This is a genomic window from Prochlorococcus sp. MIT 0604 (assembly GCF_000757845.1).
Classification (GTDB): domain Bacteria; phylum Cyanobacteriota; class Cyanobacteriia; order PCC-6307; family Cyanobiaceae; genus Prochlorococcus_A.
On record NZ_CP007753.1, the window covers coordinates 1,421,049 to 1,477,055 of the forward strand.

Genomic DNA, 56,007 nt, shown 5'->3' on the forward strand with positions numbered 1-56,007 from the left:
TAGTAAAGCCACGCAAACAATCTGGTTTACCTAAGAAGTACATACGCGGTCTTTAAATTAATTAAGATTTAAAGAAGAGCAAAGCTAATCAGCATAAAAAGAATTAAATAAATTAACAATAGGATAATATAAAAAAATTTCGGCACAAATAATTTATTTGAAGATGAAATTAAAATCGTAAAAATTTTTATCGAAAAAAAATTTAAAATCTTTTCATTTTGAGATCCTGTGATGGATAATAGAATATATAAATTCACTTTTATTTAAAAATTCTTATCCAAAAAAATTTGAGTAATATAAAATTATCAGGTCTTAAAGGCCAAGCGCTTGTAATAGAGGATAATGATATTCCAAGCATAAAAGAATTTCAGGATGTTATCCCAGATCACTACTTTAAGAGCAACACTAAAACTTCTTTGAAGTATCTTTTACAATCAGCTTTAATCCAATCATTAGTAGTTGCGATAGGTTTATCTATTCCATTTACCCCAAAAATGATCCCAATTTGGATTGTTTACTCATTTCTATCAGGCACCACTGCAATGGGATTTTGGGTAATTGCCCATGAATGTGGGCATGGAGCATTCTCTAGAAACAAGACATTGGAATCTATAACTGGTTATTTACTACATTCATTACTTCTAGTGCCTTATTTTTCTTGGCAGCGTTCTCATGCAGTTCATCATCGATTTACAAATAACATAACCAATGGAGAAACTCACGTCCCTTTAGTCATTAAAGGGAACGGAGTTACAGAAAAAGTTGGCGGAGAAAAGGAATTACATTTTTCAAATTCCTTAGGCAAGAAAAATTACGGAATTCTTCAACTCGTTTTACATCTAATATTTGGATGGCCTGCTTATTTACTTACGGGAAGCACAGGAGGTATTAAATATGGCACCTCAAATCATTTTTGGCCTACTAAACCATTTTCTAAAGCATTATGGCCATCAATATGGACCAAGAAAGTTTGGATATCAGATATTGGTGTGGGTTTAACATTATTAGGCATTGTTTATTTAGTTTCCAAGTATGGATTATTTCCAGTAATTACTCTGTATTTTGGTCCTTTATTGGTGGTTAATTGTTGGCTAGTAATTTATACATGGCTTCACCATACAGATTCAGATGTACCTCATCTTTCAAATACGGAATTTTCCTTTATGAGAGGAGCATTTCTATCTATTGACAGGCCTTACGGTAAAGTTCTTAATTTTCTTCACCATAATATAGGTTCTAGCCATCTAGTTCATCATGTATGTCCAACGATCCCTCATTATCACGCAAAAAAGGCAACTATCTTAATTAAAAAAGCTTTTAAAAAAGCATATCTTTTTAATCCTGATCCAATACACAAAGCTCTATGGAATATTGCTTGCAATTGCGTTGCTGTTAAGTCAGACATCAAGAGAGGAAGGTATATTTGGCAATCTTCATACAAAATAGTGGATTAAAAACACAATAAGCATCAATTCTTTATCACATTAATTTACGCAAATCTGAAAAGAATATAAAAGAATTAAAAATAACAAAATTTTCATCTTAGAAATTACTCTAGAAACTAAAAATTCTATGAGTGGTGACAATTTGCATGGTAAACAACCCATTAAATTTTATTCGGAAAAAATAACCCTAACAAAAGTTGAATTATTAGAAAGACAGTTGAGTTTAGGCGAAAAAATTTCAGATTTAGATCAAAAGCATAAAGAATGGAGCAAAAAACTATCAGGTTGATCAATTAACATATTGAATCTGAATAATTTATTTATATTTGTATTTGAATTATCAAGATACTTTTCTGTAAATTACTGAAAAATTATTTGCAGGCATTTTAATAATATCTTCTTGAGAAAAACCATTTTTCTTACTCTCATCACAAACCTCCTCAAGATTTTTAATCCCCCAAAGATCATTTTGCATTTTTAATGAATTATCGAAAAAATAATTACTTTGACTAGTATGCTTATTACAAATTTTAAATGGCCCATACAGCATCAAAAATTTTCCCTTTTTAAGTAATTTTCCTGACTCTCTAAAGAGTGCTACAGTACAAGACCACTGTGCAACATGAATCATATTTATAGAGACTATTCCTTCCAAAGAATGAGCTAGACTCAAAGTAACTTTCCACGGAATTTTTTCTACATCAATCTCAAGAGGCTGGGGCATTTTCTTAGTTAGGCCTTCATACTCAATCCAAGAAGTTATACTTTTTCTATGCACTAACTCTGGGTCACTTGTTTGCCAAATTATTCCAGGAAAGCGTTTTTGAAAAACAACTCCATGTTCGCCGCTGCCACTCCCGATTTCCAATACTGATCCTTTTTTTATAATTCTGGATAGTACATCACCAATGCAGTCTCTATTTCTTTGAGTTGCAGAAAAAAAAAGTCTATTATCCAAAATTTAAAAAAATTGGGCGTTTCAGTAAAAAAAATAATTCTAAAATACTTGATTATTTAACCTTTCTCAATTTAGGAGTCTTGAAAAACATTATTTTAAGGCTAAAGAACAATATTGAAATTGTAAGAGCAGGCAAGATATAAAGTATCAAATCAGAACTCATTAGAGAAGGAATCCTGCCAAAAATTAAATGCATGTAGTAGGTCGCGAATGACATAAATTCATATATATCTAATTTATTAATAGCAATTATTTGAATTCTAAAAACTACTTTTAGTCAAAATAATAAAATTCCAAAAAAAAAGAGTCAGCCTGTATCCCTACTAGCTGACTCTAAAATTTATATTAATTAAAATTACTTTTAAATGAGGATTTAACTGTAAAAGAAAAAGGTAATAGTCTATATTTTTTTGTTTCTAATTTAAAAATATAAGTTAAAAAATAAAAAATCATAAGGTATTTTTCGATACATAAATGTAGCAGTTTTTCGGGATTATCTGGCTAAGCGAGAAAATTTGAACTTTTTTCTTTACATTAATATATAAATATGTTATATTTGTTTACAAATTACATTATCAAAATGACTCCAGAAGCAGAACGTTTTAATGGTTGGGCAGCAATGCTAGGTTTCGTTGCAGCTGTCGGCGCATACGTAACAACAGGCCAAATTATACCAGGCTGGTTCTAATGAAAAATAGCGAACCAAAAATAATAGAAAAAGAAAAAATCGTTGCTGAAAAACTTAATGGCAGATTCGCTATGTTAGGTTTTATTGCTTTAATTGGAGCATATTTAACAACAGGTCAAATCATTCCAGGTTTTATTTAATTTAATTTTTTAATTTCATAAAAAAGTCTAATTTAAAATTAAATTAGGCTTTTTTTTGTATTTTTTCTAATCTATATTGCCAAGAAGACAAAGCTGAATGACAAAAAGGTCGTATTAATTAACTTTTTTAATATGGAATATTAAATTGATTACTCTTCTTATTTAAAACTTAAATTTATTGGTTAATTGATGCTATCTTTATCTAGATAATTCAAGGATTTAATGAGAGTAAAACTTGAACCGGAGACAGCATTCATTGGCAAAAAGTTTGCTTATATATTTCTAGGAATAATATTTAGCCTAAATGCCATAACTTTCATTTGGTTTTTCTTATTTTCAAATTTAAAATAAAAATACAACTCCATCGTTTAAAAGATTAGATAATCTAGCTTAAACAAAAAGTTTATAAACAGTTACTTAGATACTAAAAAATCCCTGGAATGATCTGTCCTGTTGTGACATAGGCACCTAATAGTGCAACGAAACCAACCATAGCCCATCTACCATTTACTTTTTCTGCGTTCTGAGGATATCCATCGTAAGAAACAGTTTCATCAATATAAGGCCTAGTTTCTGATGGGAACATATTCTGTCTTCCACCTGACTCTGTAGTAACTCCTGATTTTGTCATTAAAGCAATAATAATTGTTAACTAAAGTAACACAAATATTAACTTATGTAAACCAAAATCACCAATAATTCTCCTCTAGATATTTATGTAATGAGTTAATGTGTGACATTTCTGTTTAAAAATAACAAGTCGTATTTCTTTTAATCAAATCACTCTTTATTATCAAATTCGCAATCACTCATTAAAAGTAAGCATTTATACTCACAGTAAGTAATTTTACTTAGTAGAATAAAATTAGCATTTAGGAAGTGCTTAGCTGGTTAAGGCAGAAAATCTGAATTAACTAGATCGTCATGAGCTTGCCGGTGGGATACCTGCAGGCTCTTTCACTTTTAAAAGTAAGCAAATATATAAAGGATATAGATAATTATTTAACCTGTTGAATTAAATATTGAAGATGAGCATATAATGCCAAAGATTTATTTATTTGCTAAATAGATAATAGACTAAAAAAATGTATGTCTTTAGATTTTATTCTAATACCATCTTGTATTTTGATTATCCTTTTTCTTTTAAATCGAGAAAATATGATCTACAAAAAAAATCAAACGATAAAATAATATCGTTATTCTAAAAAAGTTTAATAATTAAAATCTAGAGAACGTAAAAATTATTTTTTTTCTGAAAATAATAGATTTTAAAAAAGTACTTTAATATAATAAAATCTCAAAAACTTAGAGAGTTTAGTAGAGCTACTATACGAACTTTTTTCTTGAAATTAATTTGTCCCAATATAGTTTTGCATTATTAATTTGATTTAGTTTTTGTTGGCAGTGTATGCAATTGCATTCGTGTATGAAGTTTTTATTTTTCATTAATTTTCTATTTCTTTAAAAGAAACACATAATCAAATATTTTCAAGTCTGCTTAATTAGTACTTTTTAGTTTTGAAACAAACCGAATAGATTAAAGATTTAATTAAGAAGCTAATTTTAATCCTGTATTGTTAATACATTAAAAAAGAGTAAAGTCCCACTATAGTTTTCTTATTATCATAAGGCATAACAATTTTTAAAATAAACTAAATTTTATTGGATCTTCTCAATAGATACGTTCCAAATCCCAGAAAAATAAAGACAGGAATCCAAGCAGATAAAAATGGGGCTATTAGTCCGATAATGCCCATTGAACTAAATACAAAGCAAGTTAAATAATATAAAAAAATAAGTATTATACTTAAACCAAATCCTTGGCTTTTAGAAGATCTAATATTTTGTTTAATTCCCAAAGTGCTTCCAATAAGAGAAAAAACGATGCAAGAAAAAGGTAACGTCATCTTTTCATAAATTCTAACTTTCATCTTCCTAGATTCTTTAATATTTCCAGCCATCGCATACATTTCTTCAGCTTTCTTAGCTTCAGAGATTGTCATATTTTTCGCATCATTTGGTATAGCAGCTAACTTGGAAGGACCATTATCTAAAGGGTATTTATAAGTGTCAAATGAAATGGTAGATACTGAACCTTCGTCATTGGTGATAATTATTTCTCCATTACTAAACTCCCAATTATTTAATTGATCAATAAATTTCCCATTATCTGCTGCTATTAAAATTTTTGTCCCTTTTTTAGATAGATCAACAACTGTTACTTCATACATTACATCATTAAGAAATCTTCTTGCATAAAAAATATGAGTTAAGTGCGAAGAATTATCAATTGGTTTATTAGTATTAGCATCTATTATTGATCCATATTTCGAGAAAGAAATATTATATTTTCCTTTTTCTGTTTTTATAGATTTACCTATATTATTTTGCATAATATCTGCAGCGACACGATTAGATATTGGTACCAAATTATCATTAAAAATAAAGGTTAGTATTGTCATAAAAAGTGCGAGTGATAAAGATGGCAAAATAATACGGTAGTTATTAATTCCCAGACTTTTTAAAGCTAATATTTCTGAATTTGAGGAAAGATTTCCATAAGTTAATAGGCAGGTAAGCAAAACTGACATAGGAAATGCAAGTACCAAAAAACCAGGTAGGCTCAAGAAAAATATTTTTAAAGCTACAACAATTGGTAGTCCAAACTCAACGATTTTCCGTATCAGATCAAACATCACTCCAACAGATAGTGATACGATAGTGAAAGCAGAAATCGCAAAAAATAAAATTGGTATTAATTTCGAAATTATCCACCTATCAAGAAGTGGAATTCTTCTAAATGTCGAATTAAATTTTTGCAAATATTTTATATTTTTCAAGAGGAAATTTTTTGGTTAGAAGAAATTACTTCTATTGGGAAGATATATATACTATTAGATCTACTGTATGGATTATCTCTTTTCCCATAAAGGATAGATTTTTTGTTGTAATTCATTGAATCAAAAAATACATTATTTTCTTGAAAATAAGGATCTTCTATTAATGTAATCCTAACATTTTTATATTTGGTAATAAGCTCGTCCCCTTTCTTTAAATTTAATGAAAAATTTTCAATCTCTTTTATGCTTTGGGAAACTAAAAGTCTTTTCCCAATAAAATCAAGTGGGACATATGTATAGGGATCTTTTTTATTATAAGTAGCTCTTATTTCTGAAAAATCATTATATAAATAATGGGTATCACAATCAACTAAAGAAATCGTATTAGTTTGATTTTTAGCTGCAAACTCTCTGATTTTTATAGGAATTTCATTAATTTTAAGTGGATCAAAACGTAAATAGGATGAATAACATGACACAACAACTAAAAATGTGATGCAAATAATTGTTAATAATTTCTTGAAAAGAAAAAATCTCGAAAACTTTTTTTCTAGATCTAAGTAAATTATTTGCAAACCAACTGCTACTAAGAAGAAAATATAAGGCTGAATAAATAATGAATGCCTGGTCAACCCAAATGAGAGCTGTCCAAAACAAATCAAAAGAACTATAAATATTAAATTTATTATTGTTACATCTAATGCAAATTTTAGTGATTGAGATTTTTTATATGAAATAGAAAATTTTATATTGTCCTTTAATCTTTTATAAACAGTAAAAATACACAGAAAAAGTATTATAAATGAATTTGATAATGTAAGAATACTGATCTTAGAATATTGAGGTAAGAAGGCAAATGGAGTGAAAAAGCCTCTATAGTCAAATGGAATTCTTTGCCCGCTATTAAAAGGTAGAAAAAATATAATTACCAAAAAAAATGTTAAAAAACCTAATTTATTGAATTTAATTAAAGCAATTAATTTATCCAATAAGAATTTTCTTCTTGAATTTATTGAAATTAATTTGATTTTAGAAATTCTCTTAAAATAAAAATATAAATTATGAGAAAAAAAATGTACTAGAGAAGGATAACTTGTAATTAAAGACAAACAAAAACCATATTTTGAAGCCTTATTGTGAAAAAATATTGTTGAAGAAATAGATAATAATGAACCATATATAAACCAAATAGAACTCCCCAAATGATATGTATAAGAATTTATAGAATAAAGACCCAACAAGCCAAAAGAACAAATAAAGGATATATATTTTGATATCCCTAAAAATTTAAGTGATTGATAAAAAAGAAACATCAATAAAATAAAAAAGAATATATTAATAAACGAGGCATATTCATAAAAGTCTCCAAAACTATCAGGTAAATATAATCCATATACAAAACCTGACAAAGGTGGATATGTCATTTTAAAAGACAAAAAAAGTAGAGATTTAACAAATTCGAAAGGAATTATCTCAGCAACTAAGGCTAATAGATATCTAAAAGGAGTAAATATAGAACCTGTTTTCCATATATGACCAATCCAATGCCCTCGCGAAAAAATTGAAGAATCAGTTAAATATTTATAAACATCGCTAGAATCACATTCGTGAAAGTGAAATAAAGAAACAATTGAATGATTTATTAACGTTAGAAAAATAAATGTAAAAATTATTATTTTCTCTTTACTATCAAGGATATTTGTAAGTTTTTTTAAAATAAACAATTGATTAAATTGCAACTAATACTTTAAAAATAACTTAAAAATACATTGATTCAAAATTAATCACTAATTTTTCTAGTTTTTATAAAGTCAAAGATTTATTTATTTGACTCACCCTTTTTATTTGCTTTAACTTTTGGTGAAGTCTAAATTATGGGCGCTTTATACACCCTGATTTTAATAACATTATGGGGACTATCGCAGAAGTGCTTCAAAATAAATAGTTTTTAAAGGAATAATGAATAACCAATTTTCATTTGATATAAAAAGATTTATAAGGAAATATTAAAATAGAATTTAATTATAAATCTAAGTTAGATAGTAAGGGAATGAATTATCTTTAATCTATTCTTAAATCGTAATTATTCAATATTCTCCATATGTTTAATTCTTCATTAACGTATACCAAAGATATTTTGGATAATAAAATCTTTTTCCTTAGTTTAGGCATTCTTGAAATCAAAAGATCTTTCTGGTATTTTTTATGATTCCCATATGCCAGGCTAATATGCGGGTCATAATCATTTTTGCTAGCAAAATTTGATAATTTATAAATATTATTTCTTAAATTATTTAATTCTATAGATTTATTCGTTTTTATGAAAAATGATTTAAATTTTTCATCACTAAAATCAAATTTTTCTAAATTTAAAATTATTGATTGATTTTTATTACTTAAATTTTTCAGATTATTTAAAAAATCACAACCTAATTTTTCATATGGACCACATATTGTTAAATGGATATCAAACTTTGGGCTTTTGAGAAATATTTGCACATTATCTCTAATTGAATTTAGATATAAAGTGTCGTTTATGGAAAACTGTCCCCATATCCAATAAGCCTTACTGATCCTCATAAGAAAATTTATAACAGTAAAACTTTAATTTCGATTCAAAAATTTTTATTAGAAACATTTAATCACTTAATATACTATTAAATAATTTAATGCCTTATATTTAAATTATTAATTATTGATAATGTTTAGTGAGATTTTTAAATTAAAAGAACTTTCTACAAAATTAGGTAATGATTTGTCTTTAATACAAGCCAGTGGGGGTAACACATCAATTAAATTAGGTGGAAAATTATTGGTCAAAGCTTCTGGAAAGAAATTAAAAAATGCATTAAATGAAGATATATTTGTTTCTCTTGATTTAATAAAAATAAGAAATGAATTAGCAATAAATAAATCTAAAAAAGAACTTAATTTTAAAAATATTTGTGGCTCAAGTTTAAGAGCCTCCATAGAAACTAGTATGCATGCCATCATGCCATATAAGGTTGTTCTCCATACACATTCAGTTGATACAATTGCTATTACCTTATTGTCTAATTCATATAATTATTTAGATAAATTAATGAAGGATATTAATTGGAAATTTATACCTTATTTCAAACCAGGTATAACATTAGCTAAAGCAATTTCCAAGGAATTTCAAGACAATCCTAATCCTGCGAATGTTTTGGTTCTTGCCAATCATGGGTTGGTTGTAGGAGAAGAATCAATTCAAAAAGCGGAAGCATTGCATAAAGAAATCATCTCAAGATTAAAACAGAAACCTAGGAAGCAAATAACTCCAAATATACAAAAATTAAATTCAATAATTAAAAAAATCCCAAATTCAAGACTCCCCACTTTTGAAGTGATACATAGTTTAGCGACAGATCGACAAAGCTTTAAATATGTACAAAATAATTCTCCTTTTCCAGATCATTTAGTTTTTTGCGGGAGAAAGCCATTAATAATAAATAATGATTTCAGTTTTAAAGAAAATACATATGGAATTATTAAAGGACTAGGTGTGGTATTGTTCGAGGATTCGAATATTGCGACAGAGGAAATGCTTAAAGCTCAAGCAGAAGTCTTCTTGAGAATACCTGCAAACAAAAATATAAATTTTTTATCAGACAAAGATTGTGATGAAATCTTGAACTTAGAATCTGAAAAATATAGAAAGAAATTGTTTGTTTAAAAAAACATAAAAATGCAAATAATAATACCAATGTCAGGAAAAGGTGAGAGGTTTAAAAAAGCAGGTTATTCGAAGCCTAAACCTCTTATAGAAATAAACAATAAACCAATAATTGCTCACGTACTAGACATGTTCCCTGGAGAAAAAGATGTGACGTTTATATGTAATCGAGATCATATTGAGACAACCAATATGGAAGCTTTGCTAAATCATTATTGTCCAACAGGACGAGTTATTACAATCGAGCCGCATAAATCGGGTCCTGTTTTTGCTGTCTCTAAAATCTTTGATTTAATTGATGATAAAAAGCCTACAATTGTAAATTATTGTGATTTTAACTGTTATTGGAATTATGAATACTTTAAAAAATGGCTTTTGAAATTAAATCCGGATGGATGTATTCCTGCTTATAAAGGATTTCATCCGCATTCACTAGCTGGAAATAATTATGCCTTTATTAGAGAGAAGAACGGATGGATGACAAAAATACAGGAAAAAAAACCATTTACGAATGATAAGTTAAATGAATTTGCTTCTAGTGGAACCTATTACTTCGCAAACGGGAAAATACTAAAAGATTTTTTTAAAAAAACCATTGATTCAAATTTGAAAGTGAATAACGAATATTATTGCAGTGTTGTTTATAATTTAATGGTTAAAGAGAGTTTAAAAGTAGCTATATTTGAACTGCAGCATTTTATGCAATGGGGAACCCCAGATGACCTAAATGAATATTTAAGATGGTCTAATGGATTTACCGCATTAGCGAATTACAAAAACTCAAAAACTATTTTTCAATCCTCGACTCTAATTCCAATGGCAGGGAAAGGGAGTCGTTTTAAAAAAGAAAACTATAAATTATCTAAACCTTTAATACCGATATCGGGAATGCCAATGGTTATTCAGGCAGTAAAAAGCCTCCCAAAAACGAATACATACTCTTTCATTGCTTTAGAAAATTTATTTAATAAAAATGATTTAAAAAAAGTATTAAATTCTAATTTTGAAAATATTAGAATTAAATTATTAAATAAAATAACTGATGGACAGTGTTCAACATGTTTAAGTGCGATAAAAGAAATCCCCTCTCAGCAACCACTCACTATTAGTGCTTGTGATCATGGCGTCATATTTAAGAATCAAAAATTTCATAAAATGTTTAGTGATAAAAATATAGACATAATTGTATGGGTAACAAGAAGTCATCCTGAAGCAATAAGAAGGCCTGAAATGTTTGGTTGGGTACAAGAATCAAATAATAAAATAAATAAAATATCGGTTAAGAAGCCATTAGGTAATCCTAAAAAGGATCCAATATTAATAGGAACTTTTACATTTAAAAAAGCTTCAATTTTTAAGGAATGTGCACAAAATCTAATCGATAGAAATGGGAGAGTTAATGGTGAGTTTTACGTGGATAGTTGTATAAATGATGCTTTATTACTTGGATATAAATGCCACGTTTTTGATGTTGATCATTATTTCTCTTGGGGGACTCCAAATGAACTTAGAACCTTCGAGTATTGGCAATCTTGTTTTCATAAGTGGAAAAGTCATGAATATTCATGGTCCAGAGATCCTTGGAAAGATAATTTAACTAATGTTTTTGAACCAGAACACTTAAAAGAAATAAATCCCAAATTACCTTTATTCAATAATGCTAAAAAATAAAAAAAATAAAGAATTACTAAAATATATTTTTGTAGGTTTATCAACGGTTCTTATTGATTTTCTTATCTACAAATTTTTAATAAAATTTATTGTTATTTATTTAGCCAAAACCATAAGCTTTTTATCTGGAACCTTTTTCTCATACCAATTAAATAGAACTTGGACTTTTAAATCAGGTAAAAAAACATTATCACAATTTATAAAATACCTAATTATTCACATAACTAGTTTGGTACTAAATGTATTTATAAATTCATTACTTCTTAATACATTTTCTAAGAATTATTTTTTGAGTTATGAAGTTTCTTTTTTAATAGCTACGCTATTATCAGCTATTTATAATTTTTTATTTATTAAATTTTTTATATTTAATAATACCAGAAATTAATATTAATCTTTGATTGAAGAACTTCACAATTAAAATAACATTAATTCAAGAAATTTTATTAATTTGAAAAAACTTTCTGTCATATTGCCTTGTTTTAATGAATCAAGAAATCTTCCTTATGTACTTGAGAAATTTGGCAAAGTTATAAATAGGGATGATATTGAATTAATTGTTGTAGATAATGGCTCTGAAGATAATACTCTGAAAATATTAGAAGAACTAATTCCAAAATACTCTTTCGCTAAACTTGAAAAAGTTAAAGTTAACAAAGGATATGGTTATGGAATTAAATCTGGTTTAAAGGTAGCGCAAGGAAAATATTTATCTTGGACACACGCTGATATGCAAACTGACCCCTATGATGTAATTAAAGCACTTAATTTAATTGAAACTTTTAGCTCAAGAGATAAATTATTTATTAAAGGGAAAAGAAAAGGAAGACCATGGAGTGATGAATTTTTTACAATAGGAATGTCTTTTTTTGAAAGCATTTTACTCTTAACACCTTTATGGGACATAAATGCTCAACCTAATATGTTCTCAAGAGAGTTATTTGATAATTTAAAATGTGCACCAGATGATTTTTCATTTGACTTGTTTTATTATTATTTGGCAGTTAAAAAAAACTATAAAATAATTCGTTTTGAAGTTAGTTTTAAGAAGAGATATTATGGGCAATCTAGTTGGAATTTTAATTGGTTATCAAAGATCAAGTTTATAGCAAGAACTGTTAAATTTACATTTAAACTTATTTTGAAGATCAATTTTAGTAATAAACTAAATTATAAGATTTAGGTTTGATCAATAGAAATAAAAAATGTTAGTTATACACCATAGAAGAAATACTATAAATTCATTAAAGGCTGTTAATTCCCACTTAGGAGTTGAGGTTGATATTAGAAGTTTTGGAAGTAAATTAATTATAAATCATGATCCTTTCAAAGAATCTATAAATTTTGAAGATTGGCTAATCCACTATAAACACAAATTATTAATTCTTAATGTCAAGGAAGAGGGTTTAGAGGAACCTTTAATTCTTTTGATGAAAAAGTATAAAATAAACAATTTCTTTTTTTTAGATCAATCATTCCCCTTTCTTATAAAAACAATCTTTATTGGAGAGAGAAGAACATCTATAAGGGTCTCTGAATATGAATCAATTGAAACTGCTCTAAAACTGAGTGGGAAAGCTGAATGGGTTTGGGTGGATTTTTTTAACTATTTTCCTCTTGATTATGAAAGTTTTTTAAAACTAAAAGAAGCAAGATTTAAACTTTGCCTTGTTTCTCCTGAACTTCAAGGGCATTCTTATAAAAAAGTTGATCATTTAAAAAATGAAATAAAAAAAATGAAAATTAATTTTGATGCAGTTTGTACTAAAAATCCAAATCTTTGGAATGGATGAATAACTTATGTTTATTAATGAAAATTTCACAAAAATTATATATTTATATAAAAAAATTACTTCAATAGCATCTTCTAATATTAGAGAAAAGCAGTTATTAAATGAAGTCCATAAATCTAAATTATTTAAATTTGGTTTAGTTATTAGATTATTGTTGATTATTTTTTGTATACCTTATATACAAAAAATTTGGTTTCTAGAATTTATAAATAACAGCCTAGAAAGTCTTTCCTTTAATCCTTGGCAAGCTCATTTAAACGCAGGAGGTGATATTAAAGCTTTTCCCTATGGATATATTATGTATTTGTTTTATCTACCTTTAACAACATTAGGATGGTTATTCGATAAATTATTGAACGTTGAATACTTTGCTCGATTTGGTTTTGCCATAACAACTCTAATTTTTGATTATGGAATCTTACTGGGTATTATTCGTCTTCTCAAAAATTATTCTTCAAAACTAATCCTCATTGCTTATTGGTGTTCTCCTGTAATTATTTATATTTTTTATTGGCATGGCCAAATTGATGCATTACCTGTTTTTTTCTTAATTTATGGTTTATCTTTCCTACAAAAGGAAAAAACGCATTTAGCTGGAATTTTTTTAGGGCTTGCTATATCTTCAAAATTTAGTATGCTCGCTTCAATACCTTTTATATTTATATATCTTATTAGAAACAAAAGATTAAAAAACAAATTCAATATTTTCTTTCCAAGCATTTTTATTACTTATTTTTTTACCATCTTACCTTTCATAAAATCTAATTCTTTCCAGTCTATGGTTCTAAAAAATTCTGAGACAGAGAAATTATTCAGTGTTTTTATAAGCTACGGATATGATTTAAAGTTATTCTTGTTGCCCACTGTATATTTTCTTTCTCTATATTTAGTTTGGCGTTTAGAAAGAATAAATCTTGATTTATTTTTAATTTCAATTGGGTTAGGATTTTTCTCTTTGTTATTATTTTTACCTCCTTCACCAGGGTGGTTTGCATGGATTATGCCTTTCTTGGTGTATTATCAACTTCGTTCAAAGGACCACTACTTATTATCAACCCTTCCATTTTTTTTCATATATCTTACATATAATTTACTCTATTCAACTGGTGCTGATATAGCTTTCTTTAATATTCCTTCAGACTTACCTTTGGCAAAACTTTTTGGATTAAATAACTCAAGATTAAAGTCTATTTTATTTACCGGATTACAAGCGACTGGATTAATAGTTTGCACTCGAATGTATCTTTTTGGGATAGTTAGAAATAATTATTATCGCGGATTTGGTGATAAATTAGCCATAGGAATAAGTGGATTTATACCCGATTATATTAACGATATATTTAAGTCGTTTGAGAATCTTTTCGGACCAAGATCAATATCTTTTTTGGAAGTTTCAGACTATAAAAAATCAAATAATAATAAACATTTACAAGCTTCAAAAAGTTTTTTAAATCCCAATTCTTATAATTTAAGTCGATTAACTAAAGACCTTTATTTATTAGCTGATGGAAAGTCAATTTGGCAAAACATAAACAATAGTAGAAGAAAAATTGATAGCTATGATTTTATATTCATTAATGGTATTCATAGTTTAACTGTCAAACGTTTAAGACAAAGACTTGATTTGAAGATTTTTTTTGAAGTTGATCAAGAACTCAATGACTACTTTTTTAAAAAAAATAAGAAAAATAGTATTTTGTCATTTAAATCTAAATCAGAAAAAAAAGAGTTTAATAATTATCAAGTTAGTCAATTTAAATATTCTGATCTTTCATTTAAAATTTCCCCTGTAAATTCAAATTTATTAAAAAGTAAAGAAGAAATAGTAATTCCTAAATTAAAACTATTTGTAAAAATGGCTAACGGTTTTTTTCATGAAGAACTTATTAGAAGTCTAATTAGTTTATGTGGTATGTATGTTGATATAGAACAAACTTCTTTTTCTGATGATGTTTATCTTTGCATTGAAGGCGAGGCAACAAAAGAAGATATAGCTCAAATAGCAAATATATTAATACCTAATCTCGAAGATCTTTTGATATGTAATCCATTATGGGAAAATGGTTATAGAGGATTAATTCAATTAATAATATTAGTTCACATTTCAAACTTATTGTATAGATCAAGTTCATCAAAAAATTATGTTTAAAAAAGTCAATTCAACAAAAAATCTATATAAACCGGATGCAGTTATTTTTGATACTGATAATACACTTTATGAATATGCTCCAGCAAATGAAAAAGCAGAGAAGGCCGTCGAAAGAAAAGTAAACGCTCTTCTTGGTGTCAATTCAAAGCTATATCGCACTACTTACGCACAATCAAAAAAGGAGATAAAAAAGCAATTAGGCATGACTGCGAGCAGTCATAGTAGGCTTTTGTATTACCAAAGATTTTTAGAAATCTTAGGATTCAAGGCTCAATTAATGACAGCACTTGACTTAGAACAAACTTTTTGGAGAACATTTCTTGCTAATGCACCTCTTTTCCCAGGAGTAACTCAATTACTTGATTATCTGCGCTCCAAAAATATATTAATAGCCATAGTGACGGATTTAACTTCTCATATACAAATGCGGAAAATGACTTATTTTAATCTAGAGGAAACCTTTGATGCTTTTGTGACGTCTGAAGAAATTGGTGCTGATAAACCAGACTATAGAAATTTTGAGTTAGTGTTAAATAAATTAGGCCTTACAAAGAATAATAATATTTGGATGGTTGGAGATAATCCCTACACAGACATAATTGGCGCTAGAAGTATAGGAGCAACAACATTTCAAAAAATAAATAATTTAGAAAAAATTGGAGAAGGCAAATATATGCCAGATTTCGTATTTAGTAATTTTGAGGAATTTTACAATAACATTATAAATTTAATTAATTAAAATAATATATTTTCGTTATATACATTTCTGATTTAAACAAGAACTCTTGGAGCTGAGATTTTTTATCCTCAATTTTCAAGCCAAAACAACAAGAGATCTTACAAATAAAAATCAAATACTATCAATTTTTATCAAAAAACTATTAATAAATTTTTAAAATATTTTCCTTTTTTCGAATTAAAAATTTCTGAAATTTAAAATTTCAAGAATTACTTTCTAAATAATTTTATTAAATTAGAAAGTCTTTTAATTAAACCAACCTTTTTTCTTTTCTTTAACTTTTGGTGAAGTCTGAATCTTAGGCGCTTCATCTACTCTACCTTTAATAATCATTAAGGGGACAATTGCCCATAGTGCTAAAAATAATATCCAGAAGAGGTAAATGTTCATAGTATTAAAAATTAATAAATTTATACTAAGGTTAATTAATTAAAATCCGTGGCTTTCTTTTTAAAGTACTAATTAAATCTATAATCAAATTTTTTTTTTTAATAAATTTAAAAAATTTGCACTCAGCAAAACCACTGCTTTGCTTCAGGATTTTCAGAGTGCATATTCATAATGACATGATAAAAACTTTTTCGTGAATCTTTTAAATGAATCTAATTTGTATCTACAATTTATTTACCAAAGTTACTTACAAATGAAAAAATGTGATTTATGTCTTAAGGCAGATAAAACTCATTACAGAGTTAAATCTTTAATTCAAACTGATTGGATTTTTTGTTGCAAAGAATGTTGGAATCAAATTTCTAAACATAAGAATTATTCTTATGGTGGCACTAGAAAGTCAAAATGATAATTTTTCTTGAAAAAGGATTTTAATTTTTTAAAAAAATTCGTTAATTTCTTTTTTTATTGATTTATATTCTAAATTAATATCTTTAATAAATTCATCTACTTCTTTTTTTATATTTTTATATTCATTTATTTTTTGTTTGCTTTTCTTATAAAAAATCGATTCAAATTGTCCTGGACTTGTCACCTCAATCCAATATCCTGCTAGACAATAAATTTGGTTTGGGACAAAAGTTACAATAAATAATTTTTTGGAATTTTTATATTGATCAATTATCTTATTAGCTAATTTACCTTTAGTTTTGTTAGTCCCAAATATAGTAATATCTTTTGCTAAAGGCTTAAAATTCTTCAATAGATTCTTACTTTTTTCTACTGAATTTCTAGAAATTATTTTTTCTAGAGAAAAACAATAATTGAAAAAGTTTGTATTTTCTTTTTTTGAAGGATATATAGTTATGAAAGAACTAAAAACTAAAAAAGAAGTTAAGAGTAATTTATTAAACATTTTTAATTTAAGCTAAATTTATTATTACAGGAAAAATAAAAAAGATAATTCATAAATAACTCTTAATTTCCCTTAAAAGGTTCATATTAATTGAGCGAACCCTTTTTAAAAAATTTTACAAGTATTTCGGACTAATTAAGAATTTATCAAAAGAATAAATTTTTTCTTATATTTAGATTATGAAAAATTCTTTTTTGAAACATAAAAGATTCAAATCTTTTTTAGATTTTTTTTCAAGAGTATCAATTGCAGCAATATTTATTTCAGCCATACCGGGAAAAATAAATGATTTTGAAAAAACAGTTGAATATATTGCTTCAAAAGGTATTTCTGAGCCAATTTCATCTGTTCTTCTAGTGGGAGCAATTATATGTCTTATCTTGGGTTCTGGATTTTTTATATTTGGAGAAAAACAAAAAATCGGTTCTGTTTTTTTATTACTATTTATTATTCCAACAACAATAATTTTTCATGTATTCCCTTTCCATCAAAGAGCAGTATTTATGAATCTCGGATTAATAGGTGGATTAATTATTGCTGCAATAAGAGAACCAAAATAAATAACTTAATAAGGAAACCTAAATTTTTTTATTTTTTCTCTCTTAATTCTGGAAAGCAATTCGTAATATGAATTAATTCATAAACCTCTTTGCTATCGTATTTTTTATTAGGAACTCCACTTCCTACCTCTATACCTCTCTCTTTCATCTTCTTTAATATCAATTCTTGTCTTTGCATACTAGACAAAGACTTAAATCTTTTAATTCGTTCTTTTTTATTCACTAGATCTTAATTTATTTAAACTTTATTGTTAATTTTATATCAATTAGCGATTCATTAAATAAGTAAGAAAGCCAGTAAATGTAAGTAATTTAAATCCAATAAATAAAGGCAAATATTTTTTGACCTTTTTGCCAACGGGCAATAATTTGTTTAATGAATTGATCATGATTTACATTAAAATATAATTATTTTGAACATCCTAACGAATTTTTTTTAGAATCATCCCATTTCGATTTGTATATTTTAAACAGTAGTTCTAAAATAGAAGGATTACGTCCTTTTTTTTATGAATGATAAAGAAACAATAATTTCATTATTAAATGAGTTTGCTAATCCAAAAAAAATGGCCTCATTTTTTGTTAATAATGCGACTCCAGATTTTTTATTCATAAGACCGAGTGGTAATCCTATTGATGCAAAAGGGTTCGAACAAATGATTACTGATGAAATTGTTCAAGAAAAGGCAGAAATAACTAAAATTCACCGATTCGAATTTTTAAGCGAAAATACAGTAATGTGCATTTTTACACTAGGTTCAAAATTTACTTATAAAGGGACACCTAATGATGACTTGCCAACAGTTACTTCAATTTTTAAAAAAGTAAATAATCTTTGGAAGATTCACTGGATGCAAAGATCTACAGGAAATTCGGATTTATCTTTATGGGATTAGCAAAGTTAATATCACTTTTAATGGTGCTACTACTTGTAGGAAGTTCTTTTGTTGGTTTAATTTTGTATTTTATTAAGTAGATCAAATAAATAATACCCAGTAACTATTTCTTGTTTTAGAAAACAATTGCTTCTTTAATGCTAAGTAATTTGATTTTCAGGTAAAAATAAAAACTTTAGACAGACTAACGCCTATATCAAAAGCCAATAAAGCAATTAGTAACTTACTCATTTTTTAGAACTCTCAACTATTTTTTTGTAAAGTTCCTCAGAAATAGGTTGCATAACTTTTTAAAAATCTAATTACAAATTAATTATTTTAAAATTAATTTCTCGTTACTAAATATACGAATATATGAATTTTTAAATAGGCAAAAAATATATTCACTATAAGTTCTTCTTATAAAGTATTAATAAATACTTAATCCAAAAATGTCAATAAATGTCCAAACTTTTTTAAAAAAGAAATTAGAAATCTTATTTCAAGTAAATAGATCCCATATAAGTAAGCTTTATAATCTTTTCTTCTTGTTTTCTACAATATACGAAAGACTTTCCATTGAAATACATGTTTACCATGATGCAGCTCCTGATCTTGCTCAAGTCCCCGTCCTATGGCTTGAGTCGTACTGCGGTCTATCAGATGGTAGATCGGACGATTTTGTAGTATTCACTACAATCTATTTATAAAGTATTTATACTTAGCTGTCAACAATTAATAAAAACCAAACTTCAATTTAATAGTAGATTCGGCTCTCATAAACTCCCGAACAAGAATATAGAACATATAACTACGAGTAATTCCCATAAAAACTGAAACAAATGCCAGAACTACGCAAATAGGGCAATGTGGAAATCCCATTACTTATTTTCCAATATAAATTTCAATTCAGTCTCTGCATTAAGAATATCGATTCTACTCTTAATCAGTTTAAAAAATTTAATTATTTTTTTCAAAATTAAACCTTCTTTAAGCATCAATAATAATATTATTTAAGAATGAATATATCAATGAGCAAAAATACTGAAGTCATTGATATAACAAAAGTTTCGTAACAAATTCATATAATAAAAACACCAACATATGCTCAGATACTCTTGATCAATTAGCTTATTCAGAGTCAAATATAAAAATTGGTGATCTAGTTACCTTGCGGTGCTATTTTTCTTTTGCTAAAAAATTGAGCGGGCTAAAGTCCAATGCTCCACGAGGATTAGTCCGCTGCCTAAAGCCGGAGAGTACAAATTTTTCTTAATTAATATGCAACTATGCTTTATAAGGTAAATATCTTGATTGCGTAATAAATTTATTTTGTATATTGCTATTACAAAAATGATGAGTTTATTTAAATTAGTTACTAAATCCTCGTGGAGAAAGCTTTAGTAAATTTCTTTTACTGGTTACTGATAAGATCAGCCGAATCTCATTATGGAGAATCATTTGTATCTGTAGAAGTTCCATCTAATTCAATCAAAAGTTTTTTTTAGATTTAAATATTTAAATTCATAGCTTTCTGAGAATTGAATAACTAATTTGAGTTAAGTTGGTTAATTATCTCTATTGCAGATAAACATAAGGTTGTTAATCTTACACTTAAATAAGAAACTTAATTTCTTAAACTGATGCAATTTGATCATTTAAATTTCAAAGAATATGATGGCCTCATGTCTATAGAAGATTTAAGGGCTTTACGTCTTCGAAAAAAGAAAATTGAAAGTGATAAGAAAGCTAGAAAGTATATCTTGGATATAAATCAAAGATATAGAAAAATGAGTAACCGCAAAAGTAGTAACTTTTTAAGGAATATGAACCCTTTTAAAAAGGCCGCATAAATTGTTAATCTTGATGTTGTTAATTTGTTTAACTTTGCAACTTTCAGAGTAAGATTTTAATGGTGTTTCTTTGGAAGAGTTTCACCAAGAGGGGTCAATTTTTGGCCCCTTCTTTGCGGAGATATTTTTTAATTGAAACTCGTTATAAAATTAAAGTAATACTTTCCTAGAAAGCGAAAGTGATGTAAATCTTTTGTTTAAAGTTTTTTATTACCACTTAATGAAAACTCTATATCTTCAAATAAATCCTCTTTTTAAAAAAAACAAAAATTTTAGCTTATGGACCATTTCCCTTAATTTATTGAATTTTTTCATTTGCGATTTTTAATGGCTTCTCCTACAAGTTGGGAATTCTACAAAGAAGTTGAAACTAAGATTCTATGGGTCAATATTTGTACCCAAAATTTAGAAGGTGTAGCTATTTCAATCAATAAATGGTGGAAGACAAGATATCCAGCATACAAAATCAGAATAGTTTCTAAAAAAGAATTTGAGCTAGTAAAAATGCAAGCTGAGAAGAAGGAGCAATAAAATTATTCTTTGGTAAATATTGATGCTGATTATTTAATTTTTACAGCTATTATAAGATTAATAAAATAAGAAACAAATGAACTCTGCATTTGCAAAAGTATCAAATTTGAAAGTTAACAGGGCTTCTAAAATAGCTATTACTCTCGCATCATCAACTTTCTTTTTGTATGCTTTGGGTCAAGCACCAATTTTTAAAAATATTCTTGCAGGTGCCTTCTCTTGCTCTGGCTAAATAAAATACTGATTTTTTAGGGAAGCTAAAAAGCTAAAATAGACTGTGATTGACAGTCGATCTAAACTTAGAGGGATAAACCCCTCTTTTTTAATATTTAATAGATTTATTGATGAAAAGATAATGACTCTTCTTATTTCTCTTTTCAGCTGATGAATATTTCCCCGCACCTATTAATTGATGCTGTGATATTAAGCGCTGCCCTCACCATCACTTTGGTATTAAGAGCAAAAGGTAATGCTGCCAGAAAAGAAAAAGAAAATAAATGATTACTAAAGAAGAAGAAAAAGAATTTAAAAAACCTAAATTATATAGATTTTGGAACTTTCTTATTTATGGAAGTTCCATTGCTATTGGAGTTTTCTTAGTTTATTTATATTCTGCTTATGTCTTTATAAATAAATGACTTACATGTATGGCATAGCGATTACTTATGGGGTTGTGAGTCTTTTATTGCTTTGTGGGTTTGCATACTTTACTTTTAAAATGAAACGCTAATTTTTATATCTTCTTCAATAAAAGATTTCTTAGATAAATTTTTTGATTTTTGTGGAGAATATAAACAAGAAATTCCACATCAGAAGTTCGCTGAGATTTTAAGAGAATATACTAATAGATTTGATGAATGATAGATACTAGCAGGCCTGAGAAAGTATTAAGAGAATATAATTTCTCAGCAAAATTTATACAAATTCTTTTTTAAATTTGGAATAAATTTTTTGAAGATATTTTCCTTATAATTATTTTTAATTTGAGATTTTTTTTTGATCCTTAATCCGTACAATTTTGTTCCTCTAACCGCACACATAAAACTTGAAATTAACTATTTAAATGAATTAGAACATAGGAGTAGTCAAGAGGTAAGTCTTATGGCGCTAAACGACACATTTACTATCCAAGAAATTAATTTGAATAAAAAAGACCTCTCATATGATATTGAGTTCAAAGAAATTGAAGCTTATTGGAATAACGAATGTGCAGAACATCCTAGAAACAACAATTGCAAAATTTTTTGTGATTAAAACTTTAATTTTTAGGTATTCTTACGCTTGATTTTTACATAACACCCGTACTAAAGAATAATCAGATAGAAAGGAGGTCAAGCAAATGACTGATTTAGGTATAGAGATTTTATTTTGGACAATTTTAATTTCTTATTTGGGATTAAGGTTTTCTCAAACTTGGAATGGATTCAAAAAACAGTATTAATTAGGAGAACAGAAAATGAAACTGCAAACACAATTCACGGTTCCAAACAAAGAATTAAAAGATCTTCATTACTTTAAGAAAGTGGATTTTTCAGAAGAAACTTTAAATAAAGAATGCATAGATTATCCAAATCAAGAAGATTGCTTGGTTTGTTGTAATTAAAAATCAATAAATAGTTGTTTTTTGAAAGTAAATAAATTTTTTTAGTATTTATAAATTTTTTAAATAGGAGTTAACGCTATGGAATTAAGATTCTTCCCAATAAATGTTTTTAGAGAGACTCCAAAAGTAACATTCTTCGATGCAGACATAGATACTTCTAATGGCTCTGATGTTGTGATCCATTCTGGGGAAGCTATATCTCCTCCAGATGATTTAAAAGATGAGCAATACTATGTTCACAATCATCAAATTGACCACAATTTAGTTATTACTGGGGAAAGGACATTTGTTTTAATCAATCCTTCCTGGGATGAACCTCATCATGTGATTTATTTAAATAGATCTATGGGAGCATTAGAAATCCCTATAGGAACTTATCACAGATCAATCTCAGGGAAAGAAGGTAGTATTGTTTTAAATCAACCCAAAAGAGATAAATTTTTTGATCCTGCTAAAGAATTTATCCCACAAAAATTAGACAAAATTAATTTAATTAAGGCCAGAAAAAGTCCACCTGTTTATTGGATTTACGAAAATAACAAAATCAAAAGAGTCTATTTTAATCCTCTAGAAAGAAAAGTTAAAAATCTTGTTTGAAATGAAAAAACCCAAAAAGCATATGTCGCCTAAAATTAATAATTTTAAAAACCTGAATTTAATTATTAATTCTGATACTTATAAATTGGCTCACAAAGATATTGGTTTACTTAGCCGAAATGAAATGCGTGGAGTCAGAATGCTTCTTGAAATTACTAAACCAGATTTAATCCTTGAAGAAAATAAAATTCTTTCAACAATAATTATTTTTGGAGGCGCAAGCATTAAAGAAGAATCAAATGCACAAAAGAGAATTGAAAATATAAAAGAGTTAATTAAAAAAAATCCTAAATCGATACTTCTAAAACGAAATTTAAATAGATTAGAAAATTTGCTACTAATGAGTCACTATTATCAATCCGCAAGGGAATTTTCAAAACTTGCTTCAATTAGAAATCAAAATAAAAAATGTAATTCTCATGTAATTGTGACAGGTGGGGGGCCAGGAATTATGGAAGCTGCTAATAGAGGTGCATTTGAAGCAAATTGTAAATCTATAGGGTTAAATATCAGTCTTCCTAATGAACAAATCCCAAATGCTTTTATAACTCCTGGTCTTTGCTTTAAATTTAATTATTTTGCATTAAGAAAGATCCATTTTGTTATGCGATCAGTAGCTGCTGTTTTTTTCCCTGGAGGGTTTGGAACACTAGATGAATTATTTGAATTATTGACACTTTGTCAAACAGGCATGAAAAATAAAATCCCAATCATACTTTTTGGCAGAGAGTATTGGGATAAGGTAATTAACTTCTATTATCTAGCTGATCTTGGATTAATTAAAGATGAACACTTAAATCTTTTCCAATATGCAGACACCGCATCAGAAGCATGGAAAATTATCAAATCATCAAAAAAGCCAGCCTAGAAAACTACAAGCTGACTTATTAACAAATGAAAAAGAAGATTGATTAATAAGTATTTGATATTTTGTTTTTCATGCTTTCAATCTTATTAATTAATTCATCTAACCATTCTGTATTATTTTGCTCTTGTCTTTTATGGCTTTGACTTTTTTGAGTGCTCATAAATTTCTTACGTTTATAGTTAATTTAATATATCTTCAGAAATTAACGGAATCAATACGCAGTATTACCAAATCGATTGATAAGACTTGCTTTAGTAGCATTTCTTACAAACCTAGCCATCACAAGTTAACTAAGAAAATCTAAATCTACTCTATTAAGTATTTTCTACGATGTTTTTATTTGATATTCTGATTTGAATTAGGAGAGGGTATAGATGTTTCTATGGAAAAATCATTTCTAAATTTCATTTATTGGATCTTAGTAAAGTCAGCTGAAAGTTACTATGGAGATTCATTAAAAACAGAAATACCATATACACCTTATTTTTAGTTTTAATCGACCTTAACTTTTAATATTAGATCTATAGTTTGAGATTTATTAGTTTAGAATCAATTTATCAAAAAATACAATATGTGTTACTTATAGATTCACTGCAAAATAATCTCTTACGTTAAATTTCTTTTACTGATTGTGAATAAATTTTAGCTGTAAGGATTGTTCCAAAATTAACTAAAACTACAATTAACAGGAGTAGCTGAATTGCGAGGTTGGACATAAGATTACCCCCCCTTAAATTTTTATAAAAACTTTATAATGTAAAATATGAATTGAATAGAGTTTAAATTCCTATTTTTAGTCAACAAGATTCTCTGTTAATGCTCTCTAGGTTCACAATTATCAACGCATTCTTCTAAAGACTTTTCAGAATCGCTCTTAATTTCGCAACTACGAAGACAATCATAAAAGGCATACTTGGGATCTAATTCATTTTTGAATTGTTTATTTCTAAAGGTATTCATGATCAAACTCCTTTTGATTTTTTCTCAAGTTGATTAATTAATTTATCCAACCAAAGCGTGTTATTGATCTTTTTTGTATTTTTAAAGTATTTCGTTTTGTATGTACTCATGAAGTTAAACCTCAATCAGTGGGTCTAACTTAGGGTTTATAATTAAAAATTCATAGAGCAAAAATACTGATTATGAATATAGTGAAATATTTAAAACTAGTTAATTAACTATATATTTTAGGTATTACAACTCTTGATTTTTTTTATGAATCTAATACTAAATAACTTCTAGAAGAAAGGAGGTAATTATGACTTGCGGAAATCCAATTAAACATAAAATTCAAAATATATTCGATAGTTAGCTTGATATTTTCTCAATTAAGAGGAAACTAACTGATAGTCAAATGGAATGTATGCAATTCGGTATTTACCTTTATACTCCAAGAGAAGTTAATGAGATTCCTTTTTTTCATTATTAAATTGATTTATTTTCTTAAGATATTGCTTATTTTGTGATTAAAGATCAAGGTGATTCATCTTCAACTAAGGGGAAATTAGCTCCTCCTTACCCAATCAGGAGATCCACTAAACCAATCAGCAAGATCATCATTTTTTGGATCAAAATGATTTTCAGTTTCTAAACCATCAAGCCCAAGATTCTGTATTAGTCCATTTATTCCTTCTGAATTTTGTTTACCATATCTCCTCAAGCTGTTTGCTTTCTTAAGCCATGTCCAAATAGTTGAATTATGTTTTGAAAACTTTTCTACATATATTCTTTCCTCCAATGAAACAGGTTCATCTAATGAAATTCTCTTGACAATATCCTTAATTTTTAAACGAGAATTGTTGGTTAAAAACATATTTATAAAAGAAGCTAATGTTTTATAGAAGTTTTTTTTATTAATGTCTTGTCAATCTTTATTTCAAGAAAAAGTATTTTTTAGGGGGTTCTTGAAGGTAAAAATATTGATTTAAAAACAGGCACATTTAATTTGTAATAACTAATACGTAATTGGATTTACATAACTTATATATAAACAATTCTATATAAGATTCTCTACTTAATTTAAGATTTAATTTATAAAGCAAGAATAAGGAAAATTTACATTGACAACAGATTGAATAACTCAAAAGTTAAATATAGTATTTTTTTCAAAAACATAATGTCAAACAATTCATATTATGAGACTCTCTCTTGTTGAGACTTTAATAATTAATGTTTTATCCTCATAAAGCAATTCAAAAAATTTAATTTTATCTTTTTTTACATTGTCTTTATTTAATTTTAAGATTTCTTATCTTTGGTTATAAGATCAATTGCAGGTTGAAGTAGATCTTTATAATTTTTCCATACTCCAATTGACTTTGAATTAATTGGAGAACGAACCTGTACTACGCTTTGAGTTGTCACAGTTCGTTTGTTGAGATGAGGTTTTAGGTACATCTCATCCCATGACCAACTTAGATAAGAAATTAAAGATTCAATTTCTTCCTTGGGATTACTCACCAACAAATCATAATTTAAGTCATATATTTTTGAACGAAAGTTTTTTTTGAATTCTTTCATTATATTTTCTTGATCTAAATATATTTTTGCGCAATCAATAAGGGAAGAACAATATTTATTTCTTGTTGTGAAATGAGTTCGGTAAATTGAAAGAATATTATCTAAAGGATTTCTAAAACAATGAATAATTTTGCAATTAGGCATTTGACTCGCAATAATACCTGCGTATTGATAATTATATAACCATTTATTAGTAGTAATTTTAAATTCTTTTTTATTGTCTTTTACTTTCTGCCAATATAATTCTGCCAATGTAATACCTTCAGGATTTTGCCTTAATTCTTCAAAAGATTCTTCAAGAATATTAATTTCTTCTAAGTCTTGAACATTGGAATTCATTGAAAGAATTGACTCTACTAATGTTGACCCGCTTCTAGGCATTCCAACAATGAAAATACTTTGAGGGTATTTTAAAGTTAATTTTTGATTGATCCTAGCTTTCTTAGAGGCAATAAGTAAATCAGAAGATTTTTTGATCAGTTCATTTGGTTTAGTTGGATTAAGAGTTAGTTTTAAGTCATTTGCTTTTTTAAGATTTTTGGCACTTTCTGTAAAATTTTTATTTTTATGCAATATATTTGACCTTGCAAAATATATAAAAATCTGATCTCTTATGGAAAAATTTTTTAGGAAGTTTTCAGAAAAAAGTCGATCCTGCCATTCTTGATCTTTGTTGGAGGAGTTTAGTAAAGATAACAAATAGAATACTCTAGAAAAATTAGGTTTTAAATCAATTGCTTTGAGGAGTGATATTTTTGCATCTTCAAATTGTCCTTTACTTATTAAAATAGCTCCTAAATTTGAATATGCTTCTGCCAATTCAGGATTAAGTTGAATTACTTTGCGAGTGTATAACTCTGCATCTTTTAATTTTCCAATATTTCGCAAGAATATAGAGAAAACGATAAGGGCTTCCTTGAAGTTAGGCTTTAGTTGAGTTGCTTTACGGTATGAATTTTCTGCTTCTTTAAAGTTTTCTAGATTATGCAAAATATTTCCAAGATTTAAATAGGCTTCTGCAAAATTAGGGTTTAACTCAATTGTTCTGCGAGTAAAGGATTCTGCCTCTTTTAATCTACCCATATTTTGCAAAATATTTCCAAGATTTAAATGTGCTTCTGCTAATCCAGGATTAAGTTTAATTGCTTTACGGTATGATAATTCCGCTTCTTTTAATTTACCCTGGTTTTTTAGTAAATTACCAAGATTAAAATGAGCACTTATAAAGTTAGGTTTAAGTTCCGTAGCTATACGGTATGATGATTCCGCTTCTTTTAATTTACCCTGGTTTTTTAGTAAATTACCAAGATTAAAATGAGCATTTATGAAATCAGGCTTAAGTTTAATTGCTTTACGGTATGATAATTCCGCTTCTTTTATTTTACCCTGATTTTTAAGTATATTTCCAAGATTGCAGTAAGCATCTGCAAAATTAGAATCAAGTTTAATTGCTTTACGAGTATATAACTCTGCCTCTAATAATTTACCTTCACTATGCAAAATTGTTCCGTAATTTGAAAAGACTTTAGGGTCATTCAATCCTTGCTTAATAAAGTTTTTATAATAATTAGATGCTTCTTCAATTTTACCCTGTGAATGTAAATTAATTGCCAAATTAATTAAATTTTGATTCTCAGAAGTAGTTTTTTTAAGCTTCTTTTTTTTTACTTTTTCCTCTTCACCAAAACCTTTCATTAATCAAATTATTTGAATTAATTATACATTTGTTTTATAAGCTTTTTGAAACAATAAAGGAGCTTCTTTAGACTTTAGAAAAATATTTGAATTATTTAAAAATATTGGAAAAATTAGTTTATTAATCAATGCATTTAAAAGTAAATATAAAAATCATTGAGATAATTTAGGCACTTCCTCATTAGAAAATTTGATGGATAATGAATTTATAACCAAAAAAGTTTGGGTAACGCCTCATGGAAGCCCAAAAAATCGCCCAAATCCCTTGACATGACTGAAGAAAAGTTTTGGCTAATGAAAAGTACATCCGTCTATCCATAACTGCGATTTCTAGAGTTGGAGATTTTTTATCCAAACTTTATCCAAACTTTTTATTATTTGATGAGCCCCTTTTTAGTAATTTTTCTAGTAATTAGTTTTTCTTCAGAAGCATATTCAGCTCTACCAACCACAATCATCAAAAGTTGTTACGACGGAGATACCTGTACAACAACTGATGGAGAGAAAATAAGACTTGCTTGTATAGATACTCCAGAATTAAAAGGTAAAAGAGCTGAGCCTGCTACAGCTAAAGAAGCGAGGGATTTTCTAAATAATTTAATGTCAAATAAAAAAGTTTCTATTAGAAGAATTACTAATGATAGGTATGGAAGAACAGTTGGCGAGTTATTTATAAATGGTATAAATGTTCAAGAAGTTCTTGTTCAAAAAGGATATGGAAAAATTTATGAAAGATATGCAGACCAATGTAAATGGACTAAAGAACAATAGGTTCTTATTAATAAATTTAAATTATAATTTTAAATTAAAGCATTAATTTTTTGGAAGAAAGATATCCCGATAAATGTTCAAGATGTGGAGCTCCAATTGAATGGGAGGAAGGAGCGTCTTTTTCAAAGTGCGGATTTTGTGGCAAAAAGAATTTTGCTGAAAAAGGAGTTCTAAATAAATATTTAGACTTTTCTACTTTTAGAAATCCGAAAAAAATAATTGAAAACCCAACAAGACTTTTAATAATATTACCAATTACTTTTATTTTTTTGTTCATGGTTTCAACTTTTAAAAAACAAACAATCATAATAGAAAACAAAATCAATCCCGATCAAATACTATCCCTTTTTGATAAGGAAACTGATACAAAAAAGGAAAAAGAAAATTTAGAAGCTGAGCAAATTAAAACATCATCCCAAAAGGAAGAAGAAAAAAAAGAATTACTTGATATGGATCAAGGTTCTCCAGAAGCCGCTCAAGAATATATAGAAAGGTTGAGAGAAATATTCCTGATTCCTGGTAAAGAACAAGAAACTATTAAACTTGCAAATATCGCATTAAATTTACACAAAAATAGTGCTCGAGCATTTAATTACAGGGCTGTTGCAAAAAGTAAGTTAAAAGATTATCAAGCCGCAATTGATGACTTCAATATGGCTAGTGAAATTGATCCAAGTTCTCCTGAAATCTATTTCAACAGAGGTCTAACCAAACATAAAATTAAAGATTATGTTGGAGCCATAATTGATTTCACAAAAGCAATTGAAATTAAACCTGATTACGCTTCGGCGTATAACAATCGTGGGAGTTCAAAATACTTACTAAATGACTACACAAGATCCATAATTGATTTCACAAAAGCAATTGAAATTAAACCTGATTACGCTTCGGCGTATAAAAATCGAGCCAGTTCCAAAATAAAAATAGATGATCGCATAGGTGCTTTAAATGATTTGACTAAAGCAATTAAAATTAAACCTGATTTTGAAGGAGCTTATGCTATACGTGGGTTAACAAAACATCAACTAGAAGACTACAAAGGTGCCATAAATGATTACACAAAAGCAATTAAAATTAGACCAGCCGATCTTCTCTATAAATATCGTGGAATCTCAAAATTCAAACTTCTAGACAAAAAAGGAGCTTGTTCAGACTTTAGAAATGTATCTGAATTAAATAATAAATATTGGGAAAATTGGTTTATAGATCAATGCAATATAAAGTAAATATAAAAATCATTAAAAGTATTTAGACACTTCCTAATTAGAAAATTTGATGGATAATAAATTTATATCTGAGAAAGTTACCCAAACTTTATCCAAACCCCATAATTTCGCCCAAATCCCTTGACATGACTGAAGAAAAGTTTTGGCTAATGAAAAGTGAGCGCGTCTAGCTATTACTGGGATTTCAGGGAATCGTAATTTTTTACTCAAACTTTACTCAAACTTTTAAAGACTAAAAAACTAACCGATATTGAGTTCGGTTCGAAGTAAGAAAACCCTGAAACTATTAATCTCTTTTGATGAATAGTCTTCAAATGACAAAGACACAAAGCACAAAAACTACATTAAGTAGCAAGCTAAGTGTCTTGGAAGTAATCTGCATTAATTAAAAAGGTTTTTGTACTCGTGTGTAGGAGTGCGGGGTTAACCTTGAAACCGCTAGGCTCAAGTCCTTACGAAAAGGACAAGTCCTTAGACCACTTATACCTAAGAAACACACTCATCACAAGTAAAAATAACTTGATTGACAGTCGATCTAAACTTAGAGGGATAAAACCCTCTTTTTTTGATGAGAAACAAATTTAAAAGATCAGCTTTTTTTGATATGTCTGATGACCTTTTCTATCGAATATCATTAATAGGATTTTTAGTTGTTTTTAGCTCAATGGTATTTTTCCTAACGAAATATAGAGAAAAAAAAGTTAATAATATAAGCCAGATTTCCATAACTGAACAAATTTAATTTTTAAAGCAGTAATGCAAAGATTTATAATTTCACCGTTATTTGCTTTATCTAGGTTTTTTATAAATATTTACGGATTATTTTTAAAGTTTTTTCTTCAATTAAATGGTGGTTATTGGTCAAGAATTGGTTTAGCCGAAAATATTACAGAGGAAAGAATAAAAAAAAGAAGATTTTATATCCTGCCTTTTTATATTCTTCTAGCTTTATTGTTTGGATTACTATCTGCTCTATATTGGTATTTTGTTATTCTCCATGTGCCACTTTCAATAGAAAGATATTTAAGTCCATTGAATAACAATATTGCTTTAATAATTGCTTTTGCTACTTTCTTTGGTTGGCTTTATATTCTTTGTAAAACAAACAAATAAAATGCTTACTAAGAGATGATGTGGTCCGCGGATTAAAGATTTAATTAATCACGATTAAATCATTCTTAAGGATTCATGCAAAATATTTGAGACCGATTACTTTATTTATACGACAGTTCTGGTGATCGACTCGACCAAGGTTGACCAACTAGATCTTCACTAATCCAAGGTCTGCAACACCACGGTAAATTAACTTATCTAACCTTTACGGAAAGTAAGTTAAGTGATCAGAAATTAAACTTTCGGGATTAATTCTGAACCATCTTAAAAATTAAGTCGTTTGTAAAGCATGAAGAAGTGAGTAATCACTTTTACATCCAAAACTAATTTCTAAGAAAATTCTTAATCTGATTATTAAATAGATCTCCTTTCTGTCGTCACCATTAAAAAAAAGACCTGTAACAGGGTCTTTTTTTATGTCTTAAATTTTATTGATTTACTGTTAATCAACAAATAACTAAATATTTTTATCTCACTCTTTCGCGATCAGTTAATACTTTTTCAAAAGTAGAAAAGAAAGTAAATGCTATTCAATGCAACCAACAAAAGAACTACTGATCTTCCATGTTGATTTAATTGAAGTGTTCTTTGAGTCATACTCTTAATAATCTTCGTTGTAATCGGATGGACTACCAGTTAAAGAACAAACAACTGATTCCTCTTTTCTCATTTCTTTTATTTCCATTATTGGTCTGCCCATTTTCTTAAGAACATTTATATCTTCTTTAGTCTGACAGCGAGCAATTATGTTTCCTTTTTGATCAAAGCAACTGTAGTAAGTCATTTTATTAAATGCAATTTAAAGTTTATGGTTGATTTCAGTTGTAGCAACGCAACCGACTCATGACAACCATATTTTTAATCTAAGTCAGCAATAGATTTAAATGGCTAAAAAAAAGATACCTCTTTCCGTACCAATATGTTCATCAAACCGCACACATTAGATACGCAGTATTTTGTTCAAATCAATTAGAACAAAAGGTAGTTAAACGAATATACAAAGGAGAATTTATGAGTGGAGATTTTGAGACTCTTGAAATTAATCAACCAAAAATTACATATCTAAAACCAGAAGACAATACAGAATGGTTAGACAAATTAATTAATAATATTGAGGACATGAAGAACAAAATATCAAAAGATTCTTAGAAATTTAAGAAAAGAAACTTATTTATTAGATCTTTAGTTTGCATGAGAAGCAATTCAAAAAAGAATTTAAATTTTGTATTTAAGGTAACCGCTTTTTTGTGAGCATTATTCAGAATAAGAGTTCGACTATTTTTTATGCCAAAAAATTTAGATGAAAATTCTTATGAAAAAAGAATTGAAAATATAGAAAAAGGAAAATCTTATTTAAAAAGCAATGGATTTTTTAAATCAAAATCAAATCTATTCGAAGACATACAAAGATTTATCTATAAAAGGTAATTTTAAAAAAATTTTTTACTTTGATTAATTAAATCTCTCCATAAGAAAGCCATCACATAAAAGAAAGAAAGACTTGAAAAGGTTAGGAGAAAAAAAGAATGGGTCAATTTTCTATAACTAAATTAATCCCAATAATCCTGCAGTAAAACCAACAGCAGCAAAAAATACGAACTCGATTAAATCTCTTGGGGCAGAGTTCATAAAAAAACTGATTTGAGTCATAATTTTATGACTTGAGAGAATCTCTTAAATCAAACTTTTCAGCTTTTTCAATTTGACACTCAGTATCATCTTCAGCACATTTGATTTCAGCTTTTTTGTTCATGTGGCTACTACAACCGCCTGCTATAACTGGTAAACCGGTCGTAGCTGTAAAACCAGTTAAACATGCAAAAGCTATATAAGGAAAAAGTCTTTTCATTTAATTGTTACTTTATGTAAACTTATTATGTTACATAAAAAGCTCAAGTGTGAGTAGCTGATAATTCGCGTGCACCCTATACCAATCATCTAAAGTGATTTAGCAAACCTATGAGTTTTATATTTATCTGAGTATTTTTACTTATATGTTGAGTTGAAGACTTTAAATAATTAATGTTTGTTTTGGGTTTATAAATAAGTCATGGATAAAGAACATTTAATTGATTTAATATCTAATAGCATTATTTCTGAGATTAAAGATCTCGAAATTAATGAGGAAAAATTGATTGAAAATAATTATTTAAATAATCTGAATTTAAATCAGCTTAGAATAATTTCTAAAGAATTTATTTTGTAATTTTTATTGAATATTTATTTAAATAAATGAGATTTTCTTTACTATCATTTGAATTTTAATAAGTTAATACCTTTTAATATGAATGATTCAGAAGAATTTAAACCTAGCCTTAAACAAATAAATGAGGATATCAGACCTACATGGGAAGATATCAAAAAACAATCAGAAGTTTTAGTTAACAAACTGGGTTGCCCTAGATCATTTGTAGGAGGGATGCTTCATGCAATAGCAAGCGACTTCTCTGATATGAAAACTTGGGAATAAATGAAAAACTTATTACTTACACCTCTTTTCAAACTATTCAAAAAAAGCACTTTCCTCTTATCACTAAATCAAAACTCATGCCCTGTTTTAGATGCTGAAGACATAAAAAAGCAAGAACAGAAAGAAGCTATTGAAAGGTTGTACCCGTAAACTTTTAACAGAAATGTTCAGATCATATATACGATGCAGCACGGTCCTATGCACCACCATGCCACCCATTACTTTCCTAAATTGTGACTTTGATGGATAATAAACATATAAAAAAAAATCTGATTCTAGCAAAATTCTAGCAGATAAATTCCTTCAATTCCCTTGATATGACTGAAGAAAATTTTTAGCTAAAGAAGTGGGTACTTGATGCTAAAACTAAAGCCTTCCAAATCCCTTAATTCTTTTTTCTGTTTTATATCCTGCTTGTACGAATTGAGTATTATCAGTACCGACATCATAAAGAGTATAATTTTTTCCTGCCCCAATACCAATAACAGCTTTTTGAGGAACTTTCTGCTCTTTCTTACGATTTCCATTTAAATCTTCTACTTCAGAATTAACAATCCCCTCTGTCAATTCCAAGTGAAACTGTTGTTTACTTCTTGCAGTAAATAATCTGTTTACCTGAAGACGTGTAAGTCTATCAAGGAGTGTCAGTGGCGGCGTATCTAGTGTTAAATTTTCGCCAACATCTTTTGAGCTTCCGTGAATCAAACCACAATCAAGTTCAACAAATCCAAATTGAAGTGCTGCTATCCAATCAAGAAATGATTTGTCTACAGCATTCGTAAGAGACTTAACTACTTCTTCACCCTTATTTATTCTCAAAGCTTCAGCTCTTTGATCACCACGGTAACCACTTTCCAAGAGGATTTGTTCTTCCCACCAACCATATATGCACCATGGTTGTAAATCATTACTTTTTGGATTAATTAACCTATAGAGAAGCCTATTACAGTTTTTTTCAGGACCTATCATATCCCCCAAAACAAAAAGAGTTATATTACCAGGAGTTTTTTTTAAGTCTTTTTGAATAAGTTCATAAGTATCTAGATCCCCTTTAAGACCACTTACGAGTGCCCAGCGTTCTATCATCTTTCACAAACATGAGATGCATCTTCAGCTTGTTCTGCAAATTCGAATCCATTTTTTAAACGCCATGCAAAAATCGGAGGAAGACCGGCATCTATTATTGCTTTACAAGTAAGTTCAATATCATATTCCACTTCTCTAATTTTTACTTCATTAGTGACATCGTTATGAACAACATAAGTAGCTTTAGTTCCTCCATGTCTTGGCTCTCCAACTGAACCTGCATTTACTATTCTTCGCATAGGCAATTGAATTTCTTTTTCTTGAGTATCTTTGGGAACAGCATTTTTGATCTTTACAGCAATTGAACCATCTGCTAATTCGCGAATATAAGGTTGGTGAGTATGACCACAAAAAAGAATCTCTGCTCTGGCATTTTCAACTCTCTCAAGAGCTGCGAATGCATCCATATCGGGAAGAAGATATTCATGTTGACTATTAGGACTACCATGAACAAAAAGACACTTATCTTTACGTATTGAGTAGGGTAGATTAGCTAGATAATCCTTATTTTCTGTAGTTAATTTATCTGTAGTCCATTGATGAGCAAAATGACCTCTTTTTTCAGCAAGCTGAGAAGGATAACTACAATCGCAAGCATCTAATCCATCAACAACGTCTTCGTCCCAACATCCCTGACAAGTAGGAATTTCTTTATCTCTTATTAACTCAATAACCTCATTAGGTTGAGGACCATAACCCACTAGATCTCCAAGACAGGTAATATTTGTAATTCCTTGGAGTTCAATATCTTTTAAGACAGCCTCTACTGCAGGTAGATTTGCATGTAAACATGAGATGACAGCTTGATTCATTTTTAAGTTAACGGCGAGCAGTTTGTAATTGTGAATTTCTAAGTGAAGTTTGATGATGATCTAGTACAGCATCATTAAGAAGGCAATTATGAATCGTTGCTTTTATTGACTCGAAGTTTAAATTTTTCCCTTGTATAACAATTTCAGAACATCTTTCTGGTCTTCCATTAAGAGGGGCAACTTGGTTTAATGTTTGATATTGAGATCCTTGCTGACTGACTATCCAATTAAACAAGATGTAACGCCCATCAGGTAAGTTCATTAATGCTTTTGCTCTATATACATCCCCATAAGCACCATTAACTAATTCAAACCAAAAAGTATTCAAGCTTGCAGGATCCCAAATATGCTTTTGAAGATCAAGGCTTATTGATTCAATTTCTCTAAAATCTAAAGTATCTTTAATTGATAATTCTGGATCTCTACCAAAATGAAGATATCTATTTGGCTGGAGATTATATTTTTCAAGTTCATTAATAATTCTCAGATCAACTCCATTAATACCCTGAGATTTAGGTGTAAAAAATTGTGGAAATTCAATAATAATTAAAATGTTTTCTTTATCTTTCTCTGATATTGAGTTTGAAATAGATAAGTCTAATAAGTTAGGAATTTGATCTTTCAAAAAAGCAAAATCAATTTTTGTATTTATAGCTTGCTCTAAATTAATTTCGGAATATCCTCCAAGACGTAAGTAACCACAATTGCCAGAATAATTCTTAAAAGTATTTAGTATCCAATTTGTCTTACCGCATCCTGGCGAACCTGATATTAAACAGACTTGACTCATAAAAAAATACTACCTAATATATAAAATTTACACCAATATGAAAATGAAAATCATTTCTGTTTTCGATTTTAAATATTTATTTTGTGATTTAAGTGATAAAACAATAATATTTAGAGAATTAATTACTCCATACCAACCATCACTTTCCTAAATAGATAATTTGATGGATAATTAACCTAGATTTGAACGTTTTTAATATTCTGTTCACACACCGTTCACACATTGTAATTTTCTTCTAAATTATTGATATGACTGAAATAAACTACTGGCTAATGAACAGTACACCCGACTAGCTATTACTGGGATCTCAAGGAATCGATATTTTTTACTCAAACTTTACTCAAACTTCTTTATAGATTTAACCTTATCTAAATTCTTTTTTATATACAATATTTTTTGCCTCCTGCTAATACAAAGTTAGGGCAAGAAAGACTATTTTCTATAGGCGAACTTTCAACATCAGCAGAAATATTACCTGAAAAATTTGATGCCCAAGGACAAGGATCAGCATACTTTTTGTATATCTTTGCATATCCTTTTGATACCATCAATTTTTGAATATTTAGTCCATCTTTTGCTAACTCCGCAACTGTTCTTTCGTAACGATCTTTGGTAATCCTTCTTATAGATACCTCCTCACCTGCAACGTAACTATTTAAAAAATCTCTTGCAGCTTTTGCTGGCTCTAGATCAGCTCTTGGTCCCCTAAGTTCAGGAGTATCTATACATGCAAGTCTAATTTTTTCTCCACTTGTTGTTTTACAAGTATCTCCGTCGTAACAACTATCTATTACAACTACATCATTATTTATTTTATTTGTTTTTTTAATTATTTTTTTCTTAGATTCTGAAGCAGGATTATCATGACAATGTCTTTCTCCAGTAGCTTTTTGATTGTGACATCCATCAGACGCTAGTCTCCCGTTATGTGCATCAACTTTGGAATAAACTGATAGCCCCAAAAAACCAAAGAAAACTATTATTAGGGATTTTAAATTTACCAATTGAAAAAAATAATATTATTTACAAGATTAACCTAAAAAATAATTACTTTCCCAAAGGGAAATTTGGGAGGTTATTTAAAAAATATTAGAGCCAAATTCAGTCACTTTTTTTTGACCTTTTATTTCTGCTATTTTGAATTGCCTCATCGAAACCAGATGAAATAAGACCTGCTGCGATTGCTATCACGCTAATTCCAGCTAATGCTGTTATTGCCGTAATTATTCTGCCTAAAGTGCTAATTGGATATGTATCTCCATATCCAACAGTTGTAATAGTAATTATTGACCACCACATAGCTTTAGGAATTGTCCCAAAGGCTTCTGGTTGTATTTTACCTTCGGCAAAATAAAGCAGTGTGGAACTAATGAGAGTAAGAACGCCCGTGTACAATCCTATGATTTTTAATTCTTCTATTCTGCTTAAAATTGCATAAATAATATGTCCGAAAGCATTTTGAAATTTACCTACTTTTCCTAATCTGAATATCCTAGCTAATCTAATAATTCTTACCAGGTAAATTTCACTCCCAACTATCCCTAGAAAAATAGGCGCAATCGCAATTAAATCTATTATTGAACTTGGAGTTATAAGATATCTTAAAATCCCTTTTAAACCTTTACCATATCTCTTACTCAAAGGAGATACGAAACCTCTTATTAGGTATTCGATTACAAAAATAACACCAATACTATTTTCAAACGTATTAGTTATTTTTTCAGCAATAGAACCAGGAGTAAATTCTGTCCCAATTACCACCAAAACAATTGAAAAAATTATTAAGAATGCAAAAAAAGTATTAAACCAAGAACTCGGAAGACTTCCATCTTTTTTTTCACCTACTTGGAGCCAAAGCTTTTCTCTTATAGATGAAATTTGCATTGTCCAAAAATTATAATGCTCCAATAATTACAAATTAATCCTGATAATTCAAAAATAAGTAAAAACTTTTGAAGGATAAAAACTTTTTTAAAAAGTGTTTTAAGAACCCCATCCCACTCATCACTTCCCTAATTAGAGACTTTGATGGATAATAAAAATATACATAAAATTCTGATTCTAGCAAAATTCTAGCAGATAAATTCCTCTAAATCGCTTGATATGACTGAAGAAAATTTTTGGCTAATGAAAAAGGAGCTGGATGCATTTTGCTTGTCATAGCAAGAGTTTTATTTTTTACAAAAAATTCCATTCGAACCTCATTCGAACTTTCTAGTGATTGAAAGTCAACCTAATATGGCTATTAGTCATTACTAGATAAATATCTAACTTCAAAGTCAATAAAGTATGGATTTAAAGAGAACTGTCCTAAATATCTAGATCACTAATCAACTCAGCTCCTTTTGCGCGGATAATTTGCTCTGAAGGAAAATTACTATTCGAACAAGAACATTTTCCTTTTTCTGAATTGTTAATCCAATTAATTATTCCAGTTCTTAGAGGAGAAGGACAAATTCGACTATCCTTAAGAGAATTCATTTCATCACAATCAAGTGAATCTCCATGATCGATAAACAGAATCTCTTTTAATCTAAGTGAACATTTTTCATTCCATTTATCAAAGCAATTCAAATGACTAATTAGGTCATTACATGCATCTTTAGTTGAATTATATTTTTTTCTCTTAACTTCTTTTTGGAAAATAGCTTTAACAAAATCATTAAAGTTAGCTGCTTCTTGAGGCGTAAAATCAGGAAACTTTTTCTTTTGTTTTATAGCTAAACCAATATTTTCTTCAATCAACTTCAATCTATTTTCATGATTACTTAATCTTATTTCTACATCATCTGAAGCATCGTTATTTAGATGTTTTTTGAAAAAATCATTTACATACTCAACTAAAGATTTACCTTCCTTTCTTGCACTAGTTTTTATTTCTTTTAAAAGATTTGGATCAATATTAATATTGAGTTGAGTCCTTTTCATCGAAAAATCAACTAAAAAATAACTAATCAATCATATAATAACCAAATTATCCATTATTAAAGACTGTCAAAATATAATCATTTTTACACTTACAAACTTGTCAAAATATTCAGAATATTTTCTTCTTGTTTTAGAATTTAAAGCTAGTTTTCACTATCGCTCCTGTTACATCATCAGCTCCATCCTTCTGCACTGAAAAGATTGCGGGAGTTATTGAAATACTGTCATTGATTTGCATCTTGTAAAAAGTCTCCCATGCTAAGGGTTCATCATAACCATCATCATCCCTGTGAGTTTCCGCTGTTCCAATAGCAAATCCTAGGTTATTTCCTTCCTTAATTACATCGTTCCAAAGAATACCAATTGTCCATGTATTACCATCCTCAACAGAATTCGAAGCTGTATCAGGATTATCATCATTATCTGGATTCTTCCATCCAAAACCAGCAGTTATTGAAGAAGGGAAAATATCTGTTTGATTTAAAAAATTATAAGTCCCATGAATTCCATAGGATGAATAATCATTAGCATCAGAACTATTATCGGTATTGCCACCATCCGCGTAAGTATAAGCAAAGACAATCGAATATGAGTCATCCACCAATCCAAGCTGAGAAGTAATAATATCACTTCCTTCTTTAGTTAAAATTCCTTTATTAGAGGCAGCATTTTCTGAAAGAAGTACAGTGCTTGCTATGAATTTATCTTTAGAATAGGTAACACCTGCTCCCGCTCCCATTTTTTTTGAATAGGTGTCATTAGCACCCGTCTGATTTAAAACAAATAAAGTACCTTCACCATCTGGATAAGAAGTAGGCTTAACACCAAGTAAATCATCTTGACGAAGTTTAGGACCCAAAGTAACTGTGAAACTATCACTTACAGGAAACTTATAAAAAAGCTTATGAACTTCAAGATTATCACTACTATTAAATGCTGTATCTAGCCTAGAAGCTCCCATCATTCCAAAAGGAGCCATCATATTAAAATTTCCAGCACGAATAGCAGTCATCAACATGTCTTCTCCTGTAAAGCTAGTCATACCCATTAATTTTAAATCGTAATTAAAAGTCACAGCCTCTTTCCCTGTCACACCATCAACACCTCCCAAAACAAACGTACTCTTTCCCATAAACATTGTTGATGGAAACGAATCAGTCATATTCATATGCGAATCATCATGCATATGATGATCATGATGATTCATTCCTCCTGCATGAATAGCAATAGGCATAATTGTTCCAACCAAAGCAGGTGCAAATAATTTCTGAGGAGAAAGCTTCATTAAAATAATTCCTAAAGTATCTAGATTAACTAGTAATTACATATTAAGATTGGTATAAATTCTTACAATCCCTTTGAAACAAACATTAATCCTTGCTCCATTTTTCTTAATAACTTTCCTATTTAGTCTTGGCTGCACTTCAAAAGTTGAAGAAACAAAAACCCCTGCACTTTTTGAAACCAGAAAAGAGGCTGAAAAAGCTGCTAAAAGTTTTAATTGCACTGGAGCTCATAGAATGGGGAATAAGTGGATGCCTTGCGCAACTCATGAATCTCATGAAAGTTCTCATGACAAGCACAAAAAGGATCACAATCACCACCATCATCATCATTAATTCTTAAATGAAGGATTCAGAAAATACCAATCAAAATAAAAATGATGCTCCTGCACATTGCGGCAGTAAGCCAAAAAAGATTGCAATTGGAATAGCTCCTCTTGGATATATATCAATTGGAATAGTCCCCATGGGCATTGTCACCATTGGAATTGTGCCAATGGGAGTAGTTTCTCTTGGTGTAGTTGCAATGGGGGTAATAAATGCCTCGATAGTTGGAATGGGGGTTTTCTCTGCTGGAATCACCACTATGGGATTAAAAGTTTGGACTCCCATAGGACCTAACATTGAACAAAGCATTAAACAAAATAATTCTTCAGATTCAATGAATATTTATGCATATCCGACAAAAGCCAAAGCTATTGAAGAAGCCAAAAAACTTGGATGCAAAGGAATTCATAAAATGGGTGATTTATGGATGCCATGTGCAACTCATGGGTTAGGGAAATAAGTCCATAATGACCTTCTCTTTCCTAAATAGAAACTTTGCATGATAATAAATATATAAAAGCGAATAATATGAAAATACATTCACGATTCGTTCACGATTTGCAATTTACTCCAAATCCCTTGATATGACTGAAGAAAATTTTTGGCTAATGAAGAGTGAGCGCGACTAGCTATTACTGGGATCTCAAGGAATCGTAATTTTTTATTCAAACTTTATTCAAACTTTTAAAAGAAATTTAAAAATAAATAAGGTGCAAGATGTATTTACAATTGCCACTCTCAATTTATACTTTCATATGATTTATATAAGTCAGTTAATTATTTGAGTCTGTTATATAGTTTCATTAATTACGAACAAAATTTATGGATAACTTTAGTTACTACGATTATTTAAATTCAATATCATTACATCCACCTGTAATGATAATGACTACATTAGTATTCTTTTACATAAGAAGAAAATTTTTATTCGCTGGTAAAAAATATTAGTAATCTATTTAATATTTATATTTTTGAATGAGTCAAAAATTAAATAAACAAAGCAAGTAATAAAAACAATTAAATATATAGATTCCATTTAACTTACCTTTGTTATTGAACTGCTTAATCCATAAGTGAGAAAAATAAAACTAGCAAAAGAAACTCCAATCATTACTGTTGTATAGAGTTTATTAAGTTTGAAATCATTACTTGGGGATGAAAAGTCTGCTATAACTAAACTTTTCATTGAATACTTATCTCTATTTCTGAAATTATTGCTCTTCACTAGATTACCTAAGATGGGGTTCTCCGAAAAACTAATTTCTTCATTAATTACTGAATTTAAACCTTTATCTTCATTGAAGAATCTTGGAAACATGTATGCATGCCATAAAGCTATTATTGCCACCCAAAAAACTACACTAACTCCTGCAAATCCAAAAAGTAAGAATTTAAAAGTCTCCATATTTTTTTTTATAATTAACTAAAAATCTACATCACAAAAAATATCCAAATCTCTAAATTCAAAAAATATACTTTACTTAAATAAATTAATCATTTCCTGATGTTACTAATGATTAGAATCAGTGTTTTTAAGAGCTTTTGTTTAAATATAAGTTAATGATTTAATAATTCATTTAAGTTTAAGAGACAAAATAATAATCAAATTTATAATCACTACACAAATGGACTTAAGAGTTTTATTCGTAATTGCACCAATAATATTTGCATGGATTTTTACATTATTTTGGTTAGAGAAATGGGATGTATTTAGATTGACACCATTAGGTTTACCCAAAAGAGGAGTAGCTCCTTTTAAAAACTATCAAGTTTGGGAAGATTCAGCGGTTGTTCCTAACACAGGAAGACCATCAGTAGGATATCCAGTTTTTACAGTCAGAACTGCGGCTGTTAATGCCCTGGGGATTCCAACGGTTTTCTTCTTGGGTGCAATTTTGGCGATGCAGTTTAAATCTTATTAATTTGGAAATTTAAATGGATATAAGATTTTTAATTGTTGGATCACCTTTTATAATCGCATTTTTTTATACATTATTTTGGCTAAAAAGATGGGGTGCTTTTAATTCTCCAGATAATAATTTGCAAAAAAAAATGACTCTTAAAAATGAATCAATAGAACAAAGTTATTTTTTAGAAAATATCTTTTTAACAAAAAATTAATCCAATTTTTTTTTGCTCTTAATTAAAACCTTGTCATGATTCCAATAGAACAGTATTTATTTTTTGCAGTTTCTCTTTATGCTTTTTTTCATCTTTCAATGAATTTAGTTAGCGCATTAATTGCATTATGCTAAGTAATTATTTAATAAAATATTAGACACTTATTTGTATAAAATTAGTCTTCCTTTATTTGATCCCTCATTATATAAATTTATTAGTAGATATTAGGGCAATCTACTATCCGCTAGCTTTGATCAATGCGGTTTAAAATGAGAACCTCCCTTTGACCTCATTTTCTTTTTCGCAATCTTAGAAAATGAGGTTTAAATAATTTTTAAAGAAGCTCAAATATTAAACTAAATTCCCTTTTTAAAAAACTTTAATTATTAAAATATTATTCATGCTTATGTATATTATTTACTTTTAAAAAAAGAGTTTTTTATATATAAATAATATGTAGATATTTGGCGAATCTGCAACGGTATAAAATTCCGTCTTTATGAACCTAGCCAAAGAAAATATTCTTAACTACGTTTTAGTTATTTTAGTAGTTAGGAATATTTTTAATCAAGATTTAAATCAATAGAATATTGACCCATTAGGAATTTTAATGACAAGTAACTCAAGCAAAGAAAAGACTTTAGAAAATATTTATAAGGATTTAGAATCTGGAATGCCAGAGAATAAATCGATCAAAAATTACACTCTACCTAACGCAAGACAGTGGTTAGGAGGTAGATTTTTCGCTGTTTGGGTTTTGCCTATTTTTTTTATAAATAAAATTACAAAGTTCTCTGCATCATCCGCTTTTATAAAACCTTATTCACCATCAAAAACAGGTCCTTCTTATAAACACCCAGAAACTCTATATACTGCTTTAAAAAATGTTTTTAAAGGTAATGATCATTTAAGATTTTTCGATCATAGATTTATAGGTATCTGGGTGTTACCAATAGCCTTAACTGGAATTGTCTTTGAAATCCTATTAATAGCTCCTACTAATAACACCTCTCCCTTTAATTAAAAAACAAGAAGTTAAAAAAAATATAACCTCCTTAAAAACGACTACTATGAATGAGATTAACTACTTGAGATAAGGAAGGGAAAAGAAGGAAGCCTCAGAAAAGAAGACCGCTATAGACCTTCAGAGAACCCTTAAAGCGGAGTCATTAAATAACCCCATACCACCCATACCATAACTTCCCTAATTAGAGACTTTGATGGATAATGAATTTATACCCTAAAAAGTTTGAATAAACCTTGTTTCAAGCTTTAAAATTCGCTGAGATCCCTTGATATGACTGAAGAAAATTTTTGGCTAATGAAAAGTGAGCGGGACTAGCTATCACTGGGATCTCAAGGGATCGTAATTTTTTATCCAAACTTTATCCAAACTTTTATCGATTGACAGTCGATCTAAAATAAGGAGCAATTAGATCCTTTTCGTATCTATGGATATGCAAGTTTATCAAGATTTATTAGATATGGAAAACCAATCTATTTTAGAAAATCCAAACGATATTGCTTCATACAAAAGAAGAGCAGCTCTTAATAGAACATTTGATCCATTAAGTGCTATTTCTGATCTAACAAAAGTTTTAGAAATAGATCCATCTCAGACTGATCTTTACTTGCAACTAGGAGCAATTAAAAAAAATATAGGGAATATTGAAGATGCTTTTAAAGATATAAATAAATTTTTAGAGATTTTCCCAGATAGTATTGTTGGCTTAGCAAATCTGGGATGGTTATATTTACTAATTGATAAAAGTACTTCTGCAATAGAAACTTTTAAAAAATGTTGTAGTTTTGAAGCTAAAAATAATATTGAACGTGAGCATCAACTTGAAGTATTGGAATTTTTAAATGAAATGTCAAAGAAAGATGAAAAATAATTAGAGTAATGGAAGGATTTTTAGCTCTTATTTTTGTGGTTTGGTGCATTTGGAATATGTACAAAACATTTAATAAAAATATTAATAGAGGATTATCTAATGATTGGAACAAATTAAATCAAGAAGATGAAAAAGAATACCTCAGAGAGGAAATTAGTAGACGCAAAAGTGAAAGAGTTTCTAGTTTTAAACAAAGTCTCAAGGGTAGTTGTATTTGTGGCTGCAACGGCATCCCAATGACTTTATTACCTTCATATTCAATTGATTATGAGAAATATAAATATTGTCCTGCAAGATTACAAAGAAAAAAAACAGGTTTTTATATCAATAATTCAGGCAAACTTGTTGAATGGATCCCCTCAAGAAAAAAGCTTTCCCTTGAAAGACGTTATAAGAAAATAAAGCAAAAAGAACAAAAAGAATTAAGGGATAACATTCGGAAAGAAAAAGAAAAAGAAACTCAAAGAAGATTAAAAGAACAACAAATAGCTGAATGGATTGCACAGGGCAATACAGGTTTAAAACCTTTATCTATAGAAGAAGCAAGATATAGAAAAATGAAAACCTATATAGGCAAACCCTGTCGACTTGGACATATTGAGCGTTTTACAAGAAATAGTGATTGTGTAATTTGTGCTATGACTGCTTCAAAATTAAGGGATGCTATGAAACGAGGTGCATACCCAATCAAATTAAATGAAGATGAAAAGGAGCAAGTAATTAGAATTTATGAGGAAGCAAAAAGATTAAGTAAAGAAACAGGTATAGAGCATCATGTGGATCATATTAAACCAGTTTCTAAAGGTGGAACTAATCACCCAAGCAATCTACAAATCTTGACCGCCAAGGAAAATCTTTCAAAAGGGGACAAATGGCAAGACAAAAATTAAAATGTCAACAATTTCTTGATTAGTAAATGCTTAATACTTATCATTTCAATAATTGGTTAAGTTCATGAATTATCCAGATTAGGAAGAAAAAATGGAAGATATTTCTTATTTTAAAAAAGTAGACAATCTTATAGATCAGTTATTTTATGAAGGAACAATTAACGAAGGAACTCTGCAAGTTCTTTCAGATATATTTGATGGTTTGAATGAACCTGAAAATAAGGAAGAATTTATTTCTCAATTAAAAGAAGAACATCAAATTGATTCTAGTCTTGAATCACTAAAACAATATCTAGATGAAGATTTTAAAGCGTGGGACGAAGAGCCTGAAGACTTTGAAGAAAGACTCAAATATAGATTTAATATTGGCGAGTCGATGCAATTTCCCAATGTAAAAGAGTTTCTCAAAGATCTTAATTATGAAATCATGCAGGGAGTTCTGAATGGTTCAATTACTACTGGCTTAAAGCAAACTATCCCAAAAGAACTTTTTGGATTTTTACCTCTTAGTAATTTTGAAGGAGCGGTGGAACAAGCTTTTGATAGATATAACGAGGAATGCATAGAATCAGATATAGAGCCAAGAGAACCTGAAGAGGTAGAAAATTCAGAGCTACTTTTTTTTAATGAAAATTTTGTTGATATCCTTATGTATTTCCATGATACTTTTGGAGACGAACTTGATTATTTAGAGGAAATCGCATTCGGGAGTGGTGATTCAGTTAACGAAGTAAAAGAACGTTGCAATGAGGTTTATCGTGATCGATTTCGTTTTAAGGAAGAGCTCTTAAATGAAAAGTTATTAGAAGAGACTAGTCATGAACTTAGTACTCAACTCTGGCAAGAAGGAGTAACTGCTGCTAATTGGTGGAGAAAAAAAGCAAAAGAAAAAAATGATGATAAAAACTTTTTAATTTTTTCTGAAAATATGGTTAAATTCCATTTAAAAGAAATTAGAGGAAGTTACATTCTTGATTGTCTGAGAGATTTACCATTAGAAGAAAAAGCTCGAATTATTAAAGAAGCCAAAGAGACTTGTGAGTGGTTTATAAAATGAAACCAGTTACCATCGAAACATTTTTTGAAGTTCTAGATAGTTATCTAAACGGTTTTTATAATCGGGGTTTACATAGGTGAACAGCCACTAAGCTAACCCCATACCACCCATCACTTTCCTAAATAGGAACTTTGATGGATAATAAATTTATACCCAAAAAAGTTTGGATAACACGTCCTCCAAGCCTTAAAAATCGCCGAGATCCCTTGATATGACTGAAGAAAAGTTTTGGCTAATGAAAAGTGAGCCAGCTTGATATGACTAGGTTTCTCAAATTTTCTTAAATTCTATTCTAGCAAAATTCTAGCAAAACTAATAAATATAAATACATTCATTGAGGTAAGGATTAAGGATAATTTGTGATTGACAGTCGATCTAACATAGAGGGATAAAACCCTCTTTTTAATGGATATTTTTGGTTCTATTTTTTTGTTGGTTGTCCTTAGTGCCGTGTTTCTTGGAACACTTAATAGTTTGTATGAAGGTGGTTACTTTATATTGAGAGAATGGTGGGATGATGATTATAGGAAATTTCGTAAAACCACCTTTAAGAGTAGGATTAAAGGTATTTTTTTAGCGTTACTGATAGATAGCATTTTTTATTCAATTTTAGCAATTTGCGTTCATATCAAATCTGAAGGCAATGGCAACACTGATGGTCTAATGATTATGTTTGGCATAATATTTCTACTTCTTACAATGTCTAGGGGTCCTCATACCTACGATTAATGTTTTATTTAATTTTTGAGTAATGGGAAAAGAAACTTCACAACTAACAGAAAAAGAAGCTTTGAGTATCTATGCGAGAATGATGCACAGTCTTGATTCGTCTGAGTTTGAATCGTTTTTGGCAGAAGACTTCTCATACTCATCACAAAAAGTCTTAACCGATATGAACTCAAAAGATGAGTTCATCGAATATATCAGACCAAAACTTGAAGTAATAAAAAAAACTAATAGTCCTGTTTACGCAGAATTAGGCGTCTGCCCAGCCTATGGTCATAACGACTGCCTTATCATGGCTCAAGGCGATAAGTCTAATCTACTTGGAGTTGCTTATGCTTCTGTAGAGGAGGGAAAAATATCTGGTCTTTCCTTGTGCATTGTTCCAACTCCTGATTCGGCTATTCGAAGTGGAATTTATCCAGGTCTTAATGAGGTGGATTCAGGTCTTAATGTGAAAAAAGATCAAGTCATAATAACTGAAGAAGAATTTCAACGTAAAAAGGAACAGTTATTAAATTTAGGAAAAAAAGAAACTTATCAAATAGAACTATCTGGGTATGACGAGGTGCAGGCTTTTGGTATGGCGTTCGGTCTTATTGGTGAGAGAGAAAGACCAAAAGAAGATTTTTATGAATCAACTAACTTTAATAATCTAGAGAGTTCCTTACCTTCAGATACTATTAAAGTCGCAACTTATGTGAACAAAAAATACTCCACAAAAAAAATATATTTTTATGTGTGCTCATTTACTGAATCAACTCAGAGAGCAAATCATCAAGAAGTATATTCACTCTTTTCTATTATGTGGAGTAGAGATAGTCTCTGGGAATTAAACCCTTGGTACTGTTGTTCTGTACTATCTGAAAAACCTCAAGCACCTTTACATAAAGAAGCAGCAAATTGGATGTTTAAAGGAGTTGCTACCACAGGTTGTTTAATTGCATCAGTAGATGACTTCAAAAATGGGACATTGGAGATATTAATTTAAAACGCTTACTACTCCCACTACTAGCTGCTATCTCATTATCTTCTCCAATTAATGCTGGCGTTGATACTAAAGAAAAAATCTTTTATTTCGAAGCTCTAGTTCATCGAGAATATCTTTAAGGATTACTCTGATTAGAATTGTTTCATCAATAATCATTCTTAAACCATCTTCTAAAGTTTCGAAATCATTAGCTTTTAATCTCTCTCTTATTTCAATAACAATCTTCATCGATTCAATTGTTTTATCATCCATTTTCAGAATCTTTAAGAGAGTCTCCATCGCAAATAATTAGAGCTTGAGTCTTGTTATGTTGCATTATTTGATAATCACTATCATCCTTTGCATCTTTAAGAAGCTCAATAATCTTTGTATTTTGTTCAATAAGAATTTTCTGATTACCAGTACTTTCCTTATGAAAACCCTGAAACATATCAAATAAATATCTAAACCCTTTATTAACCGATTTCTTAAGACTACCTACCGCATTGGCATTATTGGCAATTACTTGATTATTCTGGCGAATTACTGTTGAAGTCTCTTTGTATTTTTCAAAGACACTACTTAAAGCTTTAGAGAAAGCGTTCTTTCTACTTTCCTGAGAGTTGAACTTCTTTAATGAAGCATTATTGTCATCGTTAGAAGTTCCAGAGTTACTGGCGTTCAGCATTTTCAAAATTTATATGATGAGTATTTATATAATTAGCACTCCCTATGGTATCTGCATGAAGTTACTTTATATTCGTTACATTTCTGAAATAATAGTAAACAAATAAACTGATATATCATTGCTATCACTAGTGTTGCACAAAAGCCAACAGATGATTTTTGATGACAGTTGACAGCTGTGGACAATAAGTCCACAGACGATGATTGTTGATAGTTGTTGACAATAAGTCAACAGAGATTGTTGATAGTTGTGGACAATAAGTCCACAGAGATAGTTGATAGTTGTGGACAATAAGTCCACAGTAAGTTGCTCTAAATACTTATAAGTAAATAAGAAATAAAACACAGTATTTCCAATGAGTATACCCCTTTTCTTATATCAATTACAGAACAAAGATATGGGTCTTCAATGGTATTTAGTGACCCATGATGAGTATCTAAATGGTATTCAAGGGTAAATAGAGACCATAGACTTACCCCAATACCAACCATCACTTTCCTAAATAGGAACTTTAATGGATAATAAACATATAAATGAAATTCTGATTCTAGCAAAATTCTAGCAGATTAATTCCTCCAAATCCCTTGATATGACTGAAGAAAATTTTTGGCTAATGAAAAGTGAGCCTGATGCATATAGCATAGATACTTTAAAAAATGACGGTGTAACTTTATGGGATGGAATAAGAAATTATCAGGCTCGAAATTTTATGAGAAAAATGAATAAAGGAGATAAAGTTTTTTTCTATCATTCGAATTGTAAACCCCCAGGTATTGTGGGACTTATGGAGGTAATAGATCTAAATATTATTGATCCTACTCAATTTGATAAAGATTCAAAATATTTTGATCCAAAATCTAAACCTGATAATCCTAGATGGGATTGTGTAAAAGTAAAATATAATTTTAAATCAGATAAGATTTTAAGTTTACCTGAATTAAAGATTTTATTTAATGAGGATGAGTTATTAGTCGTAAAAAAAGGAAATAGGTTGTCAATATTACCTGTCAGAAATGATATTGCAAAAATACTACTAGAAAAAATATAAAAATTTTTAATCCTTAAAATTCATTGAAAACATATTACCAATGTAGAGTCTAGTTAAATCCCTATTTTGAAATCCTTTTTGCATCAAAAATCCTGCAATAGCAGCTTGTAGTATCCTGTATTGATCCCAGTTAGGATGATCCTCAACGAATTCTTTCATAGCCTTTTGAAGATTTTCTTGAAGTTCACATTTGAAACTTATTACTTCATCTTTATGATTTAATACTTTTGAATTTTCGTCGTAATTTAACTCTTGCATATTGAAAAAACTTAATTGAAATTTAAATCTACATGATGTAGTTTTCTCCAAAATCACTGAATCGTCAACAATCATTATTAAGAGACAGTCTCAGGTTATAGAATAATGAGAATTCAGTCATCAGTAGGAAATTCATGGAAATCAATTTTGTAAATTTAAATCTTACTTAAATATGAAGATTTATATAAAATCATAAGTTTTCCACATACCTTAGATCATTAGATATTTTTTTTTTAAATACTGTGGAAAACTTGTGAAAAATTTTTTTTGGGAAGGGGAAATTTTTTCTAAAATTTCCAATTTTATTTATCTTTTAATCCATTGATTCCCACATGTTTTTTATTTCATAAAATAAATTTTGTGCAATTGGTATCGGCCAATACATTTCGAAGGATCTAGTTTGTTCTTGACTTTCGAAAACGAATCTCAAACTCCATTCATTTTTTTTTCCCTCTAACTTTATATACCAAGGTAGTTGTTCTAATTCTAAAGTAATAAATTCTTCATCCATTAGTTCGTCTTTGATAACTAATAGTTGTTCATTAATTCTTAAGAGTAGAAGGTAAAGTGAATAGAATTCATTTTTTTGTAGCTCAATTGACCAATTATCAACACCAATCAAAAAGCAAAATTTACCTTTTTTAAAATCTTTAAGTAATCTCCATCTTTTTTGGTTTTTTACCAAAATTAGCCTGGGAGTAAATCTGGTTGATCTTGTTCATCGCTTAGTTCAATAATTGACCTTTGAACAGGTTTAATAGTTGACTCCTCTAATAAGCCATCAAAATCATCAAAACGTCTTTGTTTAGCTCTGAAAGCAATTTTCACCGTAGTTAAATATCTATTAGTTGATTTTCTTATCAAGCTCTCTCCTCTCTTTGCAAGATCATTAGAATCGATTCCTGCATTATTTGATATGTTCATTAAAAAAAATTTTTTACTATAAAATATATTTTACAGTTTATTCGACCGTTTCAAAACATAAATTACAAAAAGAACTTAATTAAATCAAAAAATTTCATATGAAAGAAAATTTATCTGGAACACTTGCTATTGATTTGGGTAATACTAATACTGTAATAGCTTTTCAAGATCAAAAAAATCTAAATTCTGTTTTAGTTGAAATTCCTAATATAACATCATCTCCAGGAGTTATACCTACAGCAGTTTGGTTCGAGGAACCTTCGAAGATTCCAAAAATTGGTATGAGTGCTCTAAAGATGAGAGATTACTCAAATTCTGATTTGTTTTTTCATTCGAATTTTAAAAGACATATTGGCAATTCTTTGGAGAAAATTAACCAAAAAAAAATTTTAAAACCTAGTGAATGTGGCGAAAAATTTTTTCAAATTTTGTGGGCTAGTATTCCTCAAAAATATTTAATTAAAAGACTTGTTTTAACTGCTCCAATAGATACATATAAGGGTTACAGAGAATGGTTAGTCAACCTCTGCTCGGAGATATCAGTAGATGAAATAGCCCTAGTTGATGAACCTACCGCGGCAAGTTTAGGAATAAATGTACCATTTGGCTCAAAAATTATGACATTAGATATTGGAAGAAGCACAGTAGATATGAATATAGTCAAAATAGAAGGAGGAGAAGGAAAATCTGGTCCAATAGCTGAACTTTTAAAATTTAAAGGTAATGATGTAAGCTCAATTTCAAAACAAAAAATTAGGTGTGCTGAAATAATTGGGAAAACAGGCTCAAAAATTGGTGGGAAGGATATTGATCAATGGATAGTTGATTATTTTGTTCCAGGTAATAATTATCTTAATAATCTTTTAAAGGCTGAAGAAATAAAATGTAAACTCAGTTCATCTGCAATCAAATATGAAAATAAATATCCTATAAAATTATTCACTGAAGAAAATCAAGAAAAAGAATTTTACCTAAGTAAAGAAATATTTGAGAGAATACTCATTGAAAATAATTTTCTTAATCACCTTAACTCTTTACTTAAAGATTTATTAAATCAAGCAAGAGGCAAATTTTGCAAAGTTGAAGACTTAAATGCAATTGTTTTTATTGGTGGAGGAACTCAAATACCATTGGTTAAAGAATGGATAACAAAAAAAATTTCAAACATTCAAATAAAGTCGCCACCTCCTATCGAATCAATAGCTTTGGGAGCTTTAGCAATGACCCCTGGTGTAAAAATTAAAGACATATTAAACAAAGGATTATCTATAAGATTATTCAATAAAAGAGAACAAAAACACTTTTGGCATCCTATTTTTTATAAAGGTCAAACATGGCCAACAGAAAATCCATTTAAACTGATCCTTCAATCCAGTAAAAATAATCAGAAAATAATCGAAATAATAATTGGAGAGACACAAAAAGAAAGAACATATGATGTTATTTTCAAAAATGGATTGCCAAAATTATCAGAGGTTCAAAATGAAGGAGAAATTATAAAATGGGACAAAAAACCACTTAAAATAGTATTAAAAAATAGATCTAATATTGGAGAAGACAATTTAAAACTTTTTTTTGAGATTACGAAAAGTGCTGATTTATTAGTTAAGTGTTTTGATATTAAAGATGAATTTCTGGGAGAATATAATTTAGGAAATATCTTCTGAAAGCTAGCTAGCTAGTTATTCAAGAAAAACTCCCTCTTCATTATCAACATTATTTAAACGTAAACTAATACTTTCATTTTTACTAGTTGGCACTTTTTTACCACAAAAATCTGGTTGAATAGGCAATTCTCTATGACCTCTATCTACCATTACTAATAACATCACTCTTTGAGGTCTGCCCCATGAATATAAAGCATCCATTGCAGCTCTAATTGTTCTACCTGTGTAAATTACATCATCTATTAAAAGAATTTCTTTTTTTTCGATAGGAGTTGGGATATCCGCAGCTTGTATTAGGCGAGTTCCAACTCTATTTTGGTCATCTCTATAAAAAGTTGGATCAATTGTTCCTTTTCTAACTCTTAAGCCTGTCCTAGAGAATAATTCCTTTTCTAGCACTTCGGTCAGCTCAATTCCTCTAGTCGGAATACCAACCAATAAAAGGTCATCCAGTTTTTTTACTTTTTCGATAATTTCGGAAGTTAAACGCGAAATAGTTTTTCTAAGCTCTTCTTCAGTGAGTATGACTATTTTTTTTATTTTCTTGGACATGATTTATCAATAAATAGAAGTCGTCTAATATTTTCATAAATTAGCAAAAGCTAACTATATTAAATATAAATTGTTAAAGAGTAACGTTTAAAGCTAAATTTAAGGTTGGATCAGTTAAAAATGAATTTGATCTAAATATGTCAAAGATTAGCAGCAAAAATATAAAAAGATTAAGTGTTCCTCAGAGTCCTGTAGTACTCGCAATACTAGATGGATGGGGACATCGACAAGAAAAATCAGATAATGCTATTAAAAGTGCCAATACGCCAATCATGGACTCATTGTGGCATGCTTATCCTCACACCCTAATAAGTGCTAGTGGATCTGATGTAGGCCTCCCAGATGGTCAAATGGGGAATTCAGAGGTAGGGCACCTTACCATTGGTTCGGGAAGAATAATACAACAAGAACTTGTAAGGATTTCAAATATTGTAAAAAATAATCAATTAGGCTTGGTAAATGAGTTAAAAGAGATGGCCAATTCATTAAAGAAAAATAATTCTACTTTGCATATCACGGGATTATGTTCGGATGGTGGAGTTCATAGCCATATTGATCATTTGTTAGGTTTAATAAAATGGGCATCTGAAAATGAAATCAAAAAAGTTGCAATCCATATCATCACCGATGGAAGAGATACTCCTGCAAAAAGCGCCTCTAAATACATCAATCAAATAGAAACATGTATAAAAAAATTTAATACAGGCGAAATTGCTTCCATATGCGGAAGATACTGGATAATGGATAGAAATCTTTTATGGGATAGAACAGAAAAAGCATACTCTAATTTGACTGATCCAGATATTCAACTAACAAATATTTCTCCTCAGGATTACATAGAAAAAAGTTATGACAAAAATATAACCGATGAATTTATAGAGCCCATAAGAATATCTGAAAACTATCTTAAAGATGGGGATAGTTTTATTTGCTTTAACTTTCGTCCAGACAGAGCAAGACAAATAGTCAAATCTCTTACAAACAAGGAATTCTCAGACTTTGAAAGAAAATGTTATCCAGATCTAGACTTTGTCACGTTTACTCAATATGACCCGAACTTTCCAGTTAAAGTTGCATTTCCTCCTGAATCACTCAATAATTTTATAGGCCAAATAGTCTCAGAAAACGGACTTAAACAATATAGAACCGCGGAAACTGAAAAATATCCTCACGTAACATACTTTTTCAATGGTGGAGTTGAAATTCCTTTACCTGGAGAAGAGAGACATTTGATTCCATCTCCAAGAGTCGCAACTTATGATATGAAACCCGAAATGTCTGCAGAGGAATTAACTATTAGTTGCTCTAAAGCAATTAAAAGTGGGAATTATGCTTTTGTTGTAATTAATTTTGCCAATCCTGACATGGTTGGTCATACAGGCAATATGGATGCAACAATTAAAGCCATAGAAAAAGTAGATCAATGTGTAGGTCAAATAGTTAATGCTACTGGAGAAATGGGTGGAAGCCTTCTTATTACAGCCGATCATGGTAACGCAGAGGTAATGAAAGGGCCTGAAGGAGAAACATGGACAGCACACACAATAAATAAGGTTCCATTAATTTTGATTGAAGGTGAAAAAAGAAAAATACCAAATATGGGAAATGAAATTAATCTCAGAGATAATGCCGGATTAGCAGATATTGCTCCCACTTTATTGCAATTATTAAATCTACCAATACCAAGAGAAATGACAGGAAAATCCCTTATTCAAGAAATTGAATTGAAAGGTTATAATAAGGTCGTACAACACGTTTAAAGTTAATAAAAGTTTTTAAGCAATGATTCAAGTTATTAGCTGGATTTGGGTATTTTCTGGAGTCCTACTCATTCTCTTAGTATTACTCCATAGTCCTAAAGGTGATGGAATGGGAGGGAT

General features: G+C 29.0%; 72 protein-coding genes (1 of these 72 cut by a window edge). 45 read left to right on the plus strand and 27 right to left on the minus strand.

Features of this window, described 5'->3' with window-relative positions:
• Positions 1-287 precede the first annotated feature (287 nt).
• Complete coding sequence (locus tag EW14_RS07900; protein ID WP_042850931.1) at positions 288-1,454, plus strand: fatty acid desaturase; 1,167 nt, start codon at positions 288-290, stop codon at positions 1,452-1,454.
• Positions 1,455-1,572: 118 nt separating this feature from the next.
• Complete coding sequence (locus EW14_RS10455) at positions 1,573-1,734, plus strand: hypothetical protein (protein ID WP_187149184.1); 162 nt, start codon at positions 1,573-1,575, stop codon at positions 1,732-1,734.
• 51 nt (positions 1,735-1,785) lie between these two features.
• Here EW14_RS10455 and EW14_RS07905 read toward each other — a convergent pair whose 3' ends face one another.
• Entirely contained in the window at positions 1,786-2,403 is a 618-nt protein-coding gene (locus EW14_RS07905) for a DUF938 domain-containing protein (RefSeq protein ID WP_042850932.1), read from the minus strand.
• Positions 2,404-2,983: 580 nt separating this feature from the next.
• Here EW14_RS07905 and EW14_RS07910 point away from each other — a divergent pair.
• Together EW14_RS07910 and EW14_RS07915 are read left to right on the plus strand one after the other, a co-directional pair.
• The gene (locus EW14_RS07910; protein ID WP_011132751.1) at positions 2,984-3,091 is read left to right on the plus strand and encodes a high light inducible protein; all 108 of its coding nucleotides are present in this window, start codon (positions 2,984-2,986) and stop codon (positions 3,089-3,091) included.
• A complete protein-coding gene (locus EW14_RS07915; RefSeq protein WP_042850934.1) occupies positions 3,091-3,231 on the plus strand; it encodes a high light inducible protein in 141 nt (46 codons plus the stop codon). Before EW14_RS07910 ends, EW14_RS07915 begins: the two co-directional genes overlap by 1 nt.
• Before the next feature lie 424 nt (positions 3,232-3,655).
• On the opposite strand, the gene EW14_RS07920 is transcribed toward EW14_RS07915, so the two are convergent.
• The 4 genes from EW14_RS07920 to EW14_RS07935 form a co-directional block, all read right to left on the minus strand.
• On the minus strand, positions 3,656-3,862 hold the full coding sequence (locus tag EW14_RS07920) for a high light inducible protein (protein WP_025900842.1): 207 nt from the start codon (positions 3,860-3,862) through the stop codon (positions 3,656-3,658).
• A 1,021-nt stretch (positions 3,863-4,883) separates the two neighbouring features.
• The gene (locus EW14_RS07925; RefSeq protein ID WP_156095694.1) at positions 4,884-6,053 is read right to left on the minus strand and encodes an LptF/LptG family permease; all 1,170 of its coding nucleotides are present in this window, start codon (positions 6,051-6,053) and stop codon (positions 4,884-4,886) included.
• A gap of 14 nt (positions 6,054-6,067) precedes the next feature.
• The gene (locus EW14_RS07930; protein WP_042850936.1) at positions 6,068-7,810 is read right to left on the minus strand and encodes a hypothetical protein; all 1,743 of its coding nucleotides are present in this window, start codon (positions 7,808-7,810) and stop codon (positions 6,068-6,070) included.
• Between the two features lie 322 nt (positions 7,811-8,132).
• The gene (locus tag EW14_RS07935) at positions 8,133-8,651 is read right to left on the minus strand and encodes a hypothetical protein (protein WP_042850937.1); all 519 of its coding nucleotides are present in this window, start codon (positions 8,649-8,651) and stop codon (positions 8,133-8,135) included.
• 121 nt (positions 8,652-8,772) lie between these two features.
• Between EW14_RS07935 and EW14_RS07940 the strand changes: the two genes are divergently transcribed.
• The 7 genes from EW14_RS07940 (at position 8,773) to EW14_RS07970 (ending at position 16,120) form a co-directional block, all read left to right on the plus strand.
• Positions 8,773-9,768, plus strand: a complete 996-nt coding sequence (locus EW14_RS07940) for a class II aldolase/adducin family protein (protein WP_042850938.1) — start codon at positions 8,773-8,775, stop codon at positions 9,766-9,768.
• Between the two features lie 12 nt (positions 9,769-9,780).
• Complete coding sequence (locus tag EW14_RS07945; protein WP_052044751.1) at positions 9,781-11,439, plus strand: sugar phosphate nucleotidyltransferase; 1,659 nt, start codon at positions 9,781-9,783, stop codon at positions 11,437-11,439.
• Positions 11,426-11,827, plus strand: a complete 402-nt coding sequence (locus EW14_RS10700) for a GtrA family protein (protein WP_042850939.1) — start codon at positions 11,426-11,428, stop codon at positions 11,825-11,827. Before EW14_RS07945 ends, EW14_RS10700 begins: the two co-directional genes overlap by 14 nt.
• A gap of 63 nt (positions 11,828-11,890) precedes the next feature.
• Positions 11,891-12,622 carry a glycosyltransferase family 2 protein gene (locus EW14_RS07955; RefSeq protein ID WP_042850940.1) on the plus strand — a complete coding sequence of 244 codons (732 nt, stop codon included), beginning with the start codon at positions 11,891-11,893 and terminating at the stop codon, positions 12,620-12,622.
• A 22-nt stretch (positions 12,623-12,644) separates the two neighbouring features.
• Positions 12,645-13,232 (plus strand): phosphatidylinositol-specific phospholipase C/glycerophosphodiester phosphodiesterase family protein, encoded by a 588-nt coding sequence (locus EW14_RS07960; protein WP_042850941.1) that lies wholly within the window; start codon positions 12,645-12,647, stop codon positions 13,230-13,232.
• A gap of 7 nt (positions 13,233-13,239) precedes the next feature.
• Positions 13,240-15,381 carry a hypothetical protein gene (locus tag EW14_RS07965; protein WP_042850942.1) on the plus strand — a complete coding sequence of 714 codons (2,142 nt, stop codon included), beginning with the start codon at positions 13,240-13,242 and terminating at the stop codon, positions 15,379-15,381.
• Entirely contained in the window at positions 15,374-16,120 is a 747-nt protein-coding gene (locus EW14_RS07970; protein WP_042850944.1) for an HAD family hydrolase, read from the plus strand. The genes EW14_RS07965 and EW14_RS07970 overlap by 8 nt, the downstream gene beginning before the upstream one ends.
• A gap of 246 nt (positions 16,121-16,366) precedes the next feature.
• Here the strand turns inward: EW14_RS07970 and EW14_RS10460 are convergent, their stop codons facing one another.
• Positions 16,367-16,510 carry a hypothetical protein gene (locus EW14_RS10460; protein ID WP_197049577.1) on the minus strand — a complete coding sequence of 48 codons (144 nt, stop codon included), beginning with the start codon at positions 16,508-16,510 and terminating at the stop codon, positions 16,367-16,369.
• Between the two features lie 253 nt (positions 16,511-16,763).
• Here EW14_RS10460 and EW14_RS10465 point away from each other — a divergent pair, with 253 nt between their 5' ends.
• Positions 16,764-16,919: a hypothetical protein gene (locus tag EW14_RS10465; RefSeq protein WP_197049578.1), complete on the plus strand. Its 156-nt coding sequence runs from the start codon at positions 16,764-16,766 to the stop codon at positions 16,917-16,919.
• A 30-nt stretch (positions 16,920-16,949) separates the two neighbouring features.
• Here the strand turns inward: EW14_RS10465 and EW14_RS07975 are convergent, their stop codons facing one another.
• Positions 16,950-17,426, minus strand: coding sequence for a hypothetical protein (locus EW14_RS07975; RefSeq protein ID WP_042850945.1), 477 nt, complete (start codon positions 17,424-17,426; stop codon positions 16,950-16,952).
• A gap of 179 nt (positions 17,427-17,605) precedes the next feature.
• Between EW14_RS07975 and EW14_RS07980 the strand changes: the two genes are divergently transcribed.
• Positions 17,606-17,986, plus strand: a complete 381-nt coding sequence (locus EW14_RS07980) for a DoxX family protein (RefSeq protein ID WP_042850946.1) — start codon at positions 17,606-17,608, stop codon at positions 17,984-17,986.
• Positions 17,987-18,014: 28 nt separating this feature from the next.
• Here the strand turns inward: EW14_RS07980 and EW14_RS07985 are convergent, their stop codons facing one another.
• Positions 18,015-18,209, minus strand: a complete 195-nt coding sequence (locus EW14_RS07985) for a hypothetical protein (protein ID WP_042850947.1) — start codon at positions 18,207-18,209, stop codon at positions 18,015-18,017.
• A 286-nt stretch (positions 18,210-18,495) separates the two neighbouring features.
• Here EW14_RS07985 and EW14_RS07990 point away from each other — a divergent pair, with 286 nt between their 5' ends.
• The 10 genes from EW14_RS07990 to EW14_RS08015 all read left to right on the plus strand — a co-directional run bounded on the left by EW14_RS07990 (position 18,496) and on the right by EW14_RS08015 (position 24,313).
• Positions 18,496-18,882, plus strand: coding sequence for a DUF3804 family protein (locus EW14_RS07990; RefSeq protein ID WP_042850948.1), 387 nt, complete (start codon positions 18,496-18,498; stop codon positions 18,880-18,882).
• Between the two features lie 431 nt (positions 18,883-19,313).
• Positions 19,314-19,571, plus strand: coding sequence for a hypothetical protein (locus EW14_RS10120; RefSeq protein ID WP_156095682.1), 258 nt, complete (start codon positions 19,314-19,316; stop codon positions 19,569-19,571).
• 933 nt (positions 19,572-20,504) lie between these two features.
• Entirely contained in the window at positions 20,505-20,714 is a 210-nt protein-coding gene (locus EW14_RS07995) for a hypothetical protein (RefSeq protein ID WP_042850949.1), read from the plus strand.
• A 327-nt stretch (positions 20,715-21,041) separates the two neighbouring features.
• Positions 21,042-21,245 (plus strand): hypothetical protein, encoded by a 204-nt coding sequence (locus EW14_RS08000; RefSeq protein WP_042850950.1) that lies wholly within the window; start codon positions 21,042-21,044, stop codon positions 21,243-21,245.
• A gap of 76 nt (positions 21,246-21,321) precedes the next feature.
• Positions 21,322-21,477 (plus strand): hypothetical protein, encoded by a 156-nt coding sequence (locus EW14_RS10470; protein WP_179852253.1) that lies wholly within the window; start codon positions 21,322-21,324, stop codon positions 21,475-21,477.
• Between the two features lie 265 nt (positions 21,478-21,742).
• Entirely contained in the window at positions 21,743-21,883 is a 141-nt protein-coding gene (locus EW14_RS10475) for a hypothetical protein (RefSeq protein WP_002806251.1), read from the plus strand.
• Between the two features lie 358 nt (positions 21,884-22,241).
• On the plus strand, positions 22,242-22,499 hold the full coding sequence (locus EW14_RS08005; protein ID WP_042850951.1) for a hypothetical protein: 258 nt from the start codon (positions 22,242-22,244) through the stop codon (positions 22,497-22,499).
• A gap of 202 nt (positions 22,500-22,701) precedes the next feature.
• Entirely contained in the window at positions 22,702-22,848 is a 147-nt protein-coding gene (locus EW14_RS10480; protein ID WP_197049579.1) for a hypothetical protein, read from the plus strand.
• Between the two features lie 78 nt (positions 22,849-22,926).
• Positions 22,927-23,445, plus strand: coding sequence for a hypothetical protein (locus tag EW14_RS08010; RefSeq protein ID WP_042850952.1), 519 nt, complete (start codon positions 22,927-22,929; stop codon positions 23,443-23,445).
• A 1-nt stretch (position 23,446) separates the two neighbouring features.
• Entirely contained in the window at positions 23,447-24,313 is an 867-nt protein-coding gene (locus tag EW14_RS08015) for an LOG family protein (RefSeq protein ID WP_197049580.1), read from the plus strand.
• Positions 24,314-25,126: 813 nt separating this feature from the next.
• On the opposite strand, the gene EW14_RS10485 is transcribed toward EW14_RS08015, so the two are convergent.
• The 3 genes from EW14_RS10485 to EW14_RS08025 form a co-directional block, all read right to left on the minus strand.
• The gene (locus tag EW14_RS10485) at positions 25,127-25,273 is read right to left on the minus strand and encodes a hypothetical protein (RefSeq protein WP_197049581.1); all 147 of its coding nucleotides are present in this window, start codon (positions 25,271-25,273) and stop codon (positions 25,127-25,129) included.
• 544 nt (positions 25,274-25,817) lie between these two features.
• Positions 25,818-26,126 (minus strand): hypothetical protein, encoded by a 309-nt coding sequence (locus EW14_RS08020; protein ID WP_042850954.1) that lies wholly within the window; start codon positions 26,124-26,126, stop codon positions 25,818-25,820.
• A gap of 425 nt (positions 26,127-26,551) precedes the next feature.
• Positions 26,552-28,528, minus strand: coding sequence for a tetratricopeptide repeat-containing sulfotransferase family protein (locus tag EW14_RS08025; protein WP_052044752.1), 1,977 nt, complete (start codon positions 28,526-28,528; stop codon positions 26,552-26,554).
• A 381-nt stretch (positions 28,529-28,909) separates the two neighbouring features.
• Between EW14_RS08025 and EW14_RS08030 the strand changes: the two genes are divergently transcribed.
• The 3 genes from EW14_RS08030 to EW14_RS08040 all read left to right on the plus strand — a co-directional run bounded on the left by EW14_RS08030 (position 28,910) and on the right by EW14_RS08040 (position 31,638).
• Positions 28,910-29,299: a thermonuclease family protein gene (locus EW14_RS08030; protein ID WP_042850955.1), complete on the plus strand. Its 390-nt coding sequence runs from the start codon at positions 28,910-28,912 to the stop codon at positions 29,297-29,299.
• A 50-nt stretch (positions 29,300-29,349) separates the two neighbouring features.
• Entirely contained in the window at positions 29,350-30,525 is a 1,176-nt protein-coding gene (locus tag EW14_RS09775) for a tetratricopeptide repeat protein (protein ID WP_052044753.1), read from the plus strand.
• A gap of 756 nt (positions 30,526-31,281) precedes the next feature.
• Entirely contained in the window at positions 31,282-31,638 is a 357-nt protein-coding gene (locus tag EW14_RS08040) for a hypothetical protein (RefSeq protein WP_042850956.1), read from the plus strand.
• 601 nt (positions 31,639-32,239) lie between these two features.
• On the opposite strand, the gene EW14_RS08045 is transcribed toward EW14_RS08040, so the two are convergent.
• Positions 32,240-32,422, minus strand: coding sequence for a hypothetical protein (locus EW14_RS08045; RefSeq protein WP_042850957.1), 183 nt, complete (start codon positions 32,420-32,422; stop codon positions 32,240-32,242).
• Positions 32,423-32,649: 227 nt separating this feature from the next.
• Between EW14_RS08045 and EW14_RS10490 the strand changes: the two genes are divergently transcribed.
• Together EW14_RS10490 and EW14_RS10125 are read left to right on the plus strand one after the other, a co-directional pair.
• The gene (locus EW14_RS10490) at positions 32,650-32,787 is read left to right on the plus strand and encodes a hypothetical protein (protein WP_167524195.1); all 138 of its coding nucleotides are present in this window, start codon (positions 32,650-32,652) and stop codon (positions 32,785-32,787) included.
• A gap of 135 nt (positions 32,788-32,922) precedes the next feature.
• Complete coding sequence (locus EW14_RS10125) at positions 32,923-33,066, plus strand: hypothetical protein (protein WP_156095683.1); 144 nt, start codon at positions 32,923-32,925, stop codon at positions 33,064-33,066.
• 226 nt (positions 33,067-33,292) lie between these two features.
• Here EW14_RS10125 and EW14_RS08050 read toward each other — a convergent pair whose 3' ends face one another.
• The gene (locus EW14_RS08050; RefSeq protein WP_042850958.1) at positions 33,293-33,487 is read right to left on the minus strand and encodes a hypothetical protein; all 195 of its coding nucleotides are present in this window, start codon (positions 33,485-33,487) and stop codon (positions 33,293-33,295) included.
• 201 nt (positions 33,488-33,688) lie between these two features.
• Here EW14_RS08050 and EW14_RS10495 point away from each other — a divergent pair, with 201 nt between their 5' ends.
• The 3 genes from EW14_RS10495 (at position 33,689) to EW14_RS10130 (ending at position 34,258) form a co-directional block, all read left to right on the plus strand.
• Positions 33,689-33,844, plus strand: a complete 156-nt coding sequence (locus tag EW14_RS10495) for a hypothetical protein (protein WP_197049582.1) — start codon at positions 33,689-33,691, stop codon at positions 33,842-33,844.
• Between the two features lie 78 nt (positions 33,845-33,922).
• Positions 33,923-34,108, plus strand: coding sequence for a hypothetical protein (locus EW14_RS08055; protein ID WP_025923503.1), 186 nt, complete (start codon positions 33,923-33,925; stop codon positions 34,106-34,108).
• On the plus strand, positions 34,109-34,258 hold the full coding sequence (locus tag EW14_RS10130) for a hypothetical protein (RefSeq protein WP_156095684.1): 150 nt from the start codon (positions 34,109-34,111) through the stop codon (positions 34,256-34,258).
• Positions 34,259-34,474: 216 nt separating this feature from the next.
• Here the strand turns inward: EW14_RS10130 and EW14_RS08060 are convergent, their stop codons facing one another.
• The 7 genes from EW14_RS08060 to EW14_RS08090 form a co-directional block, all read right to left on the minus strand.
• A complete protein-coding gene (locus EW14_RS08060) occupies positions 34,475-35,194 on the minus strand; it encodes a phosphoesterase (protein WP_156095685.1) in 720 nt (239 codons plus the stop codon).
• Complete coding sequence (locus tag EW14_RS08065) at positions 35,191-36,006, minus strand: metallophosphoesterase (RefSeq protein WP_042850959.1); 816 nt, start codon at positions 36,004-36,006, stop codon at positions 35,191-35,193. The genes EW14_RS08060 and EW14_RS08065 overlap by 4 nt, the downstream gene beginning before the upstream one ends.
• Positions 36,007-36,013: 7 nt before the next feature.
• Complete coding sequence (locus EW14_RS08070) at positions 36,014-36,796, minus strand: GTP-binding protein (protein ID WP_042850960.1); 783 nt, start codon at positions 36,794-36,796, stop codon at positions 36,014-36,016.
• Positions 36,797-37,176: 380 nt separating this feature from the next.
• Positions 37,177-37,800: a thermonuclease family protein gene (locus tag EW14_RS09900; protein ID WP_071840811.1), complete on the minus strand. Its 624-nt coding sequence runs from the start codon at positions 37,798-37,800 to the stop codon at positions 37,177-37,179.
• A 97-nt stretch (positions 37,801-37,897) separates the two neighbouring features.
• Positions 37,898-38,680, minus strand: a complete 783-nt coding sequence (locus EW14_RS08080) for an ion transporter (protein ID WP_042851375.1) — start codon at positions 38,678-38,680, stop codon at positions 37,898-37,900.
• A gap of 426 nt (positions 38,681-39,106) precedes the next feature.
• Positions 39,107-39,724: a hypothetical protein gene (locus tag EW14_RS08085; protein ID WP_042851377.1), complete on the minus strand. Its 618-nt coding sequence runs from the start codon at positions 39,722-39,724 to the stop codon at positions 39,107-39,109.
• Between the two features lie 130 nt (positions 39,725-39,854).
• Complete coding sequence (locus tag EW14_RS08090) at positions 39,855-41,009, minus strand: hypothetical protein (protein ID WP_042850961.1); 1,155 nt, start codon at positions 41,007-41,009, stop codon at positions 39,855-39,857.
• Between the two features lie 73 nt (positions 41,010-41,082).
• On the opposite strand from EW14_RS08090, the gene EW14_RS08095 reads away from it, so the two are divergent.
• The gene (locus tag EW14_RS08095; protein ID WP_042850962.1) at positions 41,083-41,343 is read left to right on the plus strand and encodes a DUF3721 domain-containing protein; all 261 of its coding nucleotides are present in this window, start codon (positions 41,083-41,085) and stop codon (positions 41,341-41,343) included.
• Positions 41,344-41,350: 7 nt separating this feature from the next.
• Positions 41,351-41,794: a GLTT repeat protein gene (locus EW14_RS08100; protein WP_042850964.1), complete on the plus strand. Its 444-nt coding sequence runs from the start codon at positions 41,351-41,353 to the stop codon at positions 41,792-41,794.
• 576 nt (positions 41,795-42,370) lie between these two features.
• Here the strand turns inward: EW14_RS08100 and EW14_RS08105 are convergent.
• On the minus strand, positions 42,371-42,739 hold the full coding sequence (locus tag EW14_RS08105) for a hypothetical protein (protein WP_042850965.1): 369 nt from the start codon (positions 42,737-42,739) through the stop codon (positions 42,371-42,373).
• A gap of 220 nt (positions 42,740-42,959) precedes the next feature.
• Between EW14_RS08105 and psbF the strand changes: the two genes are divergently transcribed.
• The 8 genes from psbF to EW14_RS10585 all read left to right on the plus strand — a co-directional run bounded on the left by psbF (position 42,960) and on the right by EW14_RS10585 (position 49,011).
• Positions 42,960-43,256 carry a cytochrome b559 subunit beta, long form gene (psbF, locus tag EW14_RS08110; protein ID WP_042850966.1) on the plus strand — a complete coding sequence of 99 codons (297 nt, stop codon included), beginning with the start codon at positions 42,960-42,962 and terminating at the stop codon, positions 43,254-43,256.
• Between the two features lie 13 nt (positions 43,257-43,269).
• Positions 43,270-43,455, plus strand: a complete 186-nt coding sequence (locus EW14_RS08115; RefSeq protein ID WP_042850967.1) for a hypothetical protein — start codon at positions 43,270-43,272, stop codon at positions 43,453-43,455.
• 610 nt (positions 43,456-44,065) lie between these two features.
• On the plus strand, positions 44,066-44,479 hold the full coding sequence (locus EW14_RS08120; protein ID WP_042850968.1) for a hypothetical protein: 414 nt from the start codon (positions 44,066-44,068) through the stop codon (positions 44,477-44,479).
• A 433-nt stretch (positions 44,480-44,912) separates the two neighbouring features.
• Complete coding sequence (locus tag EW14_RS08125; RefSeq protein WP_197049583.1) at positions 44,913-45,350, plus strand: tetratricopeptide repeat protein; 438 nt, start codon at positions 44,913-44,915, stop codon at positions 45,348-45,350.
• Positions 45,351-45,358: 8 nt separating this feature from the next.
• On the plus strand, positions 45,359-46,240 hold the full coding sequence (locus EW14_RS08130; protein ID WP_042850970.1) for an HNH endonuclease signature motif containing protein: 882 nt from the start codon (positions 45,359-45,361) through the stop codon (positions 46,238-46,240).
• 91 nt (positions 46,241-46,331) lie between these two features.
• On the plus strand, positions 46,332-47,297 hold the full coding sequence (locus EW14_RS08135; RefSeq protein WP_042850971.1) for a hypothetical protein: 966 nt from the start codon (positions 46,332-46,334) through the stop codon (positions 47,295-47,297).
• Between the two features lie 405 nt (positions 47,298-47,702).
• Positions 47,703-48,026 (plus strand): hypothetical protein, encoded by a 324-nt coding sequence (locus EW14_RS08140; protein ID WP_042850972.1) that lies wholly within the window; start codon positions 47,703-47,705, stop codon positions 48,024-48,026.
• Positions 48,027-48,048: 22 nt separating this feature from the next.
• Entirely contained in the window at positions 48,049-49,011 is a 963-nt protein-coding gene (locus EW14_RS10585) for a hypothetical protein (protein ID WP_225866634.1), read from the plus strand.
• 66 nt (positions 49,012-49,077) lie between these two features.
• Here EW14_RS10585 and EW14_RS08150 read toward each other — a convergent pair whose 3' ends face one another.
• Positions 49,078-49,263, minus strand: a complete 186-nt coding sequence (locus tag EW14_RS08150; protein ID WP_042850973.1) for a hypothetical protein — start codon at positions 49,261-49,263, stop codon at positions 49,078-49,080.
• Positions 49,256-49,678, minus strand: coding sequence for a hypothetical protein (locus EW14_RS08155; protein ID WP_042850974.1), 423 nt, complete (start codon positions 49,676-49,678; stop codon positions 49,256-49,258). Before EW14_RS08155 ends, EW14_RS08150 begins: the two co-directional genes overlap by 8 nt.
• Positions 49,679-50,267: 589 nt before the next feature.
• Here EW14_RS08155 and EW14_RS08160 point away from each other — a divergent pair.
• A complete protein-coding gene (locus tag EW14_RS08160) occupies positions 50,268-50,726 on the plus strand; it encodes an EVE domain-containing protein (protein ID WP_042850975.1) in 459 nt (152 codons plus the stop codon).
• Between the two features lie 6 nt (positions 50,727-50,732).
• Here EW14_RS08160 and EW14_RS08165 read toward each other — a convergent pair whose 3' ends face one another.
• The 3 genes from EW14_RS08165 to EW14_RS08175 all read right to left on the minus strand — a co-directional run bounded on the left by EW14_RS08165 (position 50,733) and on the right by EW14_RS08175 (position 51,908).
• Positions 50,733-50,984, minus strand: a complete 252-nt coding sequence (locus EW14_RS08165; protein WP_042851379.1) for a DUF2811 domain-containing protein — start codon at positions 50,982-50,984, stop codon at positions 50,733-50,735.
• A 313-nt stretch (positions 50,985-51,297) separates the two neighbouring features.
• Complete coding sequence (locus tag EW14_RS08170) at positions 51,298-51,669, minus strand: DUF1818 family protein (RefSeq protein ID WP_042850976.1); 372 nt, start codon at positions 51,667-51,669, stop codon at positions 51,298-51,300.
• Between the two features lie 2 nt (positions 51,670-51,671).
• A complete protein-coding gene (locus tag EW14_RS08175) occupies positions 51,672-51,908 on the minus strand; it encodes a DNA-directed RNA polymerase subunit omega (RefSeq protein ID WP_002807252.1) in 237 nt (78 codons plus the stop codon).
• Between the two features lie 98 nt (positions 51,909-52,006).
• Between EW14_RS08175 and EW14_RS08180 the strand changes: the two genes are divergently transcribed.
• On the plus strand, positions 52,007-53,575 hold the full coding sequence (locus EW14_RS08180) for an Hsp70 family protein (RefSeq protein WP_042850977.1): 1,569 nt from the start codon (positions 52,007-52,009) through the stop codon (positions 53,573-53,575).
• 15 nt (positions 53,576-53,590) lie between these two features.
• Here the strand turns inward: EW14_RS08180 and pyrR are convergent, their stop codons facing one another.
• On the minus strand, positions 53,591-54,127 hold the full coding sequence (pyrR, locus tag EW14_RS08185) for a bifunctional pyr operon transcriptional regulator/uracil phosphoribosyltransferase PyrR (protein ID WP_042850978.1): 537 nt from the start codon (positions 54,125-54,127) through the stop codon (positions 53,591-53,593).
• Between the two features lie 137 nt (positions 54,128-54,264).
• Between pyrR and gpmI the strand changes: the two genes are divergently transcribed.
• Complete coding sequence (gene gpmI / locus EW14_RS08190) at positions 54,265-55,887, plus strand: 2,3-bisphosphoglycerate-independent phosphoglycerate mutase (RefSeq protein WP_042850979.1); 1,623 nt, start codon at positions 54,265-54,267, stop codon at positions 55,885-55,887.
• Positions 55,888-55,909: 22 nt separating this feature from the next.
• Positions 55,910-56,007, plus strand: the start of a protein-coding gene (gene secG, locus EW14_RS08195; RefSeq protein WP_042850981.1) for a preprotein translocase subunit SecG. 130 nt of this gene lie beyond the right edge of the window; only the first 98 of its 228 coding nucleotides appear in the window; the start codon lies at positions 55,910-55,912; its stop codon lies off the right edge, out of view.

Excerpts from the sequence above, each read along its gene's own strand:
- gpmI (WP_042850979.1), top strand. The coding sequence starts at position 54,265 with ATGTCAAAGATTAGCAGCAAAAATATAAAAAGATTAAGTGTTCCTCAG.
- pyrR (WP_042850978.1), bottom strand. The coding sequence starts at position 54,127 with ATGTCCAAGAAAATAAAAAAAATAGTCATACTCACTGAAGAAGAGCTT.
- EW14_RS10465 (WP_197049578.1), top strand. The coding sequence starts at position 16,764 with ATGAAAAAATGTGATTTATGTCTTAAGGCAGATAAAACTCATTACAGA.
- EW14_RS07935 (WP_042850937.1), bottom strand. The coding sequence starts at position 8,651 with ATGAGGATCAGTAAGGCTTATTGGATATGGGGACAGTTTTCCATAAAC.
- EW14_RS08150 (WP_042850973.1), bottom strand. The coding sequence starts at position 49,263 with ATGGATGATAAAACAATTGAATCGATGAAGATTGTTATTGAAATAAGA.
- EW14_RS08025 (WP_052044752.1), bottom strand. The coding sequence starts at position 28,528 with ATGAAAGGTTTTGGTGAAGAGGAAAAAGTAAAAAAAAAGAAGCTTAAA.
- EW14_RS08140 (WP_042850972.1), top strand. The coding sequence starts at position 47,703 with ATGGATATTTTTGGTTCTATTTTTTTGTTGGTTGTCCTTAGTGCCGTG.
- EW14_RS10470 (WP_179852253.1), top strand. The coding sequence starts at position 21,322 with ATGAACTCTGCATTTGCAAAAGTATCAAATTTGAAAGTTAACAGGGCT.
- EW14_RS08040 (WP_042850956.1), top strand. The coding sequence starts at position 31,282 with ATGCAAAGATTTATAATTTCACCGTTATTTGCTTTATCTAGGTTTTTT.
- EW14_RS10460 (WP_197049577.1), bottom strand. The coding sequence starts at position 16,510 with ATGAACATTTACCTCTTCTGGATATTATTTTTAGCACTATGGGCAATT.
- EW14_RS08070 (WP_042850960.1), bottom strand. The coding sequence starts at position 36,796 with ATGAGTCAAGTCTGTTTAATATCAGGTTCGCCAGGATGCGGTAAGACA.
- EW14_RS08020 (WP_042850954.1), bottom strand. The coding sequence starts at position 26,126 with ATGTTTTTAACCAACAATTCTCGTTTAAAAATTAAGGATATTGTCAAG.
- EW14_RS08015 (WP_197049580.1), top strand. The coding sequence starts at position 23,447 with ATGAAAAAACCCAAAAAGCATATGTCGCCTAAAATTAATAATTTTAAA.
- EW14_RS08155 (WP_042850974.1), bottom strand. The coding sequence starts at position 49,678 with ATGCTGAACGCCAGTAACTCTGGAACTTCTAACGATGACAATAATGCT.
- EW14_RS08175 (WP_002807252.1), bottom strand. The coding sequence starts at position 51,908 with ATGAACATATCAAATAATGCAGGAATCGATTCTAATGATCTTGCAAAG.
- EW14_RS10125 (WP_156095683.1), top strand. The coding sequence starts at position 32,923 with ATGCCAAAAAATTTAGATGAAAATTCTTATGAAAAAAGAATTGAAAAT.
- EW14_RS10480 (WP_197049579.1), top strand. The coding sequence starts at position 22,702 with ATGAAACTGCAAACACAATTCACGGTTCCAAACAAAGAATTAAAAGAT.
- EW14_RS08090 (WP_042850961.1), bottom strand. The coding sequence starts at position 41,009 with ATGAAGCTTTCTCCTCAGAAATTATTTGCACCTGCTTTGGTTGGAACA.
- EW14_RS07920 (WP_025900842.1), bottom strand. The coding sequence starts at position 3,862 with ATGACAAAATCAGGAGTTACTACAGAGTCAGGTGGAAGACAGAATATG.
- EW14_RS07975 (WP_042850945.1), bottom strand. The coding sequence starts at position 17,426 with ATGTTTAATAAATTACTCTTAACTTCTTTTTTAGTTTTTAGTTCTTTC.
- EW14_RS08050 (WP_042850958.1), bottom strand. The coding sequence starts at position 33,487 with ATGAAAAGACTTTTTCCTTATATAGCTTTTGCATGTTTAACTGGTTTT.
- EW14_RS07990 (WP_042850948.1), top strand. The coding sequence starts at position 18,496 with ATGAATGATAAAGAAACAATAATTTCATTATTAAATGAGTTTGCTAAT.
- EW14_RS08135 (WP_042850971.1), top strand. The coding sequence starts at position 46,332 with ATGGAAGATATTTCTTATTTTAAAAAAGTAGACAATCTTATAGATCAG.
- EW14_RS08055 (WP_025923503.1), top strand. The coding sequence starts at position 33,923 with ATGAATGATTCAGAAGAATTTAAACCTAGCCTTAAACAAATAAATGAG.
- EW14_RS08030 (WP_042850955.1), top strand. The coding sequence starts at position 28,910 with ATGAGCCCCTTTTTAGTAATTTTTCTAGTAATTAGTTTTTCTTCAGAA.
- EW14_RS10455 (WP_187149184.1), top strand. The coding sequence starts at position 1,573 with ATGAGTGGTGACAATTTGCATGGTAAACAACCCATTAAATTTTATTCG.
- EW14_RS08180 (WP_042850977.1), top strand. The coding sequence starts at position 52,007 with ATGAAAGAAAATTTATCTGGAACACTTGCTATTGATTTGGGTAATACT.
- EW14_RS08130 (WP_042850970.1), top strand. The coding sequence starts at position 45,359 with ATGGAAGGATTTTTAGCTCTTATTTTTGTGGTTTGGTGCATTTGGAAT.
- EW14_RS10485 (WP_197049581.1), bottom strand. The coding sequence starts at position 25,273 with ATGAATACCTTTAGAAATAAACAATTCAAAAATGAATTAGATCCCAAG.
- EW14_RS08045 (WP_042850957.1), bottom strand. The coding sequence starts at position 32,422 with ATGACTTACTACAGTTGCTTTGATCAAAAAGGAAACATAATTGCTCGC.
- EW14_RS07915 (WP_042850934.1), top strand. The coding sequence starts at position 3,091 with ATGAAAAATAGCGAACCAAAAATAATAGAAAAAGAAAAAATCGTTGCT.
- psbF (WP_042850966.1), top strand. The coding sequence starts at position 42,960 with ATGGACTTAAGAGTTTTATTCGTAATTGCACCAATAATATTTGCATGG.
- EW14_RS08085 (WP_042851377.1), bottom strand. The coding sequence starts at position 39,724 with ATGAAAAGGACTCAACTCAATATTAATATTGATCCAAATCTTTTAAAA.
- EW14_RS07965 (WP_042850942.1), top strand. The coding sequence starts at position 13,240 with ATGTTTATTAATGAAAATTTCACAAAAATTATATATTTATATAAAAAA.
- EW14_RS08105 (WP_042850965.1), bottom strand. The coding sequence starts at position 42,739 with ATGGAGACTTTTAAATTCTTACTTTTTGGATTTGCAGGAGTTAGTGTA.
- EW14_RS08000 (WP_042850950.1), top strand. The coding sequence starts at position 21,042 with ATGGCTTCTCCTACAAGTTGGGAATTCTACAAAGAAGTTGAAACTAAG.
- EW14_RS08115 (WP_042850967.1), top strand. The coding sequence starts at position 43,270 with ATGGATATAAGATTTTTAATTGTTGGATCACCTTTTATAATCGCATTT.
- EW14_RS08010 (WP_042850952.1), top strand. The coding sequence starts at position 22,927 with ATGGAATTAAGATTCTTCCCAATAAATGTTTTTAGAGAGACTCCAAAA.
- EW14_RS08060 (WP_156095685.1), bottom strand. The coding sequence starts at position 35,194 with ATGATAGAACGCTGGGCACTCGTAAGTGGTCTTAAAGGGGATCTAGAT.
- EW14_RS07940 (WP_042850938.1), top strand. The coding sequence starts at position 8,773 with ATGTTTAGTGAGATTTTTAAATTAAAAGAACTTTCTACAAAATTAGGT.
- EW14_RS10130 (WP_156095684.1), top strand. The coding sequence starts at position 34,109 with ATGAAAAACTTATTACTTACACCTCTTTTCAAACTATTCAAAAAAAGC.
- EW14_RS07995 (WP_042850949.1), top strand. The coding sequence starts at position 20,505 with ATGCAATTTGATCATTTAAATTTCAAAGAATATGATGGCCTCATGTCT.
- EW14_RS08165 (WP_042851379.1), bottom strand. The coding sequence starts at position 50,984 with ATGCAAGAGTTAAATTACGACGAAAATTCAAAAGTATTAAATCATAAA.
- EW14_RS08100 (WP_042850964.1), top strand. The coding sequence starts at position 41,351 with ATGAAGGATTCAGAAAATACCAATCAAAATAAAAATGATGCTCCTGCA.
- EW14_RS08125 (WP_197049583.1), top strand. The coding sequence starts at position 44,913 with ATGCAAGTTTATCAAGATTTATTAGATATGGAAAACCAATCTATTTTA.
- EW14_RS10475 (WP_002806251.1), top strand. The coding sequence starts at position 21,743 with ATGATTACTAAAGAAGAAGAAAAAGAATTTAAAAAACCTAAATTATAT.
- EW14_RS07910 (WP_011132751.1), top strand. The coding sequence starts at position 2,984 with ATGACTCCAGAAGCAGAACGTTTTAATGGTTGGGCAGCAATGCTAGGT.
- EW14_RS10585 (WP_225866634.1), top strand. The coding sequence starts at position 48,049 with ATGGGAAAAGAAACTTCACAACTAACAGAAAAAGAAGCTTTGAGTATC.
- EW14_RS08120 (WP_042850968.1), top strand. The coding sequence starts at position 44,066 with ATGACAAGTAACTCAAGCAAAGAAAAGACTTTAGAAAATATTTATAAG.
- EW14_RS08065 (WP_042850959.1), bottom strand. The coding sequence starts at position 36,006 with ATGAATCAAGCTGTCATCTCATGTTTACATGCAAATCTACCTGCAGTA.
- EW14_RS07970 (WP_042850944.1), top strand. The coding sequence starts at position 15,374 with ATGTTTAAAAAAGTCAATTCAACAAAAAATCTATATAAACCGGATGCA.
- EW14_RS07980 (WP_042850946.1), top strand. The coding sequence starts at position 17,606 with ATGAAAAATTCTTTTTTGAAACATAAAAGATTCAAATCTTTTTTAGAT.
- EW14_RS10490 (WP_167524195.1), top strand. The coding sequence starts at position 32,650 with ATGAGTGGAGATTTTGAGACTCTTGAAATTAATCAACCAAAAATTACA.
- EW14_RS07960 (WP_042850941.1), top strand. The coding sequence starts at position 12,645 with ATGTTAGTTATACACCATAGAAGAAATACTATAAATTCATTAAAGGCT.
- EW14_RS10700 (WP_042850939.1), top strand. The coding sequence starts at position 11,426 with ATGCTAAAAAATAAAAAAAATAAAGAATTACTAAAATATATTTTTGTA.
- EW14_RS07945 (WP_052044751.1), top strand. The coding sequence starts at position 9,781 with ATGCAAATAATAATACCAATGTCAGGAAAAGGTGAGAGGTTTAAAAAA.
- EW14_RS08160 (WP_042850975.1), top strand. The coding sequence starts at position 50,268 with ATGACTGAAGAAAATTTTTGGCTAATGAAAAGTGAGCCTGATGCATAT.
- EW14_RS10120 (WP_156095682.1), top strand. The coding sequence starts at position 19,314 with ATGTCAATAAATGTCCAAACTTTTTTAAAAAAGAAATTAGAAATCTTA.
- EW14_RS10495 (WP_197049582.1), top strand. The coding sequence starts at position 33,689 with ATGGATAAAGAACATTTAATTGATTTAATATCTAATAGCATTATTTCT.
- EW14_RS08080 (WP_042851375.1), bottom strand. The coding sequence starts at position 38,680 with ATGCAAATTTCATCTATAAGAGAAAAGCTTTGGCTCCAAGTAGGTGAA.